At 62.4% G+C, this 56696-nt stretch carries 56 protein-coding genes and 1 pseudogene (2 of these 57 only partly in view); 45 read left to right on the top strand and 12 right to left on the bottom strand.

Going from position 1 to position 56696, the window contains the following annotated elements; translation table 11 throughout:
- The 29 genes and pseudogenes from cobS to LDN04_RS01885 all read left to right on the top strand — a co-directional run.
- Positions 1 to 457: the 3' portion of an adenosylcobinamide-GDP ribazoletransferase gene (gene cobS, locus LDN04_RS02025; RefSeq protein WP_223905828.1), read on the top strand. Its footprint begins 281 nt before the window's first position; the window shows 457 of its 738 coding nt (coding positions 282–738); its start codon lies beyond the left edge, outside the window; the stop codon is at positions 455 to 457.
- A 13-nt stretch (positions 458 to 470) separates the two neighbouring features.
- On the top strand, positions 471 to 1073 hold the full coding sequence (gene cobC / locus LDN04_RS02020) for an alpha-ribazole phosphatase (protein WP_223905827.1): 603 nt from the start codon (positions 471 to 473) through the stop codon (positions 1071 to 1073).
- A gap of 83 nt (positions 1074 to 1156) precedes the next feature.
- Positions 1157 to 2575: a cobyrinate a,c-diamide synthase gene (locus LDN04_RS02015; RefSeq protein WP_223905825.1), complete on the top strand. Its 1419-nt coding sequence runs from the start codon at positions 1157 to 1159 to the stop codon at positions 2573 to 2575.
- Between the two features lie 139 nt (positions 2576 to 2714).
- The gene (thiC, locus tag LDN04_RS02010) at positions 2715 to 4022 is read left to right on the top strand and encodes a phosphomethylpyrimidine synthase ThiC (protein ID WP_223905824.1); all 1308 of its coding nucleotides are present in this window, start codon (positions 2715 to 2717) and stop codon (positions 4020 to 4022) included.
- Between the two features lie 125 nt (positions 4023 to 4147).
- A complete protein-coding gene (locus LDN04_RS02005; RefSeq protein WP_223913320.1) occupies positions 4148 to 4831 on the top strand; it encodes an energy-coupling factor ABC transporter permease in 684 nt (227 codons plus the stop codon).
- Positions 4832 to 4928: 97 nt separating this feature from the next.
- Positions 4929 to 5144: pseudogene (locus tag LDN04_RS02000) on the top strand (hypothetical protein); the annotation flags it as partial.
- A 4-nt stretch (positions 5145 to 5148) separates the two neighbouring features.
- Positions 5149 to 5904, top strand: coding sequence for a cobalt ECF transporter T component CbiQ (gene cbiQ / locus LDN04_RS01995; protein WP_223905822.1), 756 nt, complete (start codon positions 5149 to 5151; stop codon positions 5902 to 5904).
- Entirely contained in the window at positions 5892 to 6737 is an 846-nt protein-coding gene (locus tag LDN04_RS01990; RefSeq protein WP_223905820.1) for an energy-coupling factor ABC transporter ATP-binding protein, read from the top strand. The genes cbiQ and LDN04_RS01990 overlap by 13 nt, the downstream gene beginning before the upstream one ends.
- 33 nt (positions 6738 to 6770) lie before the next feature.
- Positions 6771 to 7154, top strand: a complete 384-nt coding sequence (locus LDN04_RS01985) for a sirohydrochlorin chelatase (RefSeq protein ID WP_223905818.1) — start codon at positions 6771 to 6773, stop codon at positions 7152 to 7154.
- On the top strand, positions 7154 to 7801 hold the full coding sequence (locus LDN04_RS01980; RefSeq protein ID WP_223905816.1) for a precorrin-8X methylmutase: 648 nt from the start codon (positions 7154 to 7156) through the stop codon (positions 7799 to 7801). The genes LDN04_RS01985 and LDN04_RS01980 overlap by 1 nt, the downstream gene beginning before the upstream one ends.
- 82 nt (positions 7802 to 7883) lie before the next feature.
- Positions 7884 to 8426 carry a pyridoxamine 5'-phosphate oxidase family protein gene (locus LDN04_RS01975; protein ID WP_223905814.1) on the top strand — a complete coding sequence of 181 codons (543 nt, stop codon included), beginning with the start codon at positions 7884 to 7886 and terminating at the stop codon, positions 8424 to 8426.
- 44 nt (positions 8427 to 8470) lie between these two features.
- The gene (locus LDN04_RS01970; protein ID WP_223905812.1) at positions 8471 to 9583 is read left to right on the top strand and encodes a cobalt-precorrin-5B (C(1))-methyltransferase; all 1113 of its coding nucleotides are present in this window, start codon (positions 8471 to 8473) and stop codon (positions 9581 to 9583) included.
- A 178-nt stretch (positions 9584 to 9761) separates the two neighbouring features.
- Positions 9762 to 10979 carry a precorrin-6y C5,15-methyltransferase (decarboxylating) subunit CbiE gene (gene cbiE / locus LDN04_RS01965; protein ID WP_223905810.1) on the top strand — a complete coding sequence of 406 codons (1218 nt, stop codon included), beginning with the start codon at positions 9762 to 9764 and terminating at the stop codon, positions 10977 to 10979.
- Positions 10980 to 11129: 150 nt separating this feature from the next.
- Positions 11130 to 11852: a precorrin-2 C(20)-methyltransferase gene (gene cobI, locus LDN04_RS01960; RefSeq protein WP_223905808.1), complete on the top strand. Its 723-nt coding sequence runs from the start codon at positions 11130 to 11132 to the stop codon at positions 11850 to 11852.
- Between the two features lie 22 nt (positions 11853 to 11874).
- Entirely contained in the window at positions 11875 to 12657 is a 783-nt protein-coding gene (gene cobM, locus LDN04_RS01955; protein WP_374045124.1) for a precorrin-4 C(11)-methyltransferase, read from the top strand.
- 29 nt (positions 12658 to 12686) lie between these two features.
- Positions 12687 to 13460 carry a hypothetical protein gene (locus LDN04_RS01950; RefSeq protein WP_223905804.1) on the top strand — a complete coding sequence of 258 codons (774 nt, stop codon included), beginning with the start codon at positions 12687 to 12689 and terminating at the stop codon, positions 13458 to 13460.
- 112 nt (positions 13461 to 13572) lie between these two features.
- Positions 13573 to 14625, top strand: a complete 1053-nt coding sequence (locus LDN04_RS01945) for a cobalt-precorrin 5A hydrolase (protein ID WP_223905802.1) — start codon at positions 13573 to 13575, stop codon at positions 14623 to 14625.
- Positions 14622 to 15050, top strand: a complete 429-nt coding sequence (locus tag LDN04_RS01940) for a GxxExxY protein (RefSeq protein ID WP_223905800.1) — start codon at positions 14622 to 14624, stop codon at positions 15048 to 15050. Before LDN04_RS01945 ends, LDN04_RS01940 begins: the two co-directional genes overlap by 4 nt.
- A gap of 39 nt (positions 15051 to 15089) precedes the next feature.
- Positions 15090 to 17477: a cobyric acid synthase gene (locus tag LDN04_RS01935; protein WP_223905798.1), complete on the top strand. Its 2388-nt coding sequence runs from the start codon at positions 15090 to 15092 to the stop codon at positions 17475 to 17477.
- A gap of 5 nt (positions 17478 to 17482) precedes the next feature.
- The gene (cbiB, locus tag LDN04_RS01930; RefSeq protein WP_223905796.1) at positions 17483 to 18439 is read left to right on the top strand and encodes an adenosylcobinamide-phosphate synthase CbiB; all 957 of its coding nucleotides are present in this window, start codon (positions 17483 to 17485) and stop codon (positions 18437 to 18439) included.
- A gap of 14 nt (positions 18440 to 18453) precedes the next feature.
- Positions 18454 to 19533 carry a threonine-phosphate decarboxylase CobD gene (cobD, locus tag LDN04_RS01925; protein WP_223905794.1) on the top strand — a complete coding sequence of 360 codons (1080 nt, stop codon included), beginning with the start codon at positions 18454 to 18456 and terminating at the stop codon, positions 19531 to 19533.
- A gap of 100 nt (positions 19534 to 19633) precedes the next feature.
- Complete coding sequence (locus LDN04_RS01920; RefSeq protein ID WP_223905791.1) at positions 19634 to 20062, top strand: Fur family transcriptional regulator; 429 nt, start codon at positions 19634 to 19636, stop codon at positions 20060 to 20062.
- Positions 20059 to 21003: a metal ABC transporter substrate-binding protein gene (locus LDN04_RS01915; protein ID WP_223905790.1), complete on the top strand. Its 945-nt coding sequence runs from the start codon at positions 20059 to 20061 to the stop codon at positions 21001 to 21003. Before LDN04_RS01920 ends, LDN04_RS01915 begins: the two co-directional genes overlap by 4 nt.
- The gene (locus tag LDN04_RS01910; protein WP_223905788.1) at positions 20994 to 21746 is read left to right on the top strand and encodes a metal ABC transporter ATP-binding protein; all 753 of its coding nucleotides are present in this window, start codon (positions 20994 to 20996) and stop codon (positions 21744 to 21746) included. The genes LDN04_RS01915 and LDN04_RS01910 overlap by 10 nt, the downstream gene beginning before the upstream one ends.
- A gap of 176 nt (positions 21747 to 21922) precedes the next feature.
- Positions 21923 to 22747 carry a metal ABC transporter permease gene (locus tag LDN04_RS01905; RefSeq protein ID WP_223905786.1) on the top strand — a complete coding sequence of 275 codons (825 nt, stop codon included), beginning with the start codon at positions 21923 to 21925 and terminating at the stop codon, positions 22745 to 22747.
- Between the two features lie 24 nt (positions 22748 to 22771).
- Complete coding sequence (gene nikR, locus LDN04_RS01900; protein ID WP_223905784.1) at positions 22772 to 23191, top strand: nickel-responsive transcriptional regulator NikR; 420 nt, start codon at positions 22772 to 22774, stop codon at positions 23189 to 23191.
- A gap of 90 nt (positions 23192 to 23281) precedes the next feature.
- On the top strand, positions 23282 to 23803 hold the full coding sequence (locus LDN04_RS01895; RefSeq protein WP_223905782.1) for an NUDIX hydrolase: 522 nt from the start codon (positions 23282 to 23284) through the stop codon (positions 23801 to 23803).
- Entirely contained in the window at positions 23800 to 24720 is a 921-nt protein-coding gene (locus LDN04_RS01890) for an RluA family pseudouridine synthase (RefSeq protein WP_223905780.1), read from the top strand. The genes LDN04_RS01895 and LDN04_RS01890 overlap by 4 nt, the downstream gene beginning before the upstream one ends.
- Positions 24717 to 28178 carry an exodeoxyribonuclease V subunit beta gene (locus LDN04_RS01885; RefSeq protein WP_223905778.1) on the top strand — a complete coding sequence of 1154 codons (3462 nt, stop codon included), beginning with the start codon at positions 24717 to 24719 and terminating at the stop codon, positions 28176 to 28178. The genes LDN04_RS01890 and LDN04_RS01885 overlap by 4 nt, the downstream gene beginning before the upstream one ends.
- Positions 28179 to 28246: 68 nt before the next feature.
- On the opposite strand, the gene LDN04_RS01880 is transcribed toward LDN04_RS01885, so the two are convergent.
- Together LDN04_RS01880 and LDN04_RS01875 are read right to left on the bottom strand one after the other, a co-directional pair.
- Entirely contained in the window at positions 28247 to 28753 is a 507-nt protein-coding gene (locus tag LDN04_RS01880) for a BCAM0308 family protein (protein WP_223905776.1), read from the bottom strand.
- 84 nt (positions 28754 to 28837) lie between these two features.
- Positions 28838 to 29515 (bottom strand): cyclase family protein, encoded by a 678-nt coding sequence (locus LDN04_RS01875; RefSeq protein WP_223905774.1) that lies wholly within the window; start codon positions 29513 to 29515, stop codon positions 28838 to 28840.
- 211 nt (positions 29516 to 29726) lie between these two features.
- Between LDN04_RS01875 and LDN04_RS01870 the strand changes: the two genes are divergently transcribed.
- Positions 29727 to 31517 carry a GspE/PulE family protein gene (locus LDN04_RS01870; protein ID WP_223905772.1) on the top strand — a complete coding sequence of 597 codons (1791 nt, stop codon included), beginning with the start codon at positions 29727 to 29729 and terminating at the stop codon, positions 31515 to 31517.
- A 102-nt stretch (positions 31518 to 31619) separates the two neighbouring features.
- Here the strand turns inward: LDN04_RS01870 and LDN04_RS01865 are convergent, their stop codons facing one another.
- The 5 genes from LDN04_RS01865 to LDN04_RS01845 form a co-directional block, all read right to left on the bottom strand.
- Positions 31620 to 32315, bottom strand: coding sequence for a VIT family protein (locus LDN04_RS01865; protein WP_223905770.1), 696 nt, complete (start codon positions 32313 to 32315; stop codon positions 31620 to 31622).
- Between the two features lie 25 nt (positions 32316 to 32340).
- Positions 32341 to 32658 carry an NTF2 fold immunity protein gene (locus LDN04_RS01860; protein WP_223905768.1) on the bottom strand — a complete coding sequence of 106 codons (318 nt, stop codon included), beginning with the start codon at positions 32656 to 32658 and terminating at the stop codon, positions 32341 to 32343.
- 56 nt (positions 32659 to 32714) lie between these two features.
- Positions 32715 to 33026 carry a cupin domain-containing protein gene (locus LDN04_RS01855; protein WP_223905766.1) on the bottom strand — a complete coding sequence of 104 codons (312 nt, stop codon included), beginning with the start codon at positions 33024 to 33026 and terminating at the stop codon, positions 32715 to 32717.
- An 81-nt stretch (positions 33027 to 33107) separates the two neighbouring features.
- Positions 33108 to 33692 (bottom strand): DUF4646 domain-containing protein, encoded by a 585-nt coding sequence (locus LDN04_RS01850; RefSeq protein WP_223905764.1) that lies wholly within the window; start codon positions 33690 to 33692, stop codon positions 33108 to 33110.
- 344 nt (positions 33693 to 34036) lie between these two features.
- A complete protein-coding gene (locus LDN04_RS01845) occupies positions 34037 to 34948 on the bottom strand; it encodes an SGNH/GDSL hydrolase family protein (protein WP_223905762.1) in 912 nt (303 codons plus the stop codon).
- 344 nt (positions 34949 to 35292) lie between these two features.
- Between LDN04_RS01845 and LDN04_RS01840 the strand changes: the two genes are divergently transcribed.
- From LDN04_RS01840 to lipA, 7 genes are all read left to right on the top strand, one after another.
- The gene (locus tag LDN04_RS01840; RefSeq protein WP_223905760.1) at positions 35293 to 36915 is read left to right on the top strand and encodes a thiolase family protein; all 1623 of its coding nucleotides are present in this window, start codon (positions 35293 to 35295) and stop codon (positions 36913 to 36915) included.
- 174 nt (positions 36916 to 37089) lie between these two features.
- The gene (gcvT, locus tag LDN04_RS01835) at positions 37090 to 38181 is read left to right on the top strand and encodes a glycine cleavage system aminomethyltransferase GcvT (protein WP_223905758.1); all 1092 of its coding nucleotides are present in this window, start codon (positions 37090 to 37092) and stop codon (positions 38179 to 38181) included.
- 150 nt (positions 38182 to 38331) lie between these two features.
- Positions 38332 to 38706: a glycine cleavage system protein GcvH gene (gene gcvH / locus LDN04_RS01830; protein WP_223905756.1), complete on the top strand. Its 375-nt coding sequence runs from the start codon at positions 38332 to 38334 to the stop codon at positions 38704 to 38706.
- Positions 38703 to 40043 (top strand): aminomethyl-transferring glycine dehydrogenase subunit GcvPA, encoded by a 1341-nt coding sequence (gene gcvPA, locus LDN04_RS01825; protein ID WP_223905754.1) that lies wholly within the window; start codon positions 38703 to 38705, stop codon positions 40041 to 40043. The genes gcvH and gcvPA overlap by 4 nt, the downstream gene beginning before the upstream one ends.
- Positions 40040 to 41485: an aminomethyl-transferring glycine dehydrogenase subunit GcvPB gene (gcvPB, locus tag LDN04_RS01820; RefSeq protein ID WP_223905752.1), complete on the top strand. Its 1446-nt coding sequence runs from the start codon at positions 40040 to 40042 to the stop codon at positions 41483 to 41485. Before gcvPA ends, gcvPB begins: the two co-directional genes overlap by 4 nt.
- A gap of 49 nt (positions 41486 to 41534) precedes the next feature.
- Positions 41535 to 42353: a lipoate--protein ligase family protein gene (locus LDN04_RS01815; RefSeq protein WP_223905750.1), complete on the top strand. Its 819-nt coding sequence runs from the start codon at positions 41535 to 41537 to the stop codon at positions 42351 to 42353.
- Positions 42350 to 43213: a lipoyl synthase gene (gene lipA / locus LDN04_RS01810; protein ID WP_223905748.1), complete on the top strand. Its 864-nt coding sequence runs from the start codon at positions 42350 to 42352 to the stop codon at positions 43211 to 43213. Before LDN04_RS01815 ends, lipA begins: the two co-directional genes overlap by 4 nt.
- A gap of 48 nt (positions 43214 to 43261) precedes the next feature.
- On the opposite strand, the gene LDN04_RS01805 is transcribed toward lipA, so the two are convergent.
- Positions 43262 to 44071: a dienelactone hydrolase family protein gene (locus LDN04_RS01805; RefSeq protein ID WP_223905746.1), complete on the bottom strand. Its 810-nt coding sequence runs from the start codon at positions 44069 to 44071 to the stop codon at positions 43262 to 43264.
- A 219-nt stretch (positions 44072 to 44290) separates the two neighbouring features.
- Between LDN04_RS01805 and LDN04_RS01800 the strand changes: the two genes are divergently transcribed.
- Positions 44291 to 44854, top strand: a complete 564-nt coding sequence (locus LDN04_RS01800) for a M23 family metallopeptidase (RefSeq protein WP_223905744.1) — start codon at positions 44291 to 44293, stop codon at positions 44852 to 44854.
- A gap of 30 nt (positions 44855 to 44884) precedes the next feature.
- On the opposite strand, the gene LDN04_RS01795 is transcribed toward LDN04_RS01800, so the two are convergent.
- Together LDN04_RS01795 and LDN04_RS01790 are read right to left on the bottom strand one after the other, a co-directional pair.
- Positions 44885 to 45286, bottom strand: coding sequence for a DUF309 domain-containing protein (locus LDN04_RS01795; protein WP_223905742.1), 402 nt, complete (start codon positions 45284 to 45286; stop codon positions 44885 to 44887).
- Between the two features lie 15 nt (positions 45287 to 45301).
- On the bottom strand, positions 45302 to 45514 hold the full coding sequence (locus LDN04_RS01790; RefSeq protein WP_223905740.1) for a hypothetical protein: 213 nt from the start codon (positions 45512 to 45514) through the stop codon (positions 45302 to 45304).
- Between the two features lie 234 nt (positions 45515 to 45748).
- Here LDN04_RS01790 and LDN04_RS01785 point away from each other — a divergent pair, with 234 nt between their 5' ends.
- From LDN04_RS01785 to pepN, 6 genes are all read left to right on the top strand, one after another.
- Entirely contained in the window at positions 45749 to 47335 is a 1587-nt protein-coding gene (locus LDN04_RS01785) for a carotenoid oxygenase family protein (RefSeq protein ID WP_223905738.1), read from the top strand.
- A 135-nt stretch (positions 47336 to 47470) separates the two neighbouring features.
- Complete coding sequence (locus LDN04_RS01780) at positions 47471 to 48529, top strand: hypothetical protein (RefSeq protein WP_223905736.1); 1059 nt, start codon at positions 47471 to 47473, stop codon at positions 48527 to 48529.
- Positions 48530 to 48606: 77 nt separating this feature from the next.
- Positions 48607 to 49095, top strand: coding sequence for a 2-amino-4-hydroxy-6-hydroxymethyldihydropteridine diphosphokinase (gene folK, locus LDN04_RS01775; RefSeq protein ID WP_223905734.1), 489 nt, complete (start codon positions 48607 to 48609; stop codon positions 49093 to 49095).
- Positions 49096 to 49108: 13 nt separating this feature from the next.
- Positions 49109 to 49348, top strand: coding sequence for a transcriptional regulator (locus LDN04_RS01770; RefSeq protein WP_223905732.1), 240 nt, complete (start codon positions 49109 to 49111; stop codon positions 49346 to 49348).
- Positions 49349 to 49530: 182 nt separating this feature from the next.
- Positions 49531 to 50175, top strand: a complete 645-nt coding sequence (gene fsa, locus LDN04_RS01765; protein WP_223905730.1) for a fructose-6-phosphate aldolase — start codon at positions 49531 to 49533, stop codon at positions 50173 to 50175.
- Positions 50176 to 50371: 196 nt separating this feature from the next.
- Complete coding sequence (gene pepN, locus LDN04_RS01760; protein ID WP_223905728.1) at positions 50372 to 53020, top strand: aminopeptidase N; 2649 nt, start codon at positions 50372 to 50374, stop codon at positions 53018 to 53020.
- A gap of 96 nt (positions 53021 to 53116) precedes the next feature.
- On the opposite strand, the gene LDN04_RS01755 is transcribed toward pepN, so the two are convergent.
- Positions 53117 to 53731, bottom strand: a complete 615-nt coding sequence (locus LDN04_RS01755) for a DedA family protein (RefSeq protein ID WP_374045122.1) — start codon at positions 53729 to 53731, stop codon at positions 53117 to 53119.
- Positions 53732 to 53818: 87 nt separating this feature from the next.
- On the opposite strand from LDN04_RS01755, the gene LDN04_RS01750 reads away from it, so the two are divergent.
- Positions 53819 to 55465, top strand: a complete 1647-nt coding sequence (locus LDN04_RS01750; RefSeq protein WP_223905726.1) for a putative manganese-dependent inorganic diphosphatase — start codon at positions 53819 to 53821, stop codon at positions 55463 to 55465.
- Positions 55466 to 55680: 215 nt separating this feature from the next.
- Here LDN04_RS01750 and LDN04_RS01745 read toward each other — a convergent pair whose 3' ends face one another.
- Positions 55681 to 56696, bottom strand: partial view of an NCS2 family permease gene (locus LDN04_RS01745; RefSeq protein ID WP_223905725.1) — the 3' portion only. Its footprint extends 286 nt past the window's final position; only the last 1016 of its 1302 coding nucleotides appear in the window; the start codon falls outside the window, past its right edge; its stop codon occupies positions 55681 to 55683.

Genomic DNA, 56696 nt, shown 5'->3' with positions numbered 1-56696 from the left:
GGAGCGGTTCCTGGCAGTGATGAAGGACTCACGCACCGGTGCGGTGGGGGTGGTGGCTCTGGTGCTGGGACTCCTTCTCAAGTACCAGGCGCTCCTCCATGTTCCGCCGGACCAGAAGCGGGCGGCGCTCCTCTTCTTTCCCATGGTAGCCCGCATGGCCCAGGTGCAGATGACGGTCGGCGCATTGAGGGCCAGAGCTGACGGTCTCGGCGCGACATTCGTCGGCGGAGCCGGGGCGGTCCAGTTCGCCGTCGCCTACATCGTCACCCTTTCCGCGGCGTTTCTCCTCCTGGGGGTGCCGGGAATATACTGCTGCATCATCCTCTACTCCCTCACCTGGGGGCTCAAGGCCTGGTTCCACCGACGACTCGGCGGGATCACGGGGGACATCATCGGTTGCGCCAGCGAGCTGAACGAGATTGCCGCGCTCCTGGCAATCCTGGCGCTGGTAAAATAGCAAGGAACAGTTTATGACACCGAAAACCAGAATCTATCTCATCCGCCACGGCGAGGTGGTGGGAGCGGGAATCCCCCGCTACAACGGCCATGCCGACGTGGGGCTCACCGAGCGGGGCGTGGCCCAGTACCACGAACTGAAGGGGCGCTTCGACGGGGCGCGGATCGCCGCCTGCTACACGAGCGACCTGACGCGCTGTACGACCGGTGCCGGCATCCTCGGTGGTCATTTCGGCGTTGAGCCGGTGCGGGAGACGAACCTTCGGGAACTGAACATCGGCATCTGGGAAGGGATGACCTGGCAGGAGCTGATGGCCACCTATCCGGTTGAGTGGCAGGCGCGCCTGGACGACATCGTCCACTACCGCGTGACGGAGGGGGAGAACCTGCTCGACCTGGAGAGCCGGGTCATGCCGGTCATCGACGGCATCGTCGAGCGGCACCGGGGTGAAGAGGTGCTTGTGGTGGGGCATGGCGGGGTGAACCGGGTGATCCTCCTCAACGCCATCGGGGCGCCGCTGTCGGCGCTCTTCAATATCGAGCAGAACTACGCCTGTCTCAATATCATCGATTATTATGGGGACGGCAAGACAGTCGTGAAGCTGTTGAATGGATGAAACGCGCCTTGACCTTGCGAAAAAATCGCGTTTCACGTAGTGACAGGATCTCTGCCAGGCGGGTCACTTAAGGAACAAAAGTTATGAAATCCATCATCATCGCCGCCCCCATGAGCGGGTCGGGCAAGACCACCGTCACCCTCGGTATCATGGAGTGCCTGAAGCGACGCGGGCTGAAGGTCGCTCCGTTCAAGGTGGGTCCCGACTACATCGATCCCGGCTATCATCGGCTCGTGACCGGCCGTCCCTCCATCAACCTGGACGGCTGGATGTGCCCGCCCGACTTCGTGCGTGAGACGTTTCTCCATCATGCCTCCGGCGCGGACATCGCCGTCATCGAGGGGGTCATGGGGCTGTTCGACGGCGTGGGAGGGGTACGGGAAGAGGGGAGTACCTCCCAGGTGGCCAAGTTGACCGGTGCGCCGGTCATCCTGGTGGTGGATGCCCGTGGTCAGGCACGGAGTGTGGCGGCGCTGGTCAAGGGGTTTGCCGAATTCGACCCCCTGGTGCGGGTTGCCGGGGTGATCTTTAACAACGTGGCGAGCGAGAACCACGCCCGCATCCTGCGGGAGGCAGTGGAATCACTCGGTTCCGGCCCGAAGGTCGTCGGCTGGCTCCCCCGGGAAAGCCGGCTCGATATCCCGTCCCGCCACCTGGGGCTTCTGACCGCGGAGGAAAACCCCCTGCCGGATGAGTACCTGGACCATCTGGCGGCGGTCACCCGGCAGCATATCGACCTGGGGCTGATCTGGGCGATGGGGACATCCCCGGCCGCCGACCTGCCGCTCCCCTTCGTCACACCGCCGACAGCAGTTGAAGTGGGGACGCTTGTGCGGATAGCGGTGGCGAGGGACGAGGCGTTCTGCTTTGTCTACGAGGACAACTTGCGGCTGTTGCAGGAGGCGGGTGCCGAGATCGCGTTCTTTTCGCCGCTGCGGAACGAAGCACTCCCCGCCGCCATCGGGGGAATCTACCTCCCCGGCGGCTACCCGGAGGTCTTTGCCGACGCCCTGGCCGACAACATGGCCATGAAGGGGGCCATCCTCGAAGCCATTGCCGCCGGTACCCCGCTCTATGCCGAGTGCGGCGGGTTCATCTACCTGACGCGAGGCGTGGAGGACACCACCAGCGAGCCGGTATCGTTTCACGAACTGGCCGGGGTCTTTCCGGTCACCACCCGCATGCTGCCGCGCCGCAAGGCCCTCGGCTACCGGGAGATCGAGACGGTCGCCGATTCCATCATCGGCCCGGCGGGGACCGTCGCCCGTGGCCATGAGTTCCACTACTCGGAGATGGAGGAGATTCCTGCGGTCGCCGAGCGGCTCTACCGTGTCCGCAGGCAGGGGACCGACCTGGAGCCGGAAGGGTACCGTTTCAGGAACTGCCTCGCCTCCTACATCCATCTCCACTTCGGCAGCTCGCCGGGGATGGCGGCGGCGTTCGTGGAGAGCTGCAGGAAATTTAATCATTTGAACAGGGATATTCAGGATAATCAGGATTAAAGGCGAAGGCTGAATCAACCCGGAAGAACGAACAAAATGGTTGGGATCGAATCGAAAAACTCAGGCATTTGAAACAAATGAATTCCTATCCTGAATATCCTGATTATCCCTGTTAGTACGTACTTTTAAGGAGTTACGCATGAAAACCCAGATCGAACTGGCCCGCGAGGGGATCGTATCCACCCAGATGGCCACCGTAGCAAAAGACGAAGGGGTGACCACCGAGTATGTCCGGCAGATGGTTGCCGCGGGGAAGATCGTCATCCCCTGGAACCATGGCCGGAAACCACTGGCCGTGGGGATCGGCAAGGGGCTCAGGACCAAGGTGAATGCCTCCATCGGCACCTCATCCGACATCGTCGATTACGAGGCCGAGGTCAGGAAGGCAAAGGCTGCCCAGGAATCGGGGGCCGATACCCTCATGGAGCTCTCCGTGGGAGGGGACCTGGACCGGGTGCGGCGGGAGGTGATCGCCGCCGTGGACCTCCCCGTGGGGAACGTCCCCCTTTACCAGGCCTTCTGCGAGGCGGCCCGGAAATACGGCGATCCCAACAAGCTTGACGAGGAGATGCTCTTCGACCTGATCGAGCGGCAATGCGCCGACGGCATGGCGTTCATGGCGGTCCATTGCGGGATCAACCTCTACACCATTGAACGGCTCCGGAAGCAGGGGTACCGCTACGGCGGGCTGGTCTCCAAGGGTGGCGTCTCCATGGTCGCCTGGATGCTCGCCAATAATCGGGAAAACCCCCTCTACGAAAAGTTCGACCGGGTGACCTCCATCCTGAAGAAGTACGACACGGTCCTTTCCCTGGGGAACGGCCTGCGGGCCGGGGCGATCCACGACAGTTCGGACCGGGCCCAGATCCAGGAACTCCTCATCAACTGCGAGCTGGCGGAGATCGGCCGGGAGATGGGATGCCAGATGCTCGTGGAAGGTCCCGGCCATGTGCCGCTGGACGAGGTGGAGGGGAATATCCAGCTCCAGAAGCGGATGAGCGGCGGCGCCCCCTACTACATGCTCGGCCCCATCTCCACCGATGTCGCCCCCGGCTTCGACCACATCACCGCCGCCATCGGCGCGGCCCAGTCGAGCCGCTTCGGTGCCGACCTCATCTGCTACATCACCCCCGCCGAGCACCTGGCCCTCCCCAACGAGGAGGACGTCCGCCAGGGGGTGAAGGCGGCCAAGATCGCCGCCTACATCGGCGACATGAACAAGTACCCGGAGAAGGGGCGAGAGCGGGACCGTGAGATGTCCAAGGCGCGTCGCGACCTCAACTGGGAGAAACAGTTCGAACTCGCCCTCTATCCGGAGGACGCCCGCGCCATCCGCGCCAGCCGTACCCCCGAGGACGAAGCCACCTGCACCATGTGCGGAGATTTCTGTGCATCGCGGGGGGCGGGGAAGCTGTTTGCAGGGGATCTGCGGGGGGATAAGATTTAACATAAACGTATTTAACGATTTTCTCTGCGTTGCTCTGCGTCCTCTGCGGTAAAATTTGTTTTGAGGTTTTTGTGAAAAGACTTTTTGTCGTTATATTGTTGCTGGCTGCCTCCCCCGCCCATGCCATGCACATCTCCGAGGGGATTCTGCCGTTCAACTGGGCTGCTCTCTGGTTCGCGGTGGCGGTGCCGTTCGTGGCGCTGGGGATCAAACGACTGAACATGCTGGCGAAAGACGACCTCTCCTTCAAGCCGCTGGTGGGGTTGATGGCGGCGGTGGTGTTCATCATTTCCTGCATGCCGATCCCGGTTCCCACCGCCGGCACCTGCTCCCATCCCTGCGGCACGGGGATCGCGGCGATCCTGGTCGGCCCCTTCGTGAGCATCCTCATCAGCGGGGTGGCGCTCCTCATCCAGGCGCTCTTCCTCGCCCACGGCGGGCTTTCCACCTGGGGGGCGGACGTCGTCTCCATGGGGGTGGTCGGCTCCTTCATGGGGTGGTTCGTCTTCCGGGGACTCCGCACCATGGGAGCGAGCCTGGGGGTGGCGGGGTTCTTTGCCGGACTCCTTACGGACTGGGCCACCTATGCCACCACGTCGGTGGAGCTTGCTTCCGGTATTCGTGGCAGTGAGCCGTTCCTGCCGCTGTTTGTAAAAATCCTCGTTGCCTTCATCCCGACCCAGCTCCCCCTGGGGCTCCTGGAGGGGGCCATGACCGCCGGGATGGTGGTGCTGCTCTACAAAAAACGCCCCGACCTCCTCGTCAAGATGCGGGTCATCACGGAAAAGGAGCTGACAGCCCATGCCTGAACGGAAACGAAGATGGCGGATTTTTCTCCTCCATATCATCCTCCTCCCCACGGTGATGTATGTCTTCTATTTCTTCACCCTCGGCCCCAAGCCCTATACCGGCGTGGACGAGACTGTGGTGGAGAAGATCGCGAAGGAGCATGGCCGTGAGGCGCATAAACCGCTCATCGATCCTGGGGAAGGGGATCTGCTCCTCTTCGCCTTTCTCGTGGCAGGTGTCGTCGGGGGTTTTGCCGGCGGCTATTACTGGCGGATGCTGGTGAGCGAGAAGAAGGCCAAGGGCGGCCCCGGCGCCTCCGGGCCGCAGGAATAGTTGCATGCACCATTTTACCCGCCACCCCCAGAATGACGACCACCCGCTGACTCGCCTCGATGCACGGGTGAAGCTCCTCAGTGCCCTGACGCTCCTGGTGATGGTGATCAGCTGCCGGGGGATCGCCTTTCCCTTGCTGGTTGCCGGAGTATGCGGCGGAATCTGTCTCTCCCTCGGCGTCCGCCCCAGGGTGCTGGCGCTCCGCTTCGCCGAACCGCTCTTCATCGCCGGGATGGTGCTCCTTCTCAAGCTCTTCTTTGCCGGCACGGTGCCGCTCTTTTCCTTCACCATTGCCGGGTGGGAGGTGGTCGGCCACCGGGACGGGCTCATGGAAGGGGTCCGGATCGCCAGCCGGATCGCCGGTGCGGTAACGGTGGTGGCGGCGGTCGGCTTTACCACCCCCTTCACCGACCTGATGGGAGCCCTGGCATGGCTCCGGGTGCCGAAGGGGTTCATCGAGGTGGCGCTCTTTGCCTGGCGCTACCTGTTCGTCCTCCTGGACGACGCCCAGGTGGTCTATGCGGCCCAGAAGAACCGCCTCGGTTATGCCGGCTACCGGCGGGGGCTCCGCTCCTTCGGGACCCTGACGGGCGCTCTCGTCATCAAGGCCTTCGACAACAGCCAGAACATCACAACCGCCATGGTCCAGCGGGGCTACGACGGCACCATGCCGTTGCTGAAACACCGGCCGTTCCGGCTGGCTGAAGTTGTGGCGGCGCTTTTGGTGGTGGCCTGTATGGGGGCGCTGTGGCGGATTTAGCCCGACTTTCGGTTGATCTCGACGCATTCAGGTATCCCGACGGCACGGTGGCGTTGGCGGATATCCGTATTGACGTGAAACAGGGCGAATTCTGCGGCATTCTCGGCTCCAACGGCTCGGGGAAGACGACACTCCTGAAGATCATGGACGGCCTGATCAAGGAGTACTCCGGGCAGGTGCTGCTGGACGGTGAGGACGTGTGCCGGATCCATCCCCGCGACATCTACCGGAAGGTGGGGCTGGTGTTCCAGAACCCGGACGACCAACTCTTCGCCCACACGGTCTTCGAGGACGTGGCCTTCGGCCCGCGCAACATGGGGTTCGACGAGCCTGAGGTGAAGCGGCGCGTGGAGGGGGCGCTGGCGAGCGTGGAGATGGCCGAGTACGGGGGGAAGAACATCCATGCCCTCAGCTTCGGACAGAAGAAGCGGGTCTGCATCGCCGGCCTCCTGGCCATGGGACATGGGATCCTCCTCCTCGACGAGCCGACCGCCGGCCTCGACCCCATGGGGGAACACCGGATGCTGGAGCTGCTGACACATCTCAACCGGGAGGAGGGGGTGACCATTGTCATGGCGACCCACAGCGTCGACCTGGTGCCGCTGTTCCTCCATCGCCTCCATATATTGAGCCGCGGCCGGCTTGTCCGGGGAGGAACACCGGAAGAGGTGTTCACCGCTCCGGCCGACTTGGAGCAGGTGAAACTCCGTCTCCCCCACATTGCCGAGCTGATCCACAAGCTCACCCATGAGGACGGGCTCCCGTTCCAGCGCCTCCCCCTCACCGTCGGCGAGGCGCGGCGGGAGATTGTGGAGATGATCACGAAATCCTGAATATCTTGAAAATAAACGTAGTGTGAGGTCTTCATGAAAACAGCAATTCTGCTTATGGCCCACGGGAGCCGCATTCCCGAGGCGAATGATGCCGTACACGAGATCGCCGCCATGGTGAAAGAGATGACCGGCTATGACATCGTGGAGGTGTCGTTCCGGGAGCAGCATCTTCCCAACATCCAGCAGGGAATCGACGCCTGCGTGGCGAAGGGGGCGAAGAGGGTAATCCTCATGCCGTACTTCCTCTTTATCGGTGCCCATGTCCAGGAGGACCTGCCGGAGGAGATGATCCGAGCCCGGGAGCGCTATCCTCGCGTGGAGTTTGCCATGGGGACACACCTGGGGGTGCACCGGAAGCTGGCCGAGGTGGTAGTGGAGCGGATTGCCGAATCTTTGACGGCGACGGGATGGCACTGATGTCGGTACATCTGCGGCCGGAGGAGATCGAAGCCCAATCGTTTGCCATGATCGATGCCGAGGTGGGGGCCCACCCCTGGTCGGCAGCCGAGTGGCCGGTGGTGCGCCGGGTGATCCACACGAGTGCCGATTTCGAGTATGCCCGCTCCATGGTCTTTTCCTCCACCGCCATTGCCGCAGGGGTTGCTGTTCTGCAAAGCGGGCGCGGCATCATCACCGACACGACCATGGCCCTGGCCGGCATTGCCAAGCCTCGCCTGGCCCGCTTTGGCTGCCAGGTTGCCTGCTTCGTGGCCGACCCGGCCGTGGTGGCAGCGGCCAAAGAACAGGGGATCACCCGCTCCATCCTTGCCATGCGGAAAGGGGTTGCGGACCGGAGAAACGGCATCTTCGTCATCGGCAACGCCCCGACGGCCCTGTTCGAGCTGATCCGGCTCATCCGGGAGGAGGGGGTACGCCCCGACCTCATCGTCGGCCTTCCTGTCGGGTTCGTCGGCGCGGCGGAGAGCAAGGCGGCCCTTGTGGAGTTGGAGCGGGGGTTTCCCGAGATTCCGTTCATAACCAACCGGGGGCGCAAGGGGGGGTCCAACGTGGCGGCGGCGGTGGTGAATGCGTTGCTGATACTTGCTGAAGATAAATCAACATAAAAAGCTATCTAGCAGGGATGTACAGGATATACAGGATCAAACCAAACCTAACAATCAATGCACAAATTCGCTGAGAGGTAGTATGCGTAAACAGAACAAGAAGATCACCGATTCGGCAATCATCATTGACCTTCTCAACGGCTGCCCCGTGGGGAGGCTCGGGACAGTGGGAGCGGATGGCTGGCCCATGGTGAAGCCGCTCAATTTCGCGTACCACGAGGGGCTGATTTATTTCCACTGCGCCCTGCAGGGGGAGAAACTGGACGACATCCGCCGCGACCCGCGGGTCTGTTTCCAGGTGGACTTTCCCATCGCCTACGTGAAGGGTTCTCCCGAGAACCCCTGCCGGGCCGAGTACCTCTACCGGAGCGTCATCATCCGGGGGCGGGCCGTTATAGTCGATGATCGTGGGGAGCAGATCGTCGCTCTCGACGCCCTCATGCGCAAGTACCAGCCGGAAGGCGGGTACGGCCCCTACCTGGAGGAGAAGCTTGCCCTGACCGGCATCGTCCGGATCGATATCGAGGACCTGTCGGGCAAGGAGGAACTGGGGAAGGATGAGGTGCGGGAGCGGGCGTTGCGGCTTATGGCCGAAGGGGCACCGCTACCGGTGGTATTGGATTGACATGACGTCTGATTCATCAGGCGAAGCACCAGAAAGTTTTTACTATGAGCAGAACAAAACTTCGCCATGGCTATACCACCGGCGCTTGCGCGGCGGCCGCCGCCAAGGGGGCGGCACAGATGCTCCGGGACCAGGCTCTCGTGGATGCGGTCGACCTCAATCTGCCGACCGGCGAAACGGCCCGGTTCACGCTCCATGGCCAGCAGTTGACGGATACCAGCGCCTCCTGCTATGTGGTCAAGGATGCGGGGGATGATCCGGACGTGACCCATGGCGCGGAGGTTCATGTGACCATCCGGGTGGCGTTTTTCACCCCGCACCGGATCGTCATCGAGGGGGGAGCCGGTATCGGCAGGGTGACCAAGCCCGGCCTGGCCGTACCGCCGGGAGAGTGGGCCATCAATCCCGTGCCGCGGAGGATGATCATGGAGGCTATCAAGGAAGTGCTGGCCATGCGCTGCATGCCGGCGACCCTGACGGCGACGGTCAGCATCCCCAACGGCGTGGAACTGGCGAAAAAGACCTTGAACGAGCGGCTCGGCATCGTGGGGGGGCTCTCCATCCTCGGCACCACCGGTATCGTCCGTCCCCTATCGGCAAAGGCCTGGACCGACACCATCGACACCGCCATCGACGTGGCCCTGGCGTGCGGCTGCCGGACGGTGGTGCTTTCCACGGGGCGGACCAGCGAGCTGGTGGCTCAAAAGGCCGGGATCCGGGATCCGGGATCCGAAACCGGTGAAGCAGTGGCAGGCAAAGTCCTCGCGGAGGAAGCTTTCGTGATGATGGGGGACCATGTGGGGCATGCCCTGCGGGCCTGCGTCCGAAAGGGGGTGGAACGGGTCGTCATCGCCGGTCAGTTCGCCAAGCTCCTGAAGGTTGCCTGTGGCCATGAGCAGACCCACGTCAGCTCGTCGGAATTGGATCTGCGGACGCTGGCGGAATGGTTGGAACTCGAGACTCGAAACCCACAACTCAAAACTGTCGTTGCAGAAGCCAACACCGCCCGCCACGTGCTGGAAGCTTCCGGGAACGATCCGGCGCTCGTGAAACTGGTTTGCGACAGGGTACGACAGTTTGCCGGCAAGGTGGCGCCCGGGGCCGACGTGAAAGTTTTATTGGCAGGGTATAACGCAGAAGTGCTATATTTCGGGTAAAATTAGAGCTGTTTGCATTTATTGCATGAACTGAAACTGAACTAAAACGAGCAATTTTTCGCAAGATCAAGGCTGTCGAGGGATTACGCGGAGGCGTAGCAGCGCTACGCCGCACAAGTGATCCAGAAGACTTACGCAGATATTGTGAAAAAGTGTTCGTTTTATAGGAGGGGGTCACATGCCTCAGCAGAAGGTTTACTTGGTCGGTGCCGGCATCGCGGGATGGGAAGGGTTCGGCGCCAAGGCGCTGGAGGTGATCAACAAGGCCGACGTGCTCATCGGTCACCAGCGGCACCTGGACATTTTCCCCGACTTTGCAGGGGAGAAACAGGTGCTCGGCGACCTCTCCCTCATGCTCGACTTCCTCAAGAAAACGGAGAAGCGGGTGGTGGTGCTCGGCTCCGGTGACCCCAACTTCTTCGGGGTGGGGCGGTTTCTGCTGCGTAACCTCTCCAAAGAGCGAATCGAGATATTTCCCAATGTAACGAGCATCCAGTATGCCTTCGCCCGGATCAAGGAACCGTGGGACGACGCCATCTTCGTCTCCGTCCACGGCCGGGGACTGAAGGGGGCCATCGACCGGATCATCGCCGCGGAGAAGGTGGCAATCCTCACCGACGAAACCAATTCGCCGGCCGCCATAGCCCGGGAGCTGATCGCCCGGGGAGCCGAGGGATACGATGCCTGGCTCTGCGAGGACCTGGGAATGGCGGGGGAAAAATTCACCAAGACCGATGTCAAGGGGCTGGTGGATATTCCCGCCTCGGCGCTCAATATCCTCATCCTCATCAAGGCGTGGGAGCCGTCACTGACCCAGTATCCCCTCATCGGCATTGACGACGAGGAGTTCGCCACCGCCAAGAAGCTCATCACCAAGCAGGAGGTGCGGGCGGTCACCCTGGGGAAACTGCAGCTGCAGGACGACCTGGTGATGTGGGACATCGGCGCGGGGAGCGGCTCGGTCTCCATCGAGGCGTCCAACCTCCTCCCCAACGGCCGGATATTCGCCTTGGAGAAGAATCCCCAGTATCTCGCCTTCATCCGCGACAACCTGAAGAAGTTCGTCGCCCGCAACGTCATGCTCATCGAGACCTATGCACCGGAGGGTCTGGACGACCTCCCCGATCCGGACCGGATATTCATCGGCGGCTCCGGCGGCATGCTGGAAGAGATCATCGACGCGGTAAGCCGGCGGTTGAAGCCTGAGGGTAGGATCGTCCTCAACGCCGTCACCCTGGATACCCTCACCAAGGCGGTGGAGTTCCTGGAGGACCACGGCTACACCGTGGAGGTCACCTGCGTCAACATCGCCAAGACCCGGGGGCTCACCGAGTACAAGATGTTCGAGGCGCATAATCCCGTCTATATTGTCGCCGCCTGGAAAGGGGAAGAGTAGGCGAATCCGCCTTCACGCGGATAGCTGCGTTGGCTGCGTCGGGACTCTCCTCGACGTACCTCCAGTACGCCTGCGTCGGTCCCTCGTTGCCGCCTTGCTCTCCACGCGAAATCGAATTCGCTGTAATGTTGATATATGAGAATGGATTCCATGTCTTCTGCAAACAATCGTCCTGCTAAAATCTACGCCGTCGGTGTCGGCCCCGGCGACCCGGAACTCCTGACCCGCAAGGCCGAGCGGATCATCCGGCAGGTGCCGGTCATCTGCACCCCCACCGGCGCTGCTGATGCGGCCAGTTACGCCCTCTCCATCGTCGAGGAGTTTCTCGACCGCTCCCGCCAGGAGATCCTCGTCCAGGTCTTTCCCATGCGAAAGGACCCGGCCGACCTGGAGTCGTTCTGGCAGGAGGCCGCCGCCCAAGTGGTCGAACGGGTCCGGCAGGGACTCGACGTGGCCTTCATCACCATTGGCGACCCGTTCCTCTACTCCACCTTTCTCTACCTCTACCGCATCTTCCGCGAGCAATACCCCGAGATTCCCATCGAGGTGGTCCCCGGCATCTCCAGCGTGGGTGCCGCCGCCGTCGCCGCTGGTCTTCCCTTGGGGATGGCTGGCGAGCGGATCGCCATCCTTCCCGCCACCTTCGAGACGGAGAAGCTCCTCAAGACCCTCATCGATTTCGACACCGTGGTCTTCATGAAGGTGCACCGGGTCTTCGACCAGGTCTACGGGATGCTCAAGGCCCTAGGGCTGGAGAAGAAGGGGGTCTTCATCCGGCGGGTTGGGTCGAGCGATGAAGAGGTAATCTTCGACCTGGCGTCGCTGGTGGGGCAGAAGCTGGATTACCTGTCGCTCTTGATCGTGCGGAAATAGTGAGGTTTTCCCCGTGTCATCTGTGAACGAAACTATCGTTGCATTTGTCGGCGCCGGCCCGGGCGATGCCGAGCTTATCACCGTGAAGGGAGCCCGGCTCCTGAGCCAGGCCGACGTGGTGGTCTATGCCGGGAGTCTGGTGGACCGGGAACTGGTCCGAACCTATGCGCCCGATGCGCAGGTATACGACTCTGCCGTGATGACCCTGGAGGAGACGACCGTCGTGCTTGCCCAGGCGGCGGCGGACGGTAGACGCGCCGTGCGACTCCATACGGGAGATCCCTCCATCTACGGTGCCATCCAGGAGCAGATGGCGGAACTGGACGAACTGGGGATCGGCTACGAGGTCGTGCCGGGTGTCACGAGCGCCTTTGCGGCGGCGGCGGCCCTGAAACAGGAACTGACCCTTCCCGAGGTCTCCCAGACGGTCATCATCACCCGCCTGGCGGGGAAGACCCCGGTCCCCGAGCGGGAGCAGTTGCGGGAACTTGCCCGGAGCGGCGCAACCATGGTGATCTACCTCTCCGTCGCCATGATCGACCAGGTGGTGGCGGAACTGCTGGCAGGGGCCTACACCCCGGAGACCCCGGTGGCGGTCGTCGCCAGGGCCAGTTGGTCCGACGAGCAGGTGGTGGAGGGGACCCTTGCCGATATCGTGGCGAAGGTCCAGGCCGCCGGCATCGGCAAGCAGGCGCTCATCATCGTGGGGGACGTGCTGAAGGCGCGCCGGGAAGGTCTCAAAGCGAAGTCGCTCCTCTACGACAAGGGGTTCAGCCACGGGTTGCGGAAGGGTATTCTGTCGTAATTACGTGTAGGGAAATGGGTGATAACTAAATGAAAAGACAGCTTTCACTGTTTGTAGTTGTGGCCACAATCATGAGTTCGGTGCCGGCATGGGCTGTTCCGACCAGGATAGTGGTCAAGGTCAGGACCAAAGAAGCGAAGTTCCTTGGGACTAGCATGGGTGGGGCGCTCATTACCGTGAAGAACGTTGATACCGGAGAGCTGTTGGCCAAAGGAGTTACGGCGGGGACCACCGGCAATACGGACCGGATAATGGAAGAGTCCCATCAGCGGAATGTCCCTCTCTCCGATGAGAAAACCGCCAAATACACCGCGACGATCGACATTAATGAGCCGACACTCGTCGAGGTGAAGGCATTCGGCCCCTTGGCCCAACGCCAGTCTGCAAACACCATCACTCTTACCCAGTGGATCATCCCCGGCAAGGATATCGTCCAGGGGGATGGCCTGTTGATGGAGATGCCCGGATTCGCGGTGGACGTCATCGCTCCCCCTGCGCATACCAAGTATTCGACGAAACAGCTGCCGGTGAAGTTCGATGTTCAGGCAAATGTGATTATGATGTGCGGCTGTCCCGTTTCGGCTGATGGGTTGTGGGATGCCAACAGGTACGAGGTTACGGCGCTCATCACGCGTAACGGTAAACAGGTTGGCGAACTGCCGCTGAAATATGCCGGTAAACCGAGCCAGTTTGCCGCATCCATGGAGATAACGGAAGCGGGAGCCTACGAGATTGCGGTGTACGCATTCGATGCCGTCAATGGCAATACGGGAGTGGACAAGGGCACTGTTATTGTTGAATAACGATCGAGATGCCGGCGACCCTCGTGACTGACGGGTCATGGGTGTATGTTTCCAGGAGATGTCCGGTCGGCCAACGTGACGGGCCGTGCATCTGAATCAGGCGGATGCAGTTATGAAGATTGCCATCATCGCCATAACCCGTAACGGTGCCCGGCTCGGGACGCGTCTCAGGGACGGTTTCCCCGACGCCCGGCTGTTTGTCCTGCAGAAGTATGCGGGGCAGGCGGGGAAGGGGGCGCAGGGGTTCACCGAGCTGTCAGACTTGGTGCGGGCGCTCTGGCCGGAAACGGAAGGATTCGTCTTCATCATGGCCACCGGCATCGTCGTTCGGCTGGTGGCGCCGCTCCTGGCGGGGAAAGAGACGGACCCGGCAGTGGTGGTGATGGACGACGCGGGACGGTTCGCCATCTCCCTTCTTTCTGGCCACCTGGGTGGCGCCAACGAACTGGCCTGTCGCTGCGCCTTCATCACCGGTGCCCGGGAGGTGATCACCACCGCTACCGACGTCAACAACCTGCCGTCCTTCGACATGCTGGCCAAGGAGGAGGGGTGGGTGATCGACGACCTCTGCCGGGTCAAGACCCTCAATGCCCTGCTCCTGGACGGCGACGAGATCGCCGTGGTCGACCCGACGGAACGGGTCCGTTCCTATTGCCATGGCCGGGGAAAGCTCTCCTTTTTCGATACCTTCGTGGAAGCCCTCCAGAGCCCGGCCAAGGGGTACCTCTTCGTCACCAATCGTCATCTGCCGGTCCAGCTCCAGTCGGAACGCCTGCTGGTGCTCAGGCCCCAGAACCTGGTGCTCGGGATCGGCTGCAACAGCGGCACGACTGCCGACGAGATTGAGGCTGTGGTGCTGGCGAACCTGAAAAGGCTTTTCCTGGCCATCAGGAGCGTAAAATGCGTTGCCACGGCCATTGCCAAGCGGGACGAGCCGGGACTGGCCTCCTTTGCCGGCAAGTATGGACTGACCCTCGTCTGTTACGAGAGCGAGGAGTTGAACGGCGTCCCGGTCCCATCTCCTCCGTCCCTCCATGCCCAGGCAGCTATCGGTGCAATCGGCGTGGCCGAACCGGCGGCGGTTCTGGCGTCGGGAGGGGGAACCCTGCTGTTGAAGAAGGTGAAGAGCGGGAACGTTACCCTGGCGGTAGCGGAAATGGCATGAAGCAAATTAACAGGGATATTCAGGATAATCAGGATGGAAGGCACGATCCTATGCTCTATGAAGATTTGACCAAAAGCATTCTTGGAGCCTGTTTTGAAGTTATGAATGAACTTGGAGCGGGATTTCTTGAATCTGTCTATGAAAAAGCCTTGATGATAGCACTCCGTGACAGAGGGCTCGCAGTTCAATCTCAAGTGCCACTTTCGGTTTTATTCCGCGGCGAAAAAGTTGGCGAATTCTTCGCAGATATTTTTGTCGAAGGAAAAGTAATTGTGGAGTTAAAGGCTGCCAAATCCCTTGCTTCAGAACACCAGGCCCAGCTCATCAACTATCTCAATGCTACCGGTAAAGAAGTTGGTCTTCTCGTTAATTTCGGCCCGACAAAGCTGGAATACAGAAGATTAGAACGTAAGATTTTATCCTGATTATCCTGAATATCCCTGTAAATTGATTGAGGGTTTTTTATGTCCAAGTTATTCGTCGTCGGGACCGGCCCCGGCGATCTCAAGCATATGACATACGAGGCGCGTTCGGCGCTGGAGGCGGCGGAGGTGGTGGTCGGCTACAAGACCTACCTGGACCTCATCGCCCCTCTTCTCTGGGGTAAGGATGTGGTGTCGTCCGGCATGCGCGGCGAGGTGGAGCGTTGCCGCGAGGCGCTCCTCATAGCGTCGGAAGGGCGTGACGTTGCCCTGGTGTCCGGTGGTGATGCAGGGATCTACGGTATGGCCGGGCTGGTCCTGGAACTGGCCCGCGAACTGCAAAATCCGCCGGATGTCGTCATCGTCCCGGGGGTATCGGCGGTCCAGGCGGCTGCGGCGGTACTCGGCGCCCCCCTCATGCATGACTTCGCGGTGATTTCCCTCTCGGACCTGCTGACGTCGTGGGACGCCATCGAGCGCCGATTGGTGGCGGTGGCTGCAGCCGATTTCGTGGTTGCCCTCTACAACCCCCGCAGCAAGGGGCGGGTAACCCAGATCGAGGAGGCGCAACGGATCATGCTGACGGCCCGCCCTGCAACCACGCCGGTGGGGATTGTCCGCAATGCCCTGCGTGCGGGTGAAGAGAGGGTGGTTACCTCCCTGGGGGAGATGCTCGACCACGACATCGACATGTTCACCCTCGTCATCATCGGCAACTCCACCACCTTCGTGGATGACGGGGGGAGAATGATCACGCCGCGAGGGTATGATGCCGGGACTCGTGAATCGGGGCCCGTGAATCGGAAAAGGAGTGGAATACAAGTCCCGAGTCCTTCAGGCCCGTCGTCTGGGTCCGAGTCCCGAGTCCCGAATCACAGTAAGGCCCTGATGATCTGCGGCACCGGGTCGGACGTGGGGAAATCGGTACTGACCTCCGGTTTCTGCCGCATCCTGAAACGGCGCGGGCTCAATGTGGCGCCGTTCAAGTCCCAGAATATGGCCCTCAATTCGGCGGTGACGCCGGAAGGAGGGGAGATCGGCCGAGCCCAGGCGGTGCAGGCCGCCGCGTGTTGTCTCGCTCCCCATACCGACATGAACCCGGTGCTGTTGAAACCCAACTCCGACACGGGGAGCCAGGTCATCGTCCAGGGGAAGGTGGTCGGCACCATGTCGGTCCGTGAGTACAACACCTACAAGCCGAAGGCGTTCAGGAAGGTGGAAGAGAGCTACGCCCGGCTGGCGTCGGCCCATGACTTCGTCGTCATCGAGGGGGCGGGGAGCATCGCCGAGATCAACCTGAAGGCCCACGACATCGCCAACCTTCGGGTGGCGAAGATGGCCGGCTGTCCGGCCGTTCTGGTCGCCGACATCGACCGGGGGGGGGTGTTCGCCCAGATCGTCGGCACTTTGGAGTTGCTGGAGCCTGCGGAGCGGTCACTGGTCAAGGGGGTGGTCATCAACAAGTTCCGCGGCGACCCTTCACTTCTCACGTCGGGGATCGAGTTCGTGGAGCGGCGGACCGGCGTGCCGGTGCTCGGCGTGGTGCCGTACTTCACCGGTTTCCGCCTGCCGGAGGAGGACAGCGTTGCGCTGACACGGCGGAAGGCGGGGACCGGGGACCGGGGACCGGGGACCGGGAAAATCAACGTTGGCGTGGTGAAGCTGCCGCGCATCTCCAACTATACCGATTTCGACGCCCTGGAAGGGGAACCGGACGTGGCGCTCCGGTACATTGAAGAGCCCCACGACTTGACGGGACTCGACGTCCTCATCCTGCCGGGGAGCAAGTCGACGATCGCCGATCTCTTCTTCCTCATCGAGGGGGGGCTGTTCGGGGCGATACTGGCGTTCCCGGGGCAGATCGTCGGCATCTGCGGCGGCTACCAGATGCTCGGCAAGCATATCCTCGACCCGGTCGGCGTGGAGTCATCCATTGTCGAGGCGGACGGTCTGGGACTTCTCGACGCCACCACCACCATGCTCCCCGACAAGGAGACCCATCAGGTGGAGGCCCAGCTGCTGCAGGGGGGAGGCATGGTTGCTCCCAAGTGCAGGTCCGCGGAACTGAACGGCTACGAGATCCACATGGGTGAAACGCTGATCGGCGAAGGTTCACGGTCATTCGCCTTTATCTCCAGCCGGTCGGGCAATCCGGTGAAGGTGCGGGACGGTGCGGTCTCTCCCGACGGGCGGGTGTTCGGCACCTATCTGCACGGCATCTTCGACAATGCCCCGTTCCGCACCGCCTACCTGAACCGCATCCGGAAGGAAAAAGGGCTGCTGCTGCCGGTAACCGCAGGAGTGACGGACGACCCCTTCGACCTCCTGGCAGTGCATCTGGAGAAGCACCTGGACATGGAGCGGTTGCTGGCGATCTGCGGCCTGGGAAACACGGAAGATTCCCCTGGGGAATCCCCGGAATCCACGTGACCGGAATGTTCTCTGATACGCTGACGGTCGTCATTGCCGCTATTATACTCGATCTCCTCCTCGGTGACCCGCGCTGGTTCCCCCATCCGGTGGTGAGGATCGGGCGGCTCATCACGTTCCTGGAGCCGCGCCTGCGCCGGCTGATCCCTTCCGAATCCGTGGCAGGGATTTTCCTTCTCCTCATGACGGTCGGCATCACCTTTGGCCTTGCCCTGGCTGCCCTGCAGGGGGCCTATGCCCTGAACCCCGCCGCAGGCTTTGCCGTGGCGGTCGTTCTCGCCTGGAGCTGCCTCGCCGCCCGGTCGCTCCACCGTGAATCCCGGCTGGTGGCGGACGCCCTCGGGTGGGGAGACCTCGACGGGGCGCGACGTTCCCTCTCCTTCATCGTCGGTCGGGACACGGCGGCGCTGGAGGAGCCGGAAATCTGGCGGGGGGTGGTGGAGACCGTGGCGGAGAACACCTCCGACGGGGTGATCGCCCCCCTCTGCTGCCTCATGCTCGGTGGCCCTCCGCTGGCCCTGGCCTACAAGGCGGTCAACACCCTCGACTCCATGGTCGGCTACAAGAACGACCAGTACCTCCATTTCGGCCGGGCTTCGGCCCGGTTCGACGATCTGGTCAACTGGATTCCGGCCCGCCTGACCGGACTTCTCATGGTTGTGGCTGCCCCCCTCATCGGCCTCTCCGGCCGGGACGCCTGGCGCGTCATGCGCCGTGATGGCCGCAACCACAGCTCTCCCAACAGCGGCATTCCCGAGGCGGCGGCGGCCGGGGCGCTGGGGGTGCAACTGGGAGGGACGAACCAGTACTTTGGGAAACCGGTGGCGAAACCGACCATCGGCGAACCGGACAAGCCTCTCGACCTGGCCGCCTATCGAGGTGCCGTGCGGCTCATGTACGGTGCGCTCTTTATTCTGGTGGGGGTGTGGCTTGTTGTTCGCATGAGAGGAATGTTGTGGTGAAAGGTTCTGGAAGCATGTCCACTGACTTCGAGCATGGCGGCAATGTCTTTGCCGTTGCCCGTTCCCTGGGGGTTGCCCCGGAGGAGTTGTGCGATTTTTCCGCCAGCATCAATCCCCTCGGCATGGCGCCGGCGGTGCGGGAAGCGGTCATGGGTTCCTTCGACCGTCTGCTCCACTACCCGGACAGCGAGGCGGCGGAGCTTAGAGGCGCCCTGGCAGCGTTCCACGGAGTGGCCGATCAGAATATCTGCGTAACCAACGGTTCGACAGAACTGATCTACCTGGCCCCCCGGCTGGTGGAGGGTAAGCGGGGTCTGGTCGTCGCTCCTCCCTTTGCCGAGTACGCCAAGGCCCTGGCGCTGGCCGGCTGGTCCGTGGACTATCACGAGTTGCGCCCCGCGGACGGGTTCGCCCTCGATCCGGAGCGGCTGCGGGAGCAATTGGAGGGCGGGTACGATATCCTTTTCCTCGGCAACCCGGGGAATCCGACCGGCCGGCTGGTTTCCCGTGCCGAGGTGGGGGAGCTGCTGGATATTTGTCGTTCCGCCGGGACCTTCCTGGTCCTGGACGAGGCATTCATGGACTTCTGCGAGGAAGGGTCGGCGAAGGAACTGATGTGCCGGAACGACCGGGCCGTGATCTTCCGTTCCCTGACCAAATTCTATGCCCTTCCCGGATTGCGGCTCGGCTGCGCCATCGGTTCACCCAAGGTGATCGGCCGGCTGCAGGCGCTGCGTGGTCCCTGGAGCGTGAACGGCGTGGCCCAGGTGGCGGGACTCGCCTCCCTGGCCGATGGAGAATACCGTGCACGTACCCTCGCCTTTATCGCCGGGGAGCGGGAGTGGCTTCTGGCCGGCCTTGGCCGGATCGCCGGCCTGAAACCATACCCTTCCGCGGCCAACTACCTGCTCGTGGAGATCGTGCAGGGGCCGGTCGCCGGCGAATTGTGCCGGCTGCTCCTTGCAGAGCGCATTCTCCTGAGGAACTGCGCCAATTTTGCCGGGCTGGATGATCGTTTCTTCCGGGTGGCGGTACGGAACCGGGAAGAGAACGGACGGCTCCTCGCCGCCCTGGCCGCGGCACTGGCCACCTGACGGCAAAATTTCCTCTCCCTCCTTTGTCCTTGACATCCCGCCCAGGACCGGTATCATCTGGATGGAAACCATTTTTATTTAGGACGAGAAGACCTTTTCCATGCCCCACGATTTCCCTGCCATGCTGAAAGAGCTGCACCTCAAGGTCACCCCCCGCCGACTGGCAACGCTGGCCGCCCTCTCCACCGCCACTACCTACGTCAGTCCGGAGGAAGTGCACAAGCGCCTCCAAGGGGAATTTGCCCGGATCGGTCTTCCCACCGTCTATCGCAATCTGGAGGAGCTGGCCGCCGGTGGCGTGATCACCAAGGTTCTCCATCCCAACCGGCAGCTCTATTACTATTTTTGTCCCAACCGGAGCCACCACCATCATTTCGTCTGCCTCGCCTGCCGGACGGTGGAGGACCTGGAGTGCTGCGGACTGGAGGAGCTGGAGAAGCAGGTCGGCGGACGGGTGCTTTCCCACATCGTCCAGGCCAACGGCCTCTGCCAGGCATGTCTCCGGGCCGGACGGGAGGCTGCGGCATGAAACATCTCCGCTGGTTTGTCGGACTACTGGTTGTGATCCTTCCCCTTTGCGCCTGCACGCAAAAGGGGGGGACGCCGGGGAACGGGAAGGTGCAGATCGTCACCACCCTCTTTCCTCTCTACGATTTTACCCGGGTCGTCGGGGGGGATCGGGTCGAGGTTACCCTTCTCCTCCCACCCGGCGTGGAGCCCCACAGCTTCGAGCCCAAGCCGGAGGATATGGTCCGTATCAACCGGGCCGGGCTGTTCGTCTATACCAATCCGTACATGGAGCCGTGGGTGGCAGGCCTTCTCAAGGGGATCGACCGGCAGCGACTGACGGTGATGGATGCCAGCAGCGGCATCACCTTTCTCCCCGCCGGTGACCATGACGACGACCACGACGTGAACGAGGGTGGGCACCACCATGGCGGCATGGACCCGCACGTCTGGCTCAGCATCCCCAATGCCCGGAAGATGGTGGAGAACATCGCGGCGGCCCTGGAGGCGAAGGACCCGTCCAACGCCGGGTTCTACCGGAAGAATGCCGCCGCCTACGAACAGAAGCTGGCGGAACTGGACCGGAAGTTCCAGGAGGGTCTCGGCAACTGCGGGACGCGGCAGTTCCTCCATGGCGGCCATTATGCCTTCGGCTACCTGGCCGACCGCTACCGCCTCCAGTACGTTTCCGCGTATGCCATCTCTGCCGACGCGGAGCCGCGCCCCCAGAAGCTCACGGCGATGATCGACCAGATCCGGCGTACCGGCACAAAGTACATTTTCTACGAGGAGCTGATCTCTCCCCGGGTGGCGGAGACGATCGCCCGGGAGACCGGCGCAACCCTGCTGAAGCTGAACGGTGTCCATAACCTCACCCGGGACGAGCTGCAGGGGGGAGCCACCTATCTCTCCCTCATGGAGCAGAATCTCGCCAATCTCAGGACGGGGCTGCAATGTCGCTAGAACTGGTCGCCACATCGGAGCTCTGCTCCAGCTACAACGGCGCCGAGGTGCTCCATGAGGTGTCGTTCCGCGTCCAGCAGGGTGACTATCTCGGGATCGTCGGCCCCAACGGTTCGGGGAAGAGCACCCTCGTCAAGACCCTTCTCGGCCTCAACCGCCCGACCCACGGGACGGTAACCCTGTTCGGCCTCCCCCAGGACCAGTTCGGCGACTGGCAGAAAATCGGCTATCTCCCCCAGCGCCTGAAATTCTTCAACCCCAATTTCCCCGCCACCGTGGAAGAACTGGTGCGGTTGGGACTCCTGGCCGGCAAGGGCTTCCCGAAGCGCCGGGCAAAGGGGGATGACGCCGCGGTGGAAGAGACCCTTGCCATCATGGGGATCACCGACATCCGGAAACGCCTGATCGGCGAGTTGTCGGGCGGCCAGCAGCAGCGTGCCCTGCTGGCCCGGGCCATCGTCGGCAAGCCCGAGCTTCTCATCATGGACGAACCGACCACCGCCCTCGACCCGGAGACCCGGGAGCGCTTTTACGAGCTCTTGCAGCTCCTGAACCGGGAGCGGAACACCACGGTCATCCTCGTCACCCATGATACCTGGAGCATCGGCAAGTATGCCACCCGTTTCCTCTACATCGACAAGCGGGTGGTGTTCGACGGCACCTTCGACCAGTTCTGCCAATCGGAGGAGATGACGGGGTTCTTTGGGGAGCATGCGCAGCACATAATCTGCCACCGCCATTAACTTGGGAAACGCGGCTTTTGCGCGATCTCGGCGTTGCGTTGCGCACCCGATCACTGCGGCGTACTCACGGTACGCCTCATTCCCGTGTGCTTACGCGCCTTGACCTCGCACAAAATCCACGTTTCCGCAGCATTGCTGGTTAATTTTAGGGCCAAAACCTTTCAGAAAGATACGGCATGACCATTACCGAAATCCTCAGCTACGGCTTCATCCAGCGGGCGCTCGTTGCCGGGTCGCTCATCGCGGTGCTTTGCGCGGTGCTCGGCGTGTTCCTCGTGCTGCGCCGGCTGTCGCTCATCGGTGACGGGCTGGCCCACGTCACCTTCGGCAGCGTCGCCATCGCCCTTTTTCTGCGCATCAATCCGGCCGTGGTGACGGTTGCCGCCATTCCCCTCGTGCTCCTGTCGTCCTTCGGCATTCTCAAGCTGACCGACAAGGCCCGCATTTACGGCGATGCGGCCATCGGCATCGTCTCGTCACTGGGGATTGCCTGCGGCGTGCTGCTGGCGAGCGTGGCGGGTGGGTTCAACATCGACCTGTTCAGCTACCTGTTCGGCAACATCCTCGCCATCGGCACCGGCGATCTGGTGCTGGCGCTCGTTCTCTTCGCCGTCGTGCTGCTGGCGGTGTTCTTCTTTTATTACGATCTTGTCGCCATCACCTTTGACGAGGAGCTTGCCCGGAGTTCGGGCATCCGCACCAAAACCATCAATACGGTTCTCGTGCTCCTGACTGCCCTGACGGTTGTGCTCGCCATGAAGCTCGTCGGGATCATGCTCATCTCGGCGCTCCTGATCCTGCCCGCAGTCACGGCGCTCCAGGTTGCCGCGAGCTTCCGCGCCACCATCCTGGTCGCCGCCCTTCTCGCCGTCGGCTCGGTGGTGGTGGGGATATTCGGCTCGTTCATCCTCAACCTGCCCACCGGTGCGAGTATCGTGATGGTGAATTTCGTTGTATTCATGCTGGTGTTTTCCGGCAAAAAATTACGGCAGGCCCGCTGACATCCGTCTGACGAAGGAGAGACCATGGGAGAAACCATCCGTTTCGGCATATCCATCGACGACAAGCTTCTGGAGAGTTTTGACCGGCTCATCGAGGAGAAGGGGTACATGAACCGCTCCGAGGCGATTCGCGACCTGATACGTGGCGCCCTGGTGGAAGAAAAGTGGGAGGGAGGCGATGCGGAGACCGTCGGAACCGTGACCCTGGTCTACAACCACCATGTCCGTGATCTTTCCGACAAGCTGACCGAGCAGCAGCACGTCCATCATGACCAGGTCATCTCGGCCCTGCACGTCCATCTGGATGCCCACAACTGCCTGGAGGTCCTCGTGGTGAGGGGGAAGGCCCGGGACGTGAAGAAGATCGCCGACGAACTCATCGGCGTGAAGGGGGTCAAGCACGGCAAGCTGGTGATGACCACCACGGGTGAGGAGCTGCATTAGGAAGGCGGCCCCGCGGGAAATCCCTTGACGCAACGACGCCAAGGTGCAGGGGAACCGTAAACCATTTATTTTTAAGGAGAGGCTGTCGTCATGGAGACCCGCAACCGTGCCATCCTGTTCCGGGGACTGGTGGTAAACCTGGAACAGATGGATGTCAAAATAGGCCCCAAGGGGTGGCACACCTACCAGATCGTCCGCCATCCCGGGGGGGTCGGCGTACTGCCGCTCCACGCCGACGGCAGCGTCACCCTGATCCGGCAGTTGCGTCCCGCCGCCGACGGGAAGCTCCTGGAGGTCCCCGCCGGGAGGCTCGCTCCGGAGGAAGAACCGGCAACCTGCGGCAGGCGCGAGCTTCTGGAGGAAACCGGGCTGACGGCCGGCACCCTGGAGCCGCTGGGGATACTCCACTCTTCGCCGGGGGTGTTCGATGAGGTGATCCATCTCTTCGTCGGCCGGGACCTTACCCAGGGGGAGGCGGCACCGGAGGCCTACGAGGATATCGAAACGGTCAGGATTTCCCTCTCCGAGGCGTTGGAGATGGCACGTGACGGGCGGATCAGCGACGGCAAGACCATTGCCGCCCTGTTCCGTGCAGCCGGGAGGGCAGCATGATCCTGACCGCGACCGTAACGGCCGAGCAGGCGGGAATGCGTCTGGATGACGGGGCGAAGGCCCTCTTTCCCCAACTTTCCAAGGGGCAGATCAGGAAGATCATCGACTGGGGGGGATGCACCGTCGCCCAGGCCATGGTGCGGGTCGCCTCCCGGACGCTCAAGGGGGGTGAGGAGATCATCCTCGGCGTCATGGAACCGGAACGCTACGTGGAACTCACCTACCGGCGGGACGAACTCCTCACGGAAGATGGCGAGTATCTTGCGGTCAACAAGGCGCCCGGGCTCAACTGCCAGCGCACTCCCTACCAGCTCAAGGGGACGGTGGAACACGCCGTGGCCATGTACCTCAAGGGGGAGGGGAGTGCCGAACCGGCCCGGGTGATCCACCGTCTCGACCGGGGAACCTCGGGGGTCATGTTCTTTCCGAAGCAGAAGCCGGCCGCCACCCATATTTCCTACCAGCTCAAGGCGGGGCTCGTCACCAAGGTCTACTGGGCGCTGGTGGCCGACCTCCCTGATCAGGATGCCTGGCGGGTCGACGCCCCCGTCGCCAAGATCAGCAAGTTCCGCTACGGGGTCGCCCTGCCGGGAAAGGATTCGAGCACCGAATTCCGGGTCCTGGCCGCCGGTCGGGGTGCCACCCTCCTGGAAGCCCGCCCCATAACCGGCCGGACCCACCAGATCCGGGTCCACCTGACCCATTGCGGTCTCCCCATCGTCGGCGATCTCCCCTATGGCGGCCTCCCCGCCCCGCGCATGATGCTCCACTGTCGTTCCATGTCTTTCATCGCCCGCGACGGTCGCACCGTTTCCGCCATGGCACCCGTTGATGCGGCATTTTCCGGCGTTTGCGCCGGACACGGCATCGACCTTGCTCCCCTCCTGACCCCGCCGGCGGAGAACGCCGCCCCATGACGATGCAGTGGTCCGACGCCAAACAGCAGCTCTTCCGCTTCGAAACCGACATCGCGGTCTCCGCCGGCGCCGGCTCGGGGAAGACCGCTGCCCTGGTGGAGCTCTACCTGCGCCTGCTGGCGGGAGAGACTTCCCTCGGAGAGCCGCTCGCCGTCGACCGGATCGTCGCCATCACCTTTACCGACAAGGCTGCGGCGGAGATGAAGGATCGGGTGCGGCGGGGGGTTGGCGAGCGTCTGAAACTGACGGGGGCACGGGTCTGGAAAGAGCGGCAGCGGGAGCTGGCTGCCGCCGGTATCAGCACGTTCCATGCCTTCTGCGCCCGCATTCTGCGGGAAAATCCGGCGGAAGCGGGGGTGGACCCAGCCTTTTCCCTCCTGGACGAACTGGAGGCGGGGGCCGAACTGGAAGCCGCCCTGGACGAGGTGATCGAGGCCGAACTGACCGCTCGCACCCCCTCCATCCGGCTCCTTCTCGGGAACTTTCCCCTCTCCGGCCACGGGCACGGCAAGGGACTCCGCGAGTACGTTAAAGACCTGCTCCGCCGTGAAGGGAGCAACGTGGCTGTCGACCGGCAGGGGATCGCATGGCAGGCAGAGGCGGAGGAGCTTTTCATAGCCGGCTGCCGGGAGCTGGCCGAACTGGCAGGCGAGTCAAAACGCATCCTCGGCATGAAAGAACTTGCCTTCCACCGGGCGCTCGCCCCGCTACCGGGACTTTATGGGGAGGGACCCCTCGACCTGGCCGATACCGAGACCGGTAGGCGGCTCCAGGCCATGGCTGACTGTATCGCCGGCAACTGGGGGAAGGAAAAGCCGGTCAGGGACCGGCTGTCAGAATGCCTTGCGCAGCTGCAGCTCGCGTACTGGCAGGTCCGAAGCGCCCCGGTCGCGGAAGCCCTCCTCGGCCTCACCCGACAGGTCGCCGTCGCCTACGGGCGGCGCAAGGGGCGGCGCGGGGCCCTGGATTTTGACGATCTCCAGATAAAATGCCGCGATCTCCTTGCGCGGGATAGCGTCATCCGCGACGACTACCGGCAACGATGCCGGGTGCTCATGGTGGACGAGTTCCAGGACACCAACCCCCTTCAAAAGGAACTGGTCGGCCTCCTCTGCGGGCCGGGGCAGCGGCTTTTCGTAGTGGGAGACCCGAAACAGTCGATCTACCTCTTCCGCGGCGCGGACGTGGGGGTGTTCCTCCAGACCAGCCGGGAAATACGGGCAACCGGCGGTCAGAACCTCTATTTTCAGGAATCGTTCCGTTCCCGGGAAGGGATCATCCGTTTCGTTAACAGCCTCTTCGGCCAGGTCATGGGAGGAAGCGGCGCCGACTTCGACCCCTCCTACGGTGACGGTGACATCATGGAACCGAGCCGGCGTGACTGGGACGGCACCCCTTGCGTCGAGCTGCTCGCAGGTTCGTGCGAGGGGGATGCCGACGCCAGGAGGCGCCGGGAAGCGGCCGCCATCGCCCGCCGGATCCAGGAGATCGTCAACGGTTCGGCCGGCATCAACGCCTACGACAAAGATCGCACCCGGGGAGACTTCACCCCACGCCCCCCCCGTTATGGTGACATCGCCATCCTGTTTCGCCGTTTCAGCAACCTCAAGCTGTTCGAACGGGAGCTGCGCCGGGCCGGCATTCCCTACTACGTGGTAAAGGGACGGGGCTTCTACCGCTGCCAGGAAGTGCGCGACATCCTCAACTTCCTCACCTTCCTCGAATATGGCGGCGACCTGGCCGCACTGGCCGGTGTCCTCCGCTCCCCTCTCTGCGGAATATCCGACGAAACCCTCTACTGGCTCGCCCGCGCTGAAGGCGGCCTCGCCACCTGGCAGCAAGGTATAACTCAAAACTCAAAACTCAAAACTCAAAATTCGTATAGCGACCGCATAGCTCCGGCCGACCAGGAACGGCTCGCCTCCCTGGCGAATCTGGTCGGCCGCCTTCGCCCCCTGCGTGACCGGCTGACCCTGGCGGAGCTCCTGGAGGAGATCCTTACCGGCAGCGACTTCGCCTCCACGCTCCTCACCACCTTCCAGGGTGAGCAGAAGGTGGCCAACCTGCGCAAGCTGATCGAACTGGCCCGCTCCTTCACCCGCCCCGGCGAGATTTCCCTGCGCCGCTTCATCAACTACCTGACCGACCTGGTGGAACGGGAACCGACCGAGGCGGAAGCGGCCATCGCCGCCGAGGGAGAGGACGTGGTACGGCTCATGACCATCCACCAGAGCAAGGGGCTGGAATTCCCCCTTGTCTTCGTCCCCGAACTGGGCGCCGGGCAGCCGGGAAACCATCCCGCCGTCCAGCACGACCCCGATCTCGGACTCGGAATCAAGCTCTCCCTTCCCGGCGGTATCCCGTGCCCCACCCTCGCCTACCGGGCGATAGCCGATCGCCGCAAGGCCAAGGAGGCGGCCGAGCTGAAACGCCTCTTCTACGTTGCGGTCACCCGGGCTCGGGACCACCTGATCCTCTCCGGTGAAGGAAGAGGGGAGTGGCGCGGCTGGCTCGATGCTTTCCTGGCAGGACCGGAGGGGAGCCTGGTGACAACCGTCGATGCCGAGGAGATGCTGACGGGGAAAGCCGTGCCACCAGTACCAGCGATTGTGGAGGTGGAGACCTTGTCGCGGGAACTCCTCGCGCTGGCGGCGGACCGTGCCCTCCATTACGCCCCGCCCCCGCCGTCGGCCATGGTCTTTTCCCCCACCGCGCTTGAAGATTACGCCCTCTGCCCGCGCAAATATTACTACAAGGGGGTGCTCGGCCTCGATGAAGGGCTCTTTGCCCGGCTTCTTGCCCCCCACCGTACCTCGCGGCAGAATAAGCGGGAAGGGATGTCCCCCCTAGAGCAGGGGAACCTGGCCCACGCCATCCTGGAGAGGCTCGATTTCGGCGCGGGCGCTGATGACCAGCGCCGCCAATGCCGGCAACTGGTCGCATCCATGGCAGTGGCAGGGGGAGAAGCGGAGGAGGTGGTCGAACAGGTTCTGGCCCTCGTGTCCTCCCCCCTCGGGAAAGAACTCGCCACGGCACGGCTCCTGCGCGAGCACCCCTTCACCCTCCATCTCAAGGGTGCCGCCGACTACTACATCCGCGGAGCCATGGACCTGGTGGCGGTGCGGGACGATCTGGTGACGGTCTACGACTACAAATACATGACGCGGAACGGGGCCGACCTGGAGGGATACCGTTTCCAGCTCAGCACTTACATGGTCGCCCTTGGCCGGGCCTTTCCCGGCCGCCGCGTCGAGGCACAGCTAGTGTTCCTCAAGGATGGAGGGAGTGAATCGGTGGAATGCGATCTGGCATCCTTCGAGGCACATCTACGGGGACTCATGGACGCCATCCGGGAGAGAAGCGGAGAAAGGGATTTTGCATTGATGGCGGGGTGTGACGGGAGCCACTGCCCCTTCCGGCAACGGTGCGATGTGGCGGGGCTAGGGGCCAGGGGCTAGGGGAAGGCGCAAAAAAGGCCTCCCCTGCGGAAAGCCTTTCTTTGCGTCTTGGCGTCAAAACAGCTACGTCACCGCGACCAATTGACCCGCACGAACTCCTGATCGTGGCTCCACTGGTAGTGGAGTTCCCCTCTGTGGGCCTTGTATATCTCTCGCCCCAGTTTCTGGGCCAGCTTGTCCTCCGTGGTGTCAATGGTCATCACGTTCCGCTCCTGCTGGATCTCCATGATCCGCCCGAGGGGATTCTTGGCCCGGGACTTGGCCTCTACGTGCTTGATGATGTTGAGGATCTCCTCTTCATGCTGGAGCAGGTAGTCACCACTCAGGGTGATCACGCCGGCGGGGTTATGATCCTCCATCCGTTGGCAGGCCGGGCAGACCACCTTGCCGGTACCGGCTTCGCCCCGGAGCTTGGCCAGTTCCGCCTCGTCATTGCTCCAGCGCTTATTCCGATACACGGCGCCGCATTTCCGGCAGAATGCGACTTCGCTCCCCCCCCGTGGTAAATAGACACTGGTGCTCCGGGCAGTCCGTTGTCCTTTCTCTTCCGCAATCTTGTGAGATAGCCGTGCCATAGGACAACTCCTTTCTCCAGGGAGTCCCCTGGTAAGTTCAGTATATCACGTTTCTCACCCCATGCCGCACCGCCAAGGGGGAAGTCAGGAAAGGGGCCACCTGCTCGTGTGGGGTTCCAAGGTGGAGGGGGATACCGCTTCATGGCTTCGGAGGATCGCCCGAACCGGGGCGCCATCCCCGTCTTTTACCTTCAACGGCAGACAGATCAGCTCGTAGTGCCCCGCCGTTACTCCGTCCAGGTTCAACCCCTCCAGCACTACCGCGCCATTACCCAGCAGCAGCCGGTGTACCTCTCCATTCCCGTCGAACCGCTCTATGGAGAGGTAATCGATGCCGACCAGCCTGACCCCCGCGTCCAGGAGATAACGGGCACCCTCCTCCGTGAGGTGGGCATACTCCTCATGGAATCCGGGGTGCTCCCAGAGGAGGGAGTTGTCGGTCTTGAGGAGTATCCGTTCCTCCCCCTTGACGGGAAAACGGGCCAGTTCCCGCCGGCCGATCTCCCGTACGCCGGCGAGTTCGATCACCAGCGCCTTTCCCACGAGAAGGGTCAGGGGGACATGGTCGACGGCCATGCCATGCTCGCTGTAGTGCCGCATCACGTCGAGGTGGGTGCCGGAGTGGGTGGTGAGGGTGAGGCGGGAGACGTTGGCGGTATCCCCCCGGCTGATGCGGGTCACCGGTTCGATCCTGACCGGCGGGTCCCCCGGATAGGTGGGGAGATCGGCCGAAATGGAGGTGGAAATGTCGTAGATCTTCATGGTCGCCTCGTTCCGTTCGTGATAACTATCAGCTGATAAAGTATACCCATTCCCTGGAGATTTGCGACCCTGGGAGACGGCACGCAGTTCCACGAGGGAGGCTCCCTCCGATCGGCAGAAACAGGTGAGGGGGGTTACATAAACTCCGAATTTCTGCTATTGTTTCCACAGCATAGCGTGCCATTCAGCCTTAACCCGCAACGAGGCCCCCATGTCCCACAAGAAAACCCTCACCATCAAGAATGTCGCCCAACTCCTCGGCAAGAAGGGGCTCATCTCCACCGCCCACTACCAGCTCATCCTCGCCAAGGGGGACGCCCAGGCAACCCGGCTCCAGAGCCACCAGCAGGCGGGTTACTCGCGCCGCTTCCGCCTCGGGACCGACATACCTTCGCCGGCAGAGGTCATCTCCTCCTTCAATCTGGAGATTCCCAGCGGCAACGGCAGGATGCTGACCGAAGACATCATCACCGAGGCGATCGCCGAGACGGTCGGCATCCCCTATGTGAAGATCGACCCGCTCAAGCTCAACCTGGACATTGTCACCTCCCATATCCCCCGCCCCTTTGCCATCAAGCACCTGATCGTCCCCATAGCCGAGGCGGAAGGGATCGTCACCGTCGCGGTGGCGGACCCGTTCGGCACCGACATCATCAACGACCTGCAAACTGCCCGCAAGATTGAAATCCGCCAGGTCCTTGCCTCCAAAAGCGACATCATCAAGGTCGTCCGGGAGTTCTTCGGCTTTCGCGCGTCGGTACTGGCCGCCCAGTCCGAGCTCACCGAGGGGATCGACCTGGCGAACCTGGAGCAGTTCGTCCGCCTCAAGGGAGACCAGGATGCGGAGAGCAGCGACGCCAACATCGTCAGCGCCGTGGAGTTCCTCCTCCACTACGCCTTCGACCAGCGCGCCAGCGACATCCACATCGAGCCGAAGCGGGAATTCTCCCTCATCCGTCTCCGGGTGGACGGGGTGCTCCACAACATCCACACCATCCCCCGCAAACTCCACCCCCCCATGGTCTCCCGCATCAAGCTCCTCTCCCGGATGGACCTGGCGGAAAAGCGCCGCCCCCAGGACGGCCGGATCAAGACCGATTCCAAAGGGAAGGAGGTCGAGCTCCGCGTCTCCACCCTCCCGGTCGCCTTCGGCGAAAAAGTGGTCATCCGTATCTTCGACCCGGAAGTCCTGATGCAGGACCTGGACCAGATTGGCTTCTACCCCCGGGAATACCAGCTCTACAACTCCTTCATCCGCCGCCCCAACGGCATCATTCTGGTCACCGGCCCCACCGGCAGCGGCAAGACCACCACCCTCTATTCGTCTCTCCGGGCGCTCTCCTCGCCGGACATCAACATCGTCACCGTCGAGGACCCCATCGAGATGGTCATGGAGGAGTTCAACCAGGTGGGGGTGCAGTCGGCGATCGGGGTCAGCTTCGGCACCATCCTGCGCACCATCCTGCGCCAGGATCCGGACATCATCATGGTCGGCGAGATCCGGGACAAGGAAACGGCTGACAGTGCCGTCCAGGCTGCCCTCACCGGCCACCTGGTCCTCTCCACCCTCCACACCAACGATGCCCCGTCATCGGTGACCCGCCTCCTCGACCTGGGGGTGCCGTCCTTCCTCATCTCCTCCACCATCATCGGCATCGTCGCCCAGCGGCTGCTCCGGCGCATCTGCCCCAACTGCAAGACCGAGCGGATGCTTGCCGACGAGGAGATCAGCTACCTCCAACTGGAAAAGAAGGCGTACCGGGTCTACGAGGGGAGGGGGTGCGGCGAGTGCCGCGGCACCGGCTACAAGGGGCGAACGGGGATCTTTGAGGTGCTCGACTTTACCGAGGGGATCAAGGAGGTCATTACCGAAAACATGGACCTGCGGACCCTGCAGAAGGCGGCCCAGGCCGAAGGGCTCACCACCCTGCGCCAGGTGGCCATCCACAAGATGCTGGAGGGGGTCACCACCTACGCCGAGGTCATCGGGATAACCGGGTAGTGGCGGGAAGTTACCTGCTCAGCCCAAATCAGAAAAGCCCGCTCAGCAGCGGGCTTTCTTGTCGGTGACGCGGCTTTTCGTGGGCACGTGCTGGGTCGAATTTCACACACTCGTGCCGAAGAGCTTGCCGACGCCAGCGGTCAGTCCCATTGCGAGCGCCCCCCAGAACGCGACGCGAAGTGCGCCCTTGGCAACAGGCGCGCCACCGGCGTATGCGGCGGTGGCCCCAAGAATGGCCAGGGTAACCAGTGCGGTCGCAGAAGAGATCTCGGTAACCCAGGCCGCAGGTGCGAGTAGCACGGTTACGATCGGGACAATGGCACCGGCAACGAAAGAAACTGCGGAGGCGAGCGCTGCCTGAATCGGCCTCGCCCGCAGCGTCTCCGTAATGCCCAACTCGTCGCGGGCGTGCGCCCCGAGAGCATCGCCGGCCATCAGCTTTTCCGCTACCAGCTGCGCCAACGGCTGGTCGAGACCTCGGCCCACATAAATTGACGTCAGTTCCGCGAGTTCGTGCTCCGGTTGCCGCTCCAGTTCACGCTTCTCTCGTTCGAGGTCGGCGTTTTCGGTATCCGCCTGCGATTGAACCGAGACATACTCGCCGGCCGCCATTGACATCGCCCCAGCCACCAGACCGGCTACACCGGTAAGCAGAATGCCATGTTGTGATGCCCCGGAAGCGGCAACGCCGACGACAAGGCTTGCGACCGAAATTGTTCCGTCATTGGCGCCAAGCACGGCTGCTCGGAGCCAGCCAATTCTTTCTGCCTTGTGAGATTCGGTGTGAACTTGCAGCATTGCTGAATCTCCCTGTTCCGCGTGTCTATTTCCCGTGGCTTACCCGAAGGATTCGACCATCGTCTTTGCTGATTTCAGCCTCCGGCACGCCACCTTTCCACCCATGGGGGAGGGAGCCCCTCACAAACCAGATTCCATCCTTGAGAATTGCTTTGAATGGCTTTTTCCCCTCCACTCGGTTTTTCCCATAGATTGGTACCCAGACGGCAACCGCAATCGCGATGGCAGTCGCTTCATCGGGCACATATCCTTCAGCAGGCTTCCCGGCTGCGTGCAACAGCCCATGGGGTGCAATTACCGCAAACAGCATGACAATCGTTATCATTCTTTTTATTGTCTTCATGTTGTCCTCACAACGTCGTGGTGGCGCACCAGCGCGTCAGCGTCTGTGTGTCGCCGTCATTGCTCCTCAGTCGGTTGCTCTTTACAGAAATCGTATCTACCCACGCCTTGAACCAGCAGGTATTTTGAGATCCTTCCGGCCACGTTGATTACCCGGTGGACGCGACCGGGAGGCACCAGGAAGCGCTGGCCCGGCTCCAGGACAAGAGCGCCGTCGAGATTCTTCGTTTCCACGCGGACCTTTCCTTCCAGACAGACAAAATAGTCGCTAACCTGGCTGTGGAAGTGCCACTCAGTTGCAGCCCCATCAGACAGTTCCATCTCCCGCACCAGCACGTTGTCAGTCCTGATGATATCTTCATTGCCCATCGGTTGGGTTCCTTTCAACGGTGCTGCGCTTGACCTGCCGGGCAGCTTTATCGCCCGGTCACGGTCTGAGCGCGTGTTGGGCTATCCATTAAAGAATTTGAAGAAGTAATATTGCGATCCGGTCCAAATCACAACCAGCTCGACAACCTTTAAATTCGCAACAATGCTTTTGACCTCGTTTGCACCTGCCTCTTTCTTTTTCCCTAGCATTCTGTGCTCAATGACTCCACTTACGACGAACACTGGAATAAGGAAGGAAAAGAGGGCAAATCCTGCCACAACGACGTTCTCAGTGGATGGTAGGTAAAAACATCCGATGGTTGCAGTATAGATTGCGTCCCAAGGTGATGGGTCATGGAGACCCACATAGACACCAATCGGCCGTCCTAGCAGTTTTTCCAGAAGGCGATGAAGTCCCATACCTGCCCAGCTGAAAGCTATCATGAATATGAAAGTGCAGACATAGGCGGAGCCAACGATTTTGATTAAATCCAATTTTTTGGTCTTGAGTGTTCTTGAAAACACGTATATCTCCAAGCCGATGAAAACCAGCCCTGAGTAAAGCATGGGAAGCAGTGCGGAGCTAATCGTCGGCATGTCCTGAGAGGCAAGTGATAATGATGGGGTGAGTAGCAGGGTTAGAACTGCTCTTGTTGTCTTTCCCATTTTTTCTTTCCTTGCCCAACTCATTATTGAGCAGTTCACGCGCGCACGTGTGAACTGCTGATCTACCCAAATGGAACATTTATCTTCAAGAGGAAAAAGGATCGGCATGCCCCTTCAGGGCCAAACATCCGAAAAGTAAAGCGCTCTCACTTTACTCCGCCAACTGTACGGCGTCAAGGATATGCACGGGCGAAATAGCATACGCCCTCCCATCGGCTGCAGTGTCAAGACGTAAAGAGCCGGCAACTCCCGCTGCCGGCTCTTTTGCTCCAGTACATCACGTCTCGACTCGTCTTACTTCCACACAATCTTGTCCATCATTTCGAAAATGTGGCACATCCTCATTACTGTGCCAGTGCGGTCGCCGCTTCCTGCGAGATGATGGCGTGGACCGCCTGGGTCGGATGAACCCCGTCCCAGAACAGGAAATGATCGGGCTGCTGGCAGGTGTACGGTGGGGTATTCGGCATTACGCAGGCTTTATCCACGACACTCAGATCGAATGTTGCAGGGGCGGCGACGATGTCGGTAAGCTTCTTGAAAAAATCGACACGCACGATCTCGATTCCGGGAAGCACTGCCAGTGACCCCAATAGTGAGTCGAGCCCCCCGTTGAACGATACCGATAATAAATTAGCGAATTGTCCGGCAAGAGGGCCAAGAGAGCGAACAGCGGGGGTCAGGGAGATGTCGGGCGCGTTGCATACGAGGAACTTTCTCGCCCCTGCACCATACAGGGCACCGATGTTGTTGCCGATGGAGTTCAGTGCGCTGGCGAGGATGCTTGGATCGGCTGCTGCCAGTGCATCGCGGACGTCGTTGCTGCCGAACTCGATCACGTAGAGGGCATCGGCCGGGGCCGTGCCAAAGGCGTTGAGGAAAGCGTTCACCTGAAAGCCGAAGTCGACGTTGATCCCGTCTACGCGCGCCCTGGCGCCGCCGACCGCGTAATTGGTCGCGTCGGTTCCCAATTCCTGGAAGGCGGGGCGGGTGTTCCCGGCGAACCCCATTGGTCGCGCAAGCTGTTCAACCCAGGTTGCGCCGTTACTGAAGTGGTGCCCCCCTTTTGCGTAAGGTCTGTCGGGAATGAGGAGCTGGTCAAGGAAAGCGTAGGGTGGCGTGTTTGCCCCACCTACGAAAACAAATGCGTTGCCGGAGTCGGACAGGCTGTCCCCGAATACCACAATCCGGCTAAACGTGGTTTGCGCCGCGGCCCAGCCCGGCACCTGCAGTACGAGGATCAGCAAAATGCCCATAACGGTCCATCTGGTAATGCCCATCGTTTTCATATTGTATAGTCCTCACTGGTTGTTAATCGATTCGATAGTAACGAATCCCTGCAATTGTGCCGATGGTGACGGTGCCGGATTCACCCCCTTGATGTGGAATTATTAATGTTTTCCAACACATCCTACATCAATTCGCGGGCATTGCAAGGGGGAACCGCCCCGCACTAAACACCATCGATCGGTACACTGCAATTGTGCAAGCAGAATGGTGGTGGGAAATTGTCAATAGTCTTCCCATCGGCTACAATGTGAAGCACGGCGGGAAAAGGAACTGCTCGCCGGATAACGGCTGACGGAGGAAGGACTCGACCATGAAAACAGCTTTTCACCCACGCAAAGTCTATGTCGCCGCTTCCTACATGGCGCCGGTCGGCCGGTACAACGGCAGGGAGCGGGAGGAGCTCTCGTTTCTTGGCCTGGCGGAGAAGAGCGGGGCGGTGTTCGACGGGAGCCCGGTCCGGCGCAAGGAGATCGAGGCGGTGGTCGTGGGGTGCCAGAGCCCGGTGGCCTTTTCCAGCGTGGACAATACCGCCGCCAAGGTGGCGGGGGTGCTGGGGGTCTCGGGGACCAAGTCGATCCTCATCGACACCGCCTCGTCGTCCGGGGCGACCGCCTTCGAGGTCGCCTACCAGATGGTCGCCTCGGGGAGCTGCGACCATGTGCTCGCCATCGGCATCCAGAAAATGAGCGACGTTTCCACCCCGGAGGCGACCCGGATCGTGGCGGGGGTGATCGACCGGGACGAGGCTGAGTTCGGCCTCAGTATGCCCGCCTGCGGGGCGCTGGTGGCGCGGGCGCTCATGGAGCGGCTCGGGTTGTCGCTGGAGGAGTGGACCGCCTTTTCGTCGCTTTTGACCCAGCGCGCCCATCGCTACGCCGCCCGGAACCCCGACGCCCACCTGAATTTCGAGATCGAAGTGGAGGAGTATTACCGCCAGATCGTCAGCGGCAAGAACTACCAGTACTGGTGGCCGCTGCGCTACCACGACTTCTGCCCCATGTCCGACGGGGTGGCGGCGGTGATCCTTACCTCCCGTCCCCAGGAGGTACTGGCGGCCGGGGTCGGAAGCGCCACGGACATCCCGACCATCGCCGACCGCAACTACTTCCACTCCTTCCCCGCCACGGTCCGGGCTGCCGCCGAGGCCTACGGCATGGCGGGGCTGAAGGACGTCCGGAGCCTGGCGGGGGGGCTCCACGTGAACATGCACGACCCTTTCAACGGCTTTGGTCCCATCAACATGGTGGACCTGGGGATTCTCCCCCGGCACCGCCTGCTGGATGGCCTCCTGGACGACGAGCTGACGGGGGAGCATGGACTGTTCCCCACCAACCTGACGGGGGGCCTGAAGGGGCGGGGGCACCCCCTGGGAGCCACGGGGATGATCCAGGTGGTGGAGAACCACCGCCTCATCCTGGAGCGGGGATTCCGGGCCGGGCTCTCCCACTCCATCGGCGGCCCGATCAACAATAACGTGGTCATCCTGCTGGAGCGGGAGGAACACTACGACAAACGCCGCCACGAGCCATACAAGCCGTGGGGATTGCCATCCCTGGGGAGGACCAAGCCCCGCGACATGACGGTGGAGGCGCTTTTGGCGGGTAACGGGCCGGTGGAGGGGGATTTCGTCACCGCCACCACCCGCTTCGACCACAAGAGCGGCGAGCCGCTCAATACCGTCATGGTGGTTTCCTGCCACTGCGAGGCGGGAGAGCGCTACAACTTCCTGTTCGGCATCGGCGGCGAGTTCTATGACCGGACCGCCCCCCTGACGCCGGGGGACCGGGTCACGCTTGAGCGGTCGGGGACGGATATTCTCGTCAACCGGATGCCGGTTCGCCGCTTCTACCGGCGGACCCTGGACGGCCTCGTGGAACTGGCGGAGGCGGCGCGTCGCAGGCTGCGGGGGAGCCGGTCCGAGCCCCTTGGCTGAAGCCGTTTCCGTCCCTGTTTCCCGGGGAGTGAGGGTAGCCGCAGAGCTGCTGCCAGAGCGGTTTTATCCCCCCGCTTCCCTCCCCTGAAAAAATCCCAACAAACCTGTTTACAAACCGTCCATATTTTTTTACAGTGGGACCTCGCTTTAACGTCGGATGTCACGGAGAATGCCATGGACCAGCTGCAGAGCACCCCGCTTCTGGCGGAACACGAACGACTCAAGGCGCTTCTTGCCCCCTTCGGCGGCTGGAACATGCCGATCCAGTACGAGGGGATCATCGCCGAGCACCGCTGGTGCCGGGAAAAGGCGGCACTGTTCGACATCTGCCACATGGGAGAGTTCCTGTACCAGGGGGACATTGAGGCGGGGGGGCTGGAGGATGTCTTCACCTTCTCCGTCAAGAGCATCCCCATCGGCCGCTCCCGCTACGGCTTCCTCCTCAACGATGCCGGCGGGGTCATCGACGATCTCATCGTCTTCCGCCTCGGCGAGGAAGAGGCGATGATCGTGGTGAACGCCGCCACCATCGCCAACGACTTCGCCGTCATCCGGTCCCGCCTCAAAGATGGCGCCCTTTTTGCCAACGTATCCGCCGACACCGGCAAGCTCGACCTCCAGGGCCCCCTTGCCCGCCAGGTGCTCGTCGAGATGTTCGGCCCGGAAATCGGCCAGATCCCCTATTTCAAGTTCATCAGGACCACCCTCCTCGGGGTGGAGGCGATCGTCAGCCGGACCGGCTACACCGGCGAGCTGGGATACGAGCTGTTCCTCCCTGCCGACAAGGTGGTGGAGCTCTGGAACCTTCTCCTGGCGGACGAGCGAGTGAAGCCGGCCGGTCTCGGCGCCCGTGACGTGCTCCGCCTGGAGGTGGGGTACAGCCTCTACGGCAGCGACATCGACGAGGTGACGACGCCGCTGGAGGCGGGGCTTGGTGCCTTCGTCAATTTCGACAAAGCGTTCGTGGGGAAAGAGGCACTGCTGAAGCAGCAACAGCAGGGACTCGACAAGGTAAAGGTCGCCTTCCAGGTCGGCTCTCGCCGTTCCCCTCGCCACCACTACGAGATCTGCTTCGAAGGGGAGGCGGTCGGCACCGTCACGAGCGGGGTCTTTTCCCCCATGCTCGGCTGCGGCGTCGGCATCGGTTTTGTCCGCCCCGACGTGGCCGTCCTCGGCGCCCCGCTCACCATCCGGCACGAAAAGGTGAGCATGGAGGCGACGGTGGTTGAATTGCCCTTTTACAAGGACGGTTCGTTGAGGTCTTAACCAGACAATTTAACAGGGATGGACAGGATACTCAGGATGTAGGAATACAAAGAATCGGCCTTTACGGTCTATTTATCCTGTTCATCCTGTATATCCCTGTTAATCGGTTTTCAGGGTTCATTGAATTCAATTTTTCGGGAGGTTAGAGCTATGTCCGTGTATTTCACCAAAGAACACGAGTGGGTCAAAATCAAGGAAGGGATCGCCAGTGTCGGCATCACCGAGTATGCGGCCCATCAGCTGGGGGACGTGACCTTCGTGGAACTCCCCCAGGTGGGGAAGACGGTCAAGCAGTTCCAGGTGCTCTGCGCCATCGAGTCGGTGAAGGCGGCGAGCGACATCTACTCCCCCGTCTCCGGGACGGTGACCAAGGTGAACGAGGCGCTGGAAGACCGGCCGGAGATCGTCAATGAGGCGGCCGAGGATGCCGGCTGGATGGCCTGGATCGAGATGAGCGATCCGTCCGAGGTGAAGGCGCTCATGGACCGGGCCGCCTATGACGAATACCTCCGGAGCCTGGCATGAAAGAGTCCCACTACTGCCCCAACACCCCGGAGGAGATCGGGGAGATGCTCGCCGCCATCGGGGTGGCGAGCGTGGACGACCTGTTCGCGCCGATCCCGGTCGCACTCCGGGCCGGCTCCTTCGACCTGCCGGACGGGATGTCCGAGTTCGAACTGTCCCAGCGGATGCAGACCCTGGCGGCGCAAAACGCCCAGGGGATGACCAACTTCATCGGCGGCGGCTACTACGACCATGTCATCCCTGCGGTGGTTGACCACCTCTCGGGGCGGGCCGAGTTCTACACCGCCTACACCCCCTATCAGCCCGAGTGTGCCCAGGGGACCCTGCAGGCGCTGTTCGAGTACCAGACCGCCATCTGCCGCCTGACCGCGATGGAGGTGGCCAACGCCTCCCTCTACGACGGGGCCACGGCCCTGGCGGAGGCGGCCATGATGTCCCTGCGGGTGACCAACCGGAACCGGCTCGTCATGGACGGCGGGGTGAGCCCCTTCACCCGGCAGGTGGTGCGGACCTACCTGACCAACCTGGGGGTAGAGATCGTGGAGATCGCTCCCCAGCAGGGGGGCACGGACCGGACAGCGATGCTGGCAGCCCTGGACGAGCAGACCGCCGCGGTGCTGGTGCAGAATCCGAACTTCTTCGGCACCCTGGACGACCTCACCGGCCTGGCGGATGCCGCCCACGCCAAGGGGGCGCTCCTGGTCGCGTCGGTCTACCCCGTATCCCTCGGCCTGGTGCAAAGCCCCGGCGCCATGGGGGCCGATATCGCCGTGGGGGACGGCCAAAGTCTGGGGAATCCCCTCTCCTTCGGCGGTCCCTCCTTCGGTTTCATCGCCACGACCAAGAAGTACATCCGGAACCTGCCGGGACGGATCATCGGCGAGACGGTGGACCGGGAAGGGCGACGCGGCTTCGTCCTCACCCTCCAGGCCCGGGAGCAGCACATCAAGCGCCACAAGGCGACGTCCAACATCTGCAGCAACCAGAGCCTCTGTGCTCTGCGGGGGCTCATCTTCCTTGCCAGCATCGGCAAGCAGGGGTTCGCGGAACTGGCCCGGCTCAACTACGACAAGGCGGAGTATGCCAAAGGGGTGCTCGCCGCCGTCAAGGGGGTGTCCGTGCTCAACGGTGCCGCCACCTTCAACGAGTTCACCCTGGCGCTGCCGAAGAATGCCGATGAGGTGGTGGCAAAGCTCCTCCAGGCTCACGTCGCCGCCGGCGTGCCGCTTGCGGCCTATTATCCGGGAATGGAGAACTGCCTGGTGGTGACGGTGACGGAGAAGCGGACCAAGGACGAGATACTGGCCCTGGCCAGGGAACTGGAGAGGGCGTTATGAAACTGATCTACGAACAATCCGTTGCCGGCCGTCCCGGCGTGAAACTGCCGGCCGCCGACGTGCCCCGGGCCGCCGAGCTCCCCGCCGGCCTGCGCCGGAACGAACCGGCCGGCCTTCCCGAGGTGAGCGAGATGGACGTGGTGCGCCACTACACCAACCTGTCGCGGCGCAACTTCTCGGTGGACACCAATTTCTATCCGCTGGGCTCCTGCACCATGAAGTACAACGCCAAGGTGCTGGAGAACGTCGCCGGCCTCTTCGCCCCATACCACCCCATGACCGCGCTTCTCCCCACCGGCGAGCGGTTCAGCCAGGGGTCACTCGGGATGCTCTTTGAGCTGGGGAACTGGCTGGCGGAGATCACCGGCATGGCCGAGGTGACCACCCAGCCCCTCGCCGGGGCCCACGGCGAGATGACCGGTATCATGCTGATCGCCGCCTACCACCGGGCGAAGGGGAACAAGAAGAAGTACGTGGTGGTCCCCGACTCCTCCCACGGCACCAACCCGGCCTCCGCCGCCATGGTGGGGTACGAGATCATCACTGTCCCCACCGCCCCCTACGGCGATATGGACCTGGAGCTGTTCCGGCAGGCGATGAACGACGAGGTGGCGGCGGTCATGATGACCTGCCCCAACACCCTCGGCCTCTTCAACCCCCATATCAAGGAGATCGCCGACATCGCCCACTCCCACGACGCCCTCATGTACTACGACGGCGCCAACCTGAACGCCATCCTGGGGAAGATGCGGCCGGGGGACGTGGGATTCGACGTGATCCACGTGAACCTCCACAAGACCTTCGGTACCCCCCACGGCGGCGGTGGGCCGGGGAGCGGACCGGTTGGAGTGAAGAAATCACTCGTCCCCTTCCTCCCCACGCCGCGGGTCATCAGGAAGGGTGACGGCGACTACGCCCTGGAAACGGCGTGCCCCACAAGCATCGGCCGGACCGCCAACTTCTTCGGCAACTTCGGGGTGATGGTCAAGGCCTTCGCCTACATGACCATGCTCGGCCGCGACGGGCTCATCCAGGTGAGCGAGCAGGCGGTCCTGAACGCCAACTATATCATGAGCCAGCTGAAGGATTACTACGACCTCCCCTACGATCAGACCTGCATGCACGAGTGCGTCTTCTCGGCGAGCCGCCAGTTGAAGCAGGGAGTGCACGCCATCGACATCGCCAAGTACCTCATCGACCGGGGGTACCACCCCCCCACCGTCTACTTCCCCCTCATCGTCAAGGAGGCGATCATGATCGAGCCGACCGAGACCGAGAGCAAGGCGACCATGGATGCCTTCATCGCGGTGATGCGGGAGGCTGCCGAGGCGGCGGAGAAGGACCCGGAAGCCCTCCATACGGCGCCGGTCTCCATGCCGGTATCGCGCCTCGACGAGACCAAGGCGGCGCGGGAGCAGAACGTCTGTCACATGAAATGGTGAAAACGGGGGGGACGAGGAGGTTCCTCCCGTCCCGCGCCGTCGACGTACTATGAACCCTATCCATTCCCCCTGGCGCCTCATCGATACCGGCCCCTTGGCTGGTCCCGCCAACATGGCGGTTGACGAGGCGCTGCTCAACAGTTTCGACCCGGCCAGTTCCCTGCCGGTGCTCCGCCTTTACGGGTGGGAGCCACCGGCATTTTCACTGGGAAAATTCCAGGCGGCGGACGAGGTCCTCGACCTGCCACGCTGCCGGGCAGCGGGCATCCCGGTGGTCCGACGGGTGACCGGTGGCGGGGTCATCTATCATGCGTCGGAACTCACCTACAGCATCGTCTGCGCCCAGCGCCATATTCCCGATGCCACCTCCGTCAAGGGGGCGTTCCGTACCCTCTGCGGCTTCCTGCTTCTCACCTACAAACGGCTCGGCCTCGATGCCGCCTTCGCCGTCGACCGGCATCCCGGCCATGGACGGCTCGGCGAGCGGACCCCCTTCTGCTTTGCCGGCAAGGAGGAGTACGACATCCTCGTCGGCGGCCGGAAACTGGGGGGGAATGCCCAGCGCCGCATCCGGGAGACGGTCTTCCAGCACGGCTCCATTCCGCTGGAAAACAGGCTGGCCACGGCACTCCCCTTCCTCCGGGAACGACCGGCCGGGGTGGAAGAAGGGACCGTCAGTCTGGCGGAGTTGGGAGTGACGCTGCCGATCGATCGGCTCAAGGGGGTGCTCGCGGAGGCGTTCCGGGAAAACCTGGGGGTCGAGCTTCAAGAAGAGGGGCTTACTACTGCTGAAGCTGCTCTGGCGGAAAAGCTGCAGCGGGAGAAGTACGAAACCAAAGGATGGAACCAGGAAGGAAGAGAGGCATGAAAATTACCCGCCGGCCGGAATGGCTGCAGAAGAAGATATCCCCCGCCGCCCACGCCGACATGGAGCGACTCCTGGGGGACCTGCGGCTCCACACCGTCTGCCAGGAGGCCCACTGCCCCAACATCTCCGAGTGCTTCCGGCAGCGCCAGGCCACCTTTCTCATCCTCGGCCGGCTCTGCACCCGCCTCTGCTCCTTCTGCAACGTCACCAAGGAGCAGCCCGGCCCGGTCGATCAGGCCGAACCGGCACGGGTGGCGGCGGCGGTCGTCCGCCTCGGCCTCAAACACGTGGTGATCACGAGCCCGACCCGGGACGACCTGCCGGACGGCGGCGCGGAGCACTTCGCAGCGACGGTGGCGGCGGTCCGGGAGGCGTCGCCCGGGACGCGCATCGAACTCCTCATCCCCGACTTTCAGGGGGAACGGGCCAGCCTCGCCGTGGTGGTGGCGGCCCGGCCCGACATCCTCGGCCACAACCTGGAAACGGTGCCGCGTCTCTACCATATCCGCCAGGGGGCCGATTACCGGCGTTCCCTCCGGGTTCTGGAGATGCTGGGCGAACTGGCGCCGGAGCTCCCTGCCAAGTCGGGGCTCATGCTCGGCCTGGGAGAAGAGGAGGTTGAGGTGCTGGAGGTACTGGCCGACCTGCGGAGAGTGGGGTGCGCGTACCTGAGCCTCGGCCAGTACCTGGCGCCGAGCAAGGGGCACCAGCCGGTGCAGCGCTTCATTGAGCCGGCGGAGTTCGAGCGGTTCCGGGAACGGGCCCTGGCCATGGGGTTTTCCCACGTGGAGAGCGGCCCCTACGTGCGGAGTTCCTACCACGCGGACCAGTACGGTTCCCTTGATACTCTCCAAGCCTAAAAACTAGAAACCACCGAGGACACAGAGGGAGAAAACTGACTTGCAGGCTCATTCCACTCTGACACTTGATGGTGCGGAAGGCAGACGGAAGATTTCTCCAAAAAACGCCCGCATCGCCTCCCATGAGCGCATATCCGCTTTCTTGTTGTAGGCGGCCCCCTTCAGATTGTAGCTGTCAGACTCTGGATTGGTGAAGCTGTGGACTGCGCCGCCGTACTTGACGAGTTGCCAGTCTGCCCCCGCTTGGCGCATCTCGTTCTCGAAAACGGTAATCTGCTCCGCCGGGACGAAGGGGTCGTCGGCGCCGTGGAGAACAAGGACCTTTGCCTTGATGGCTCCGGGCTGGGCGGGGAGGGGGGTGTCCAGACCGCCGTGGAAGCTTACTACGCCTGCCAGTGGTGCCCCACCCCGGGCCATCTCCAGGACCGTCGTCCCGCCGAAGCAGTAACCGACGGCCGCTACCCGTGCCGGATCGGTCAGTTCCTGCTGCAACAGGACATCAAGCCCCGCCCGGGCACGGGCGCGCCCCAAGGGGCGGTCGTTCTTGAATTGTCCCGCCAGTTTTCCCGCCTCCTCGGGAGTTTTAGCGAGGATTCCTTTCCCGTACATGTCGAGAGCAAAGGCGACGTAGCCGAGTTGTGCCAGCTGTTCTGCCCGGTGTCGGACATAAGCGTTGTGCCCCCACCATTCATGCACCACGAGCACGCCGGGACGCTTCCCCTTGACGGCGTCGTCCCATGCCAGGTACCCTTGGAGCAGGGCGTCGCCGTGGCGGTACTCGATGGTCTTGGTCAGTACCTTGGCCTCCACGTTACAGGCGAACAGCAGTATCACGAGAGCAGGGAGCAAAACTTTCATGGGGCACCTCCTGGGCACAAACGGCCCGGTTTTTGCTGGTGATTTACGTACATGTGGAGTTATACCATGCCGGCGACGCATTGCAATGTGGCCGGGATCACCGGCGGGCGGCCGTTTGCGCGGGTGGGGTTGACCTTTCCGGATATGCCGGGGTATAACGGTAACGTAGCGAATGTTCATGATGGAGAAGTGCGTGTGCGGAAATTGCATGGTACAGGTATGAAAAGTTTGCGGATATGGTGCGCCGCCCTGCTGCTGGCGCTGCCGACCGGCGCCCTGGCGTCCCGCCAGCTGCCGGTGGACGGCGGGACGGTCACTTCCGGCATCGGCTGGCGCCTCGACCCCTTCGGCAGTGGCAGGATGCTACACCACAACGGGGTTGACATCGCGGTCCCGCTGGGAACCCCCGTCTATCCGACCCAGACGGGGACAGTCTATTTCGCCGGGCCGTACAAAGGGTATGGCAACATGGTAGCCGTGGACCATGGCAACGGCTACATCTCCATCTACGGCCACAACGGTGATATCAAGGTCCATCCTGGCCAGAAGGTTGATACCACCACGGTGCTCGCCCTCTCCGGCAACACGGGGCGCTCCACCGGTCCCCATGTCCACTATGAAGTCCGGCAGCTCCCCGGCTATGCCAAAATCCGTCAGGAGCAGCTGGAGAGAAGCGTCGAGGCGGTGGTCAGGCAGAATATCGACAGCTGGGCTGAAAACATCGTCAGCGGCAAGGGTGGTCCCGAGCCGGAGAGCTTTCTTCCGGATGACCTGAACGAGTAATCCTCGTCTTTTCTTCCCCGTCCGGGATAGTCAGCCGATCAAGTGGATACGGGGGATGAACTCCCGCTCCAGTTCATCCATCCGTTCCGGTCCCAAGGTTTCCAGGCGTTCCCGCAGGCGGTCCGTATCTTCCCTCAACGCCGACAGGTCCACTCCGTGACAATCTCCGTCCACGTGCCCCAGCAGCGCCGCCCCCTTGCGCAGCAGTGAGACCGACCCGCCGTAGTTTCCTTCCCGCCAGTGATGGAGCCCGACCGCAATCTGCAGGATTCCCTGGTACATGTCCCGAATCAATCCCGGCTCGCCGATCCAGAGCTCTTCAAGTGTCTCATGGCAGTCGAACCATGTTTCCCCGTTGAACTGGGCAATTCCCTGGAGAAGTTCGGGGGAAGGGGGCTGGTGACAGTTACCTTCCCTGCGGTCCATGGTCATGTCCCGATCTCGTCTTTACCGCTCACCGCAACCGTCCCGTTTGCCGAATACCTCGATGGCGAGGGGGACGGTGCTGATCGCACCGACGAGGAACAGCGTCCAGCCCACCGAACGTCGCTGCTCGGCACTGAGGCGGTCCGCGACCAGCAGGGCGACACCCGCCCCGAGTGCGCCGCGGGTTCCCGCGATGAGCGCCAGTTCCGGTAAGGTCAATCTGGTTTCTCTCATAGTAGCTCCCTGGTAAACAGATGGTGCCCGCATCAGGCGGGTGCACGGCGAAGGGGGCCTGTCACGGTAACGTCCACCCCGTCCCTTCCCCATATGCCTGCCATCAGTTTACCGCAAACGGACGGGGCATGCAGGAAAAATAACCCTGCCGGTCGGCGAGGTGGTAATGCTCCAACCGGCAGTTGCAGGGAAAACTGCTATACTGACTCTGTGAGCACAAATCCTGGAAAATCGATGCTGACACGTCGCCAATTCCTCTGGCTGGCCGGCGGAGCGGGCACCGTCCTGGCGCTGCCGGCCTGCGCGTCCCGTCCTCCCGTGAAAAGGGGCGTTTTCCCCGATTTCGGTGACGTCGATCGCCCCTATCTGGGCTTGGCTACTTCTCTGACCGATGAGCACGATTACCTCACCCGGGTGGAGGGGCGGCTGCCGGCGGAACTTCGCGGGGACCTCTACCGGAATGGTCCGGGGCTGTTCGAACGGGGTGGGCTGCGCAAGCGGACCCTCCTGGATGGCGACGGCATGGTGCAGGCGTTCCGTTTCCAACCGGAAGGAGTACGCTACCAGAACCGCTTCGTCCGGACCCGCAGGTTCGTGGAGGAGGAGAAGGCCGGCACGTTCCTCTACCCTTCCTGGAGCACCCAGGCACCCGGCGGCTGGTGGGCCAATGTCTGGGCGGTGGACCGGCTGCTGAGCCAGGCCGGCATCACCGTCTATCTGCGTAACAACCGCCTCTACGCCTTCGACGAGTCGAGCTTTCCCTACGAACTCGACCCGGCCACCCTTGCGACCATCGGGGAAAGCCGCCTCGGCATGCCGGCGGACGGCATCCTCTTCTCGGCCCACAGCAAGATTGACCGGCGGACCGGCGAATGGTTGCTGTTCGGCATACAGTACGGACCATCCCCCCACCTCCATCTCACGCAGTTTGCCGCAGATGGCTCGTTGAAGCGCCATCGGGCTATTGTCATGCCTCGTAATCTCTATTTTCACGATTTCTTCGTTTCTGATCGGCACGTTATCTTCAATCTCCAGCCGGTTGACGTCGGTATCTGGAGCTTTCTGCTCGGTCGGGAGAGCATGGCCGAGTCCCTCAGTTGGCATCCGGAGCGGGGAAGCGACATCCTCGTGCTGGAACGGGACGGCAACGCTCCGCCGCTGCGGCTGGCAACGGACGCCTGCTTCATGTGGCACTCCTTCAATGCGTGGGAACGGCAGGGGGAGATCGTCGCCGATTTCATCGGCTACGCCAATCCGGACCATGTGATCGGCAGCGATCCGGTCGCCTTCGCGGTGATGGAAGGGCGCAGGGGGAACTACCGGTTTCCCGGCGAGCTGCGCCGCTACCGGATCGACCCCGGCCGCCGGACCATCCACCAGGAGGTCCTTGACCGGGGGAGTTACGAATGGCCCCGGATCAACGATCTTCACCTCTGCCATCCGTACCGGATCGGCTATGTGGGAAAGTGCCGGCCGGGGGAGTTCTTTTGGTCCATCATCGCCCGTATCGACATGGTGACCGGAGCCACCGCGAGCTATGATTTCGGCGAGGGGAACTACTGCAGCGAGCCGGTCTTCATCCCCCGCCCCGGCCATCGGTATGATGCTGACGACCCCCGGGAACCGGGCTGGCTGACCACCGAGGTGTACGACAGCCACACCCGCCGGAGCTATCTGGCGGTGCTCGCGGCGGAACGGCCGGAGGAGGGCCCCCTGGCAAAGGTCCATCTCGACCATCATGCACCGTTCAGCTACCACGGCTTCTGGCAGCAGGCCGGTAAGGTGGTGTCAGACGGCAGAAACGATCCGCTGGGTGGCTAGCCCCTGAGAGAGATGGAGAGGGAAAAAACAGTTGACCCCCGGAAAGGGTAGGGGGTACCATAAAAAAATTGCGCCATATCATGACGTTATCACGCCGGTTGACTGCCGGTCATGCAAGGAAGAAACAGCGCTGCCATGAATGTTGAACAGATGAAAACCGTCTTGCGGGAGATCCTGACCAAGACCGACCTGACCCCCTGTGTGGTGGGGCACCGGGGGGTGGGGAAGACCGCCGGCGTCATTCAGGTCTGCCGGGAGATAGGACGCCGCTACGTGCCGTTGCGGCTCGGACAGATGGAAGTGGGGGACCTGGTGGGGATTCCCTACCGGGAAGGGAAGGTGATGCACTGGTCCCGTCCTTCCTGGTGGCCCGAGGACGAAGAGGATGAGACCATCGTCCACTGCGACGAACTGAACCGCGCCCAGCAGGAGGATACCCTCCAGGCGATCTTCCAGTTCGTGGAGCCTCCTGCCGAGGGGCAGCAACGGGCGCTTCACACGCACAAGCTCCACCCCCGCCACAAGGTGGTGGTGACCATCAACCCACCCGACGGTACGTACCAGGTAGCCACTCTCGACCGGGCGCTCATCGACCGGATGGTGATGATCTACGTGGAGACCGACTACGGCTGCTGGGCACGCTATGCCATGAAACGGGAGCTGGACAGTGGCGTGCGGAGTTTTCTGGCCGGCAACCCCCATTTCCTCTCCCGCCAAGGCAGCCCCCTCGACATGGAAGTAGAGCCGACGGAGCGGGGATGGGAGATGGTGAGTACCCTGCGCCGGCACTGCCGCTTCCCGAAAGACCTGGAGATGGAAGTCTATGCCGGCATCGTCGGGAAAGAGGCGGCCATCACCTTCCTCCGCTGGTGTACGGACCGGCTGAACCGGCCGGTGCCTGCTGCCCAGGTGCTGGACAACTGGCCGGCCGTGGCGGAAGAGACTGCGGGCCAGCGTGACGACGCCCAGGCAGCGACCATGAACGAGCTGGTCACGCTGCTGCAGACGGCGCCGGCGCTCACCGAACCCCAGGAAGGGAACCTGGTGGCCTATCTGGACTGCCTTCCCCGGGACATGCGTTTCGGCCTCGTCAAGTCGCTCATCAAGATACCCCCGGTGGCGCTGGCACTGGCCCAGGACAAGTACGACGGGGTGGTGCTGGATGCCATCGCGGCGATCAGTGCCGAGGCGTGAAAGACGTCGTTTCCGATAACGTTCCCTAATTCCGTTCCCATTGAAAAATGCGGCGATATGTGTTCTAATCGGACCCCGTGGAAAGCGATGTTTTCATAGCCCTCGGCTCCAACCAGGGGGACCGGGAACTGAACCTGTTGCGCGCGGTTGCGGAGATCGGCAAGCTGCCGGGGTGCCGTATCACGGCACTTTCCGGCTTCTACGACACGGAACCGGTGGGAGGGGTGGAGCAGGACAGCTTCCTCAATGCCGTTCTGAGGCTGGAAACGGCATTAGCCCCCCAGGAACTCCTGGCCCGGTTGCAGGGAATCGAAACCGACATCTTCAAGCGTCGGCGCACCATCCCCAACGGGCCGCGGACCATGGACCTGGATATTCTCTTCTATGGCCGGCAGGTGGTGGCCGAGGAAAACCTGGCCATTCCCCACCCCCGGCTCCACGAACGGCGCTTCGTGCTGGTGCCGCTTGCCGAGATTGCCCCGGAATTCATCCATCCCCTGCTGCAGACGACCGTGGCCGGGCTGCTGGCCGCGCTCAAATCGGACGAGCGGGTCACGAAGGTATAGGGAAGTTACTATCGTGCGTTTTCTGATCTGGGCACTCATCGGCTACTGCATCTACCTGATGTTCAAGGGGCGTGCCCGCAAGGAGGTCGAAGCGGCGAAGCCGGCCGGCGAGGAAACCTACAAGGATCCGGTTTGCGGCACCTACGTGACCGAGGACGATGCGGTTATCGGCCGGGTGGAAGGGGAGCGGGTCTACTTCTGCTCCATGGAATGTCTGGAGGAATATCGGGATAAGCTGGAACACAAGGGATAACGAACGCGCCTTTTGCGCAATCTCGGCGTTGCCTTCGTCATCGCTTGTGCGGCGTAGCGCTGCTACGCCTCCGCTCTCTTCCTCGGCGCCTTGACCTTGCACAAAAATCACGTTCGAACAGCAAACTGATTTCAAAAAATAGCAGTTCAATTCAGCACAAGCATTCATCCGGAGGAATTTTTATGAAGTTTTTTATCGACACCGCCGACGTCAAAGAGATCCGCGAGGCCCATGAACTGGGTGTGGTGGATGGCGTTACCACCAATCCATCCCTCATCGCCAAGTCGGGGCGCAAGTTCGAGGAGGTGATCAAGGAGATCACGGCCATCGTGGACGGCCCCATCTCCGCCGAGGTAATCTCCCTCGATCACGACGGAATGATCAAGGAAGCGAAGAAGCTGGCCAAGCTCCACAAGAACATCGTCATCAAGCTCCCCATGACCCCGGAAGGGCTGAAGGCGACCAAGACCCTGTCGGAGAAGGGGATCAAGACCAACGTCACTCTTATCTTCACTCCGATGCAGGCGCTCCTGGCTGCCAAGGCTGGCGCCACCTACGTCTCCCCCTTCGTCGGCCGGCTCGACGACATCTCCCAGGACGGCATGGGGATCATCGAGGAGATCCGGACCATTTTCGATAACTACGGCTACACCGCCGAGATCATCGTGGCGAGTGTCCGGAACCCGGTCCATGTCCTCAACTCCGCCCTCATCGGCGCCGATGTCGCCACCATCCCCTTCTCGGTCATCATGCAGCTCGCCAAGCATCCTCTCACCGACGCGGGGATCAAGAAGTTCCTGGAGGACTGGGAAAAGGTTCCCAAGTAGGGACGTTCTCATGATCGGCTGAATCCGGGTAGACAATGAGTTTGCATTCACCCGTCTGCCCTTTGCATCACCAGACCCCGGCCTGCCAGCCGGGGTTTTTCTTTGCCGGCAACGCCATTGCTGATACACTTGAAACTTGTCCGAAAATAACTACCGTTTGCCTTGGTGCATCCCATCTCGACCCCGCGAGGAAACCATGACCGAAGCCTCCCACCTGACCGTCTACCGCAAGGAGTACACCCCGCCTGACTACCTGGTGGAGACCGTGGATCTCCACGTCGACCTTGAGGAGGAGACTGCCCGTGTCCGCTCCCGGTTGACCATCCGCGCCAATTATGACTATGCTGCCGGTTCCCGGGCGCTGCTGCTTGATGGCAAGCGGCTGGTGCTCACGGCACTGCGTCTCGACGGTGCACCGCTTCCGGATGATCGCTACACGGCCGATGGCGAGCGGCTCGTCATTTTTGGCGTTCCCGCTGCCTTCACCCTGGAAGTGGAGACGGAGCTCCACCCCCGGGAGAACACCGCCCTGGAAGGTCTCTACTGTTCTTCTGGGATGTTCTGCACCCAGTGCGAAGCGGAGGGGTTCCGGGCCATCACCTATTATCCGGACCGTCCCGACGTGATGGCGGTCTTTACTACAACCATCACCGCCGTCCGGGAGCGCTGTCCCGTGCTGTTGTCCAACGGCAACCTGGTGGCGGCAGGCGAACTCTCCGGTGGCCGCCACTATGCCACCTGGCACGATCCGTTCAGAAAACCCTGCTATCTCTTCGCCATGGTGGCGGGGGATCTGGCCTGTATCGAGGACAGCTTCACCACCCGCTCAGGAAGGAGCGTGGCGCTCCGGATCTATGTTCAGGAGAAGAACCGCCACCTCTGCGGCCATGCCATGCGTTCCCTGAAGAAGGCGATGCGGTGGGACGAGGAGGCCTTCGGCAGGGAGTATGACCTGGACATATACATGATCGTGGCGGTGGATGACTTCAATATGGGGGCGATGGAGAACAAGGGGCTCAACGTCTTCAATTCCCGCTACGTGCTGGCCAGCCCGGCCACCGCCACCGACGACGACTTTCAGGCCATTGAGGAGGTAATCGGCCACGAGTACTTTCACAACTGGACCGGCAACCGGATCACCTGCCGGGACTGGTTCCAGCTCTCCCTCAAGGAGGGGCTCACCATCTTCCGTGATCAGGAGTTCTCCGCCGATATGGAGTCGCGGGGGGTGAAGCGGATCGCCGACGTCCGCCTGCTGCGCGCCAGCCAGTTTGCCGAGGACGGGGGCCCCATGGCCCATCCGGTCCGCCCCGACGCCTACCTGGAGATTAACAACTTTTACACCGTGACTGTCTACAACAAGGGGGCGGAAGTGGTCCGGATGCTCCGCACCCTGCTGGGGGCGGACACATTCCGGCAGGGGATGGACCTGTACTTTGCCCGCCACGACGGCCAGGCGACCACCGTTGATGACTTCCTGCAAGCCATGGCTGATGCGGCGGTAAAAGACCTTTCGCAGTTCGGGCGCTGGTACAGCCAGGCCGGCACGCCGCAACTGGAGGTCAGCGGCGACTTCGATCCGGCCAGCGGCAGCTTTACCCTGACGATTCACCAGTCGTGTCCGCCAACCCCTGGGCAGCCGGACAAGGAGCCGCTACATATCCCCCTGTCCCTTGGGTTCCTGGACCGGGATGGTCGAGAGCTTCCCGTTACCCTGGCTGGTGAACAGACCCCCGGGCCGACTAGCCGGGTTCTGGAAATCAGGGACGCCGAAACGACCTTTCGTTTCAGCGGTCTTTCCTCCCCGTCGGTGCCGGCGCTGCTGCGCGGATTTTCGGCGCCGGTCCGGCTCAAGTATCCCTACCGGCAAGACGAGCTTGTTCTCCTCATGGCCCATGAAACGGATCCCTTCTGTCGCTGGGAGGCGGGGCAGACCCTTGCCGGTCAACTGCTCCTGCGGCTGGTGGCGGACCTCCAGGCAGGGCGAACGCTCACCGTCGAGCCTGACTTCGTTGCCGCCTTCCGGTCAGTTCTTACCAGTGGTGAACCGGACCGGGCCTACCTGGCCGAAGCCCTTACCCTCCCCTCGGAAGTATATCTGGCGGAGCAGTTGCCGATCATTGACCCGGATGCCATCCATGCCGCCCGACAGCTCCTCCGTCGCACCCTGGCGTCGGAACTGTCGGGAGAGTTTCTGGCGGTGTTACGGGAGTGTCGAAGCACCGTCCCCTATGCAGTGGACGACGGCCTGGCCGGCGAGAGGCGTTTCGCCAATCTCTGCCTCTCCTACCTCATGACATTGGAAGAACCGGCGTCCATCGAGCTCTGCTACCGGCAGTACCGGGAGGCGGACAACATGACCGACACGATGGGTGCACTTGTCTCCCTTGCTTCGTGCGACTGTCCGGAGCGGGAAGAGGCGCTGGCAGATTTTTACGGGCGCTGGCAGGACGATCGCCAGGTGGTGGACAAGTGGTTCTCCCTCCAGGCGACCGCTTCCCTCCCCGATACCCTGGCGGTGGTGACGGCGCTGCTCGACCATCCCGCTTTCGAAATCACCAACCCCAACCGGGTGCGGGCACTGGTCGGTGCCTTCTGCCAGGGGAACCAGGTCCGCTTCCACGAAGCAGGTGGCGCAGGGTACCGCTTCCTCACCGGCCAGCTGCTTCGCCTCATTCCCCTCAATCCCCAGATCGCTGCCCGCATGCTCGCACCCTTCACCCGCTGGCGCCGTTTCGATCCGGGGCGTCAGGCACTCATGCGTGCCGAACTGGAAAGGGTCCGTGCCGTACCCGACCTGCCGCGGGACGTGTACGAGGTGGTTGAGAAGTGTCTGACTCCGTAGCTGTTCTTACCGGTCCTCTCCCGGTAAGGGAATTGAGCACAAAAAAACGGGCGACCCGTCATGGGCCGCCCGCCGTGCATTTTAAAACATTCATCCTCAGCTGGCCTGCCGGGCTGACTTTCGTTTGTGTCGCCGGACGTAGACCGTGATGAGGAGAGCGCTGAAGATCACCACGCCGATGACCGCCTGGTGGGAATACTTCACGATGAGCTCCTGGTTCCGGCCGATGATGTAGCCTATCCAGGTGAGCACCGTGCACCATATCCCGGCACCCAGGAGGGTGTAGAGGCAGAACTTGGTATGGTGCATCCCGGCCAGCCCCGCGGGGAGCGAAATGAGGTGGCGGACCACCGGCAGGAGCCGCCCTATAAATGTTGATATTTCACCATGTTTGTGGAAAAATGACTCCACTTTGGCGAACTTCTCCTCGGTGATCCAGACGTACTTTCCGTACTTGAGGAGGAGCGGCCTCCCCAGGTAGTGGGCCGCGAAATAGTTGGCGTAGGCACCGACCAGGCTTCCCGCCGTCCCGCAGAGGATGGCGACGAACATGTTCATCTCCCCCTGCTGGGCGAGATAGCCGGCGGGGGGCATGACCAGTTCGCTGGGGATGGGGATGACCGAACTCTCCATGGCCATCAGCAGGAAGATGCCCGGATACCCCAGGGCACCGATGGTTATCAGGAGCCAGTTGATTGCTTCGTGCAGCATGAATAAACCTCACTTCGATAGAATTTTCAGCGCCGGCCATTGTAGAGCGATTGCCGGCAAAACTCCAGCAAAACCACCAGGACCTCCATGGAAAAGAAAGTTTACGTTATCGGCCACAAGAACCCGGACACCGATTCCGTGGCGGCCGCCATCGCGTATGCCGAACTGAAGCGGCGGCAGGGGTGGCCGAATGTGGTGGCGGCCATGGCCGGTGAGCCGAACCCCCAGACCCGCTTCATTCTCGACCGGCTCGGGATTCACTCTCCTCTCTACCTGGCGGACGTCCACCCCAAGGTCCGGGACGTGCTGCAGCGCATCCCGGTGACGGTCGATGCGGCAACTCCGCTGCTGAAGGGGCTGGAACTGTTCCACCAGAACAACATCCGGGTGCTGCCGGTGGTGGACGGCGCGGGAATACCGACCGGCCTCGTCTCGCTCCTCAAGCTATCGGAGAAGTATCTCCTGACCGGTCAGGACCGGCTGCGCGGGGTTGACACCTCCCTCGCCTCCCTCTGTCACTGCCTGCAGGGCACGTTCCTCGCCGGCGGACCGGCGGAGGGGATGGAGCATCTCCACCTCTTCATCGGCGCCATGCTCGAAGAGTCCTTCTCGGCCCGCATCGACGGCTACGATTCCTCCTCACTTCTCATCATGACCGGAAACCGCCGCACCATCCAGCAGGCCGCCATCGAGAAGGGGGTACGCCTCCTCGTCGTCACCGGCGGGCTGGAGGTGGAGGAGGATCTGGTGCGGCTGGCCACGGCAAGCGGTGTCACACTCATCAGTACTCCCTTCGACACGGCCACTGCCGCCTGGCTCGCCCGGCTCTCCACGCCGGTCGGCCATTTCGCCGAGGGGAAATTCGAACAGATCGGCATCGCCGAGCCCCTCTCCCACCTCCGCCTGAAACTTCTCCACGGGGGAGAATCGGCGGTGGTGGTGGTGGAGGAAGACGGCACCCTGGCCGGTATCGCCACCAAGTCGTCCCTCCTTGCCACGGTTCCCTATGCCCTCATCCTAGTGGACCACAACGAGCTGGGCCAGGCGGTCCCCGGCGCCGAGGAGGTGGAGATCCTGGAGGTGATTGACCACCACAAGCTGGGAAATCCCCCGACCAATCAGCCGATCTCCTTCATCGCCTCGCCGGTGGGGAGCACCTGCACCCTGGTGGCAACCCTCTACCGCCAGCAGGGGATCGAGCCGCCGCCGGAGATCGCGGCGCTCCTGCTGGCCGGCCTGTTGTCCGACACGGTGATTCTCAAGTCCCCCACCACCACCGATACGGACCGGGAACTGGCGCTCTGGCTGGAAACGAAGGGAGGGATGGACCATCTCGCCTTCGGCCGGGAGATATTTTCTGCCAGTTCCGGGCTTGAGAGCTACGGCTCGCCGGAAAAGGTGATAACCACCGATTTCAAGAGCTTTTCCGGCAGCGGCGGCGCCTTTGGCGTCGGCCAAGTGGAAGTTATCGGCTTCGACGAATTCCACAGCCAGAAGAACGAGCTGCGACTTGCCCTGGCGCGGATCAAGGAACGGGACGGGCTGCAGCTGGCGGGGCTCATGGTGACCGATATCTATTCGGAAACCACCCTCTTCCTCGTGGAGGGAGGAAAGGCGCTCGCCCACGTCATGGACTACCCCCAGTTGGAGCCCCATCTCTACGAACTGAAGGGGGTCATGTCCCGCAAAAAGCAGATGGTTCCCCATTTGCTGAAGGTGCTGGGGAAGCTCTAGTCATCTCGCGAGGGGAGAGCGCCCTGTTACGCTCAAAGTCCCCTCGTACTGCCGCTGTAAGGCTCATTTCGCGCCGGCCATTCGGCCGACTCTGCTCCATTTCGCCAACAGCGGCGGGCACTCGGGCACATTCGCTCCACAGGGCGCTCTCCCCTCGCGGATTGGGGACACCAGTTAAAGGGGTGCGCGGCAATGCCGGCGCACCCCATTTTCGTCTATTTATACGGATAGAAGATGTAGAACGACAGTGACAGCGCGGCCAGGATCCACATGCCGGCCTGCACCTCTTTCCTTTTGCCGGTGAGGGTCTTGAGGAGCGGGTAGGAGAGGAGCCCGGCGGTCATGCCGACGCCGATGTTGTAGGTGAAGCTGATGAGGACGATGGTGAGGAAGGCAGGGATCAGCTCGGTGTAGTCGCTGAAGTTGATCTTGGTGATGGGGCTGATCATGAAGACGCCGATGATGATGAGGGCGGTCCCGTAGGCGTGGGGGGGGACGGCGGTGAAAAGCGGGGCGAAGAAGAGGGAGAGTAGGAACAGCCCGGCCACCACCAGGGAGGTGAAGCCGGTCCGGCCACCTTCCTCGATACCGGCCGCCGATTCGATGTAGGCGCCGGTGGTCGTGGTGCCGAGGACCGGCGCCACCATATTGGCCAGGGCGTCGGCCAGCATCGGCTTTTCGATCTCCGGGAGGTTGCCGTTTTCATCCAGGAGCCCCGCCCGCGACGAGAGGCCGATGAGGGTCCCCACCGTATCGACGAAGGCCATGACGAAGATGATGAGCACCACCGGCAGGGCTTTCGGACTGAGCGCGCCCCTGATGTCCAGCTGCATGAAAATGGGGGTCGGGTTGGGGGGGAGGCTCACCAGTTCCCGGGGGAGTGGGGTGATGCCGAGGGCAAAGGAGAGAACGGTGGCGGTCAGGATGCCGATGACGATGGCGCCATGAACCCGCTTCACCATGAGCCAGGCGATGACGGTGAACCCCAGGATGGAGAGGAGGACCGGTGCGGTGTTCACCTTGCCGAGGCAGACCGGGGCGCCGGCGACTCCGAGGGCGACGATCCCCGTTTCGTTCAGGCCGATGAACGTGAGGAAGAGGCCGATTCCGACGGAGAAGCTGAACTTCAGGCAGGAGGGGATGGCATCGGCCAGCCAGCTCCGGACTTTGAATACCGTAAGGACCGTGAAGAGGACGCCGGCGATGAAGATGGCCCCCAGCGCCGTCTGCC

The sequence above is a fragment of the Geobacter sp. AOG1 genome, from assembly GCF_019972315.1.
Classification (GTDB): domain Bacteria; phylum Desulfobacterota; class Desulfuromonadia; order Geobacterales; family Geobacteraceae; genus Geomobilimonas.
Note: the sequence above shows the minus strand (reverse complement) of the source record. Positions and strands in the feature narration are given on the sequence as shown.

Coding starts and splice junctions, on each gene's coding strand:
- cobC (WP_223905827.1), top strand. CDS start 471: ATGACACCGAAAACCAGAATCTATCTCATCCGCCACGGCGAGGTGGTG.
- LDN04_RS02015 (WP_223905825.1), top strand. CDS start 1,157: ATGAAATCCATCATCATCGCCGCCCCCATGAGCGGGTCGGGCAAGACC.
- thiC (WP_223905824.1), top strand. CDS start 2,715: ATGAAAACCCAGATCGAACTGGCCCGCGAGGGGATCGTATCCACCCAG.
- LDN04_RS02005 (WP_223913320.1), top strand. CDS start 4,148: ATGCACATCTCCGAGGGGATTCTGCCGTTCAACTGGGCTGCTCTCTGG.
- cbiQ (WP_223905822.1), top strand. CDS start 5,149: ATGCACCATTTTACCCGCCACCCCCAGAATGACGACCACCCGCTGACT.
- LDN04_RS01985 (WP_223905818.1), top strand. CDS start 6,771: ATGAAAACAGCAATTCTGCTTATGGCCCACGGGAGCCGCATTCCCGAG.
- LDN04_RS01980 (WP_223905816.1), top strand. CDS start 7,154: ATGTCGGTACATCTGCGGCCGGAGGAGATCGAAGCCCAATCGTTTGCC.
- LDN04_RS01975 (WP_223905814.1), top strand. CDS start 7,884: ATGCGTAAACAGAACAAGAAGATCACCGATTCGGCAATCATCATTGAC.
- LDN04_RS01970 (WP_223905812.1), top strand. CDS start 8,471: ATGAGCAGAACAAAACTTCGCCATGGCTATACCACCGGCGCTTGCGCG.
- cbiE (WP_223905810.1), top strand. CDS start 9,762: ATGCCTCAGCAGAAGGTTTACTTGGTCGGTGCCGGCATCGCGGGATGG.
- cobI (WP_223905808.1), top strand. CDS start 11,130: ATGTCTTCTGCAAACAATCGTCCTGCTAAAATCTACGCCGTCGGTGTC.
- LDN04_RS01950 (WP_223905804.1), top strand. CDS start 12,687: ATGAAAAGACAGCTTTCACTGTTTGTAGTTGTGGCCACAATCATGAGT.
- LDN04_RS01945 (WP_223905802.1), top strand. CDS start 13,573: ATGAAGATTGCCATCATCGCCATAACCCGTAACGGTGCCCGGCTCGGG.
- LDN04_RS01940 (WP_223905800.1), top strand. CDS start 14,622: ATGAAGCAAATTAACAGGGATATTCAGGATAATCAGGATGGAAGGCAC.
- LDN04_RS01935 (WP_223905798.1), top strand. CDS start 15,090: ATGTCCAAGTTATTCGTCGTCGGGACCGGCCCCGGCGATCTCAAGCAT.
- cbiB (WP_223905796.1), top strand. CDS start 17,483: ATGTTCTCTGATACGCTGACGGTCGTCATTGCCGCTATTATACTCGAT.
- cobD (WP_223905794.1), top strand. CDS start 18,454: ATGTCCACTGACTTCGAGCATGGCGGCAATGTCTTTGCCGTTGCCCGT.
- LDN04_RS01920 (WP_223905791.1), top strand. CDS start 19,634: ATGCCCCACGATTTCCCTGCCATGCTGAAAGAGCTGCACCTCAAGGTC.
- LDN04_RS01915 (WP_223905790.1), top strand. CDS start 20,059: ATGAAACATCTCCGCTGGTTTGTCGGACTACTGGTTGTGATCCTTCCC.
- LDN04_RS01910 (WP_223905788.1), top strand. CDS start 20,994: ATGTCGCTAGAACTGGTCGCCACATCGGAGCTCTGCTCCAGCTACAAC.
- LDN04_RS01905 (WP_223905786.1), top strand. CDS start 21,923: ATGACCATTACCGAAATCCTCAGCTACGGCTTCATCCAGCGGGCGCTC.
- nikR (WP_223905784.1), top strand. CDS start 22,772: ATGGGAGAAACCATCCGTTTCGGCATATCCATCGACGACAAGCTTCTG.
- LDN04_RS01895 (WP_223905782.1), top strand. CDS start 23,282: ATGGAGACCCGCAACCGTGCCATCCTGTTCCGGGGACTGGTGGTAAAC.
- LDN04_RS01890 (WP_223905780.1), top strand. CDS start 23,800: ATGATCCTGACCGCGACCGTAACGGCCGAGCAGGCGGGAATGCGTCTG.
- LDN04_RS01885 (WP_223905778.1), top strand. CDS start 24,717: ATGACGATGCAGTGGTCCGACGCCAAACAGCAGCTCTTCCGCTTCGAA.
- LDN04_RS01880 (WP_223905776.1), bottom strand. CDS start 28,753: ATGGCACGGCTATCTCACAAGATTGCGGAAGAGAAAGGACAACGGACT.
- LDN04_RS01875 (WP_223905774.1), bottom strand. CDS start 29,515: ATGAAGATCTACGACATTTCCACCTCCATTTCGGCCGATCTCCCCACC.
- LDN04_RS01870 (WP_223905772.1), top strand. CDS start 29,727: ATGTCCCACAAGAAAACCCTCACCATCAAGAATGTCGCCCAACTCCTC.
- LDN04_RS01865 (WP_223905770.1), bottom strand. CDS start 32,315: ATGCTGCAAGTTCACACCGAATCTCACAAGGCAGAAAGAATTGGCTGG.
- LDN04_RS01860 (WP_223905768.1), bottom strand. CDS start 32,658: ATGAAGACAATAAAAAGAATGATAACGATTGTCATGCTGTTTGCGGTA.
- LDN04_RS01855 (WP_223905766.1), bottom strand. CDS start 33,026: ATGGGCAATGAAGATATCATCAGGACTGACAACGTGCTGGTGCGGGAG.
- LDN04_RS01850 (WP_223905764.1), bottom strand. CDS start 33,692: ATGGGAAAGACAACAAGAGCAGTTCTAACCCTGCTACTCACCCCATCA.
- LDN04_RS01845 (WP_223905762.1), bottom strand. CDS start 34,948: ATGGGCATTTTGCTGATCCTCGTACTGCAGGTGCCGGGCTGGGCCGCG.
- LDN04_RS01840 (WP_223905760.1), top strand. CDS start 35,293: ATGAAAACAGCTTTTCACCCACGCAAAGTCTATGTCGCCGCTTCCTAC.
- gcvT (WP_223905758.1), top strand. CDS start 37,090: ATGGACCAGCTGCAGAGCACCCCGCTTCTGGCGGAACACGAACGACTC.
- gcvH (WP_223905756.1), top strand. CDS start 38,332: ATGTCCGTGTATTTCACCAAAGAACACGAGTGGGTCAAAATCAAGGAA.
- gcvPA (WP_223905754.1), top strand. CDS start 38,703: ATGAAAGAGTCCCACTACTGCCCCAACACCCCGGAGGAGATCGGGGAG.
- gcvPB (WP_223905752.1), top strand. CDS start 40,040: ATGAAACTGATCTACGAACAATCCGTTGCCGGCCGTCCCGGCGTGAAA.
- LDN04_RS01815 (WP_223905750.1), top strand. CDS start 41,535: ATGAACCCTATCCATTCCCCCTGGCGCCTCATCGATACCGGCCCCTTG.
- lipA (WP_223905748.1), top strand. CDS start 42,350: ATGAAAATTACCCGCCGGCCGGAATGGCTGCAGAAGAAGATATCCCCC.
- LDN04_RS01805 (WP_223905746.1), bottom strand. CDS start 44,071: ATGAAAGTTTTGCTCCCTGCTCTCGTGATACTGCTGTTCGCCTGTAAC.
- LDN04_RS01800 (WP_223905744.1), top strand. CDS start 44,291: ATGAAAAGTTTGCGGATATGGTGCGCCGCCCTGCTGCTGGCGCTGCCG.
- LDN04_RS01795 (WP_223905742.1), bottom strand. CDS start 45,286: ATGACCATGGACCGCAGGGAAGGTAACTGTCACCAGCCCCCTTCCCCC.
- LDN04_RS01790 (WP_223905740.1), bottom strand. CDS start 45,514: ATGAGAGAAACCAGATTGACCTTACCGGAACTGGCGCTCATCGCGGGA.
- LDN04_RS01785 (WP_223905738.1), top strand. CDS start 45,749: ATGCTGACACGTCGCCAATTCCTCTGGCTGGCCGGCGGAGCGGGCACC.
- LDN04_RS01780 (WP_223905736.1), top strand. CDS start 47,471: ATGAATGTTGAACAGATGAAAACCGTCTTGCGGGAGATCCTGACCAAG.
- fsa (WP_223905730.1), top strand. CDS start 49,531: ATGAAGTTTTTTATCGACACCGCCGACGTCAAAGAGATCCGCGAGGCC.
- pepN (WP_223905728.1), top strand. CDS start 50,372: ATGACCGAAGCCTCCCACCTGACCGTCTACCGCAAGGAGTACACCCCG.
- LDN04_RS01755 (WP_374045122.1), bottom strand. CDS start 53,731: ATGCTGCACGAAGCAATCAACTGGCTCCTGATAACCATCGGTGCCCTG.
- LDN04_RS01750 (WP_223905726.1), top strand. CDS start 53,819: ATGGAAAAGAAAGTTTACGTTATCGGCCACAAGAACCCGGACACCGAT.